Below are 54,620 nucleotides of genomic sequence, written 5' to 3'. Positions count from 1 at the left end.
CGGGGCAGTCCTCGGTCCAGCGTTGCCCCGCCACGCCGCCGGGCGGGGCAGTCCTCGATCCAGAGTGAATTCCGAGCGTTGCGCAGGAGAGCGAGAATCCCGCCCCAAAACTGGGTTGTTCCGAGTCCCTTCCCCGCCGGGCGCGGCCACAATCCGCGCATATCCAGAAGCAGGAGACGGCCGCCAGGCCGAACCATGAAGACTGATTACCTCATCGTCGGCGCCGGCTTCGCCGGTTCGGTTTGCGCGCGCGTACTGGCCGATGCTGGCAAGACCGTCCACCTGATCGACAAGCGGCCGCACATTGGCGGCAATGCCTACGACGAACGCGATGCCCACGGCGTGCTGATCCACCCGTACGGTCCGCACATTTTTCACACGAACGCGAAGAAGGTCTTCGAGTTCCTGTCCCGTTTCACCACCTGGCGCTTCTACGAGCACCGGGTGCTGGCGAAGGTCGGCGAGCAGCTGCTGCCGATCCCGATCAACCGCACGACGATCAACCAGCTCTACGGCCTGTCGCTGACCGAGGACGAGGTGCAGGGCTACCTGGAGACGGTGCGCGAGCCGCGCGACCCGATCCAGACCAGCGAGGACGTGGTGCTGAACAGTGTCGGCCGCGACCTGTGCGACAAGTTCTTCCGGGGCTACACGAAGAAGCAGTGGGGGCTGGACCTCTCGCAGCTCTCGGCCGGCGTGGCGGCGCGCATCCCGACGCGCAGCAACGATGACGACCGCTACTTCGGCGACACCTTCCAGTTCATGCCGGCGGATGGTTACACCGCGATGTTCGAGCGCCTGCTGGATCATCCCGCCATCACGGTCCGCACCGGCGTGGACTTCCAGGATGTTCGCGGCGACTTCCCCGGCGCGCACATCATCTACACCGGCCCGATCGATGCATTTTTCGATCACTGCCACGGCCCGCTGCCCTACCGCAGCCTGCGCTTCGACCATGAGCACCTGCCCACCACCGCGCAGGTGCAGCCGGTGGGCACGGTCAACTATCCCAACGACCACGATTACACCCGGATCACGGAGTTCAAGCATCTGACCGGCGAGACGCATGCCGGCACGTCGATCGTGCGCGAGTACCCGCAGGCCGAGGGCGACCCGTACTACCCGGTGCCGCGGCCCGAGAACGAGGCGCTCTACAAGCGCTACGCCGAGATGGCGGACAAGGCCGAGGGCGTCACCTTCGTTGGCCGCCTGGCGCAGTATCGCTACTACAACATGGACCAGATCGTCGCCGCCGCGCTGAAGACGGCGCAGGACCTGCTGGAACCGCCGCAGGCCTGAAGACGGATGAGCTTGTATTCCGAAGACCGGCCGCGCGACGCGGTCCGGCGTCCCCTCGTGCTGGTGTCCTGGGATGGCGTCAGCCTGCCGCTGGGCCTGGTGCACCTGGACGCCACACCCGAGTTCGACTGGGTCCTGTTCGACTACACCGGCCGCCAGGCGCCGGGCCCGCGTGAGTTGCGCGGGCAGGCGGTCACCGTGCTCGCCGCGGCGACCGAGTGCAAGGGGGAGATCTTCAAGCACCTCGCCGACCATCTGGCCGCCACCATCGCCGACGTCGAACCCAATGTCGGGAATGGCCCCTGGCCCGAGTACGTGGGCATCATCGACGATGACATCCTGCTCTCGGTCGCGCAGATCAACACCGCGCTGCACCTGGGCCGGTGCGAGCGGCTGGACGTGTTCTCGCCCTCGCTGAGCCACGACAGCCCCTACTCCCATCACTGGATGCGGCATCAGCCGCACCGCATCTACCGCGAGGTGGATTGGGTCGAGGTGATGATGCCGTTCTACCGCGGCGATCTGTTCATGGCCGCGCGCGCGCATTACCAGGACAACATCTCGTCCTGGGGGCTGGACCGCTTCATGATCCCGACGCTCCAGCAACTGCGCGGCCAGACGCGCACCGCGTTGCTGGACGCGGTGATGGCCAGCCATCGCCGCCCGGTGACCAGCGGGGGGAAGGTGTACCGCAACGGCCGCACCGCCTGGGAGGAACGGCAGATCCTGCGTCAGGCCAGCCTGGACCTGATCGCCCGCGAAGCCCCCCAGTTGGTGGACACCGCCTGGTACCACCGCAGCTTCGTGCGCCGGGAGACCCCCAACAAGTGGGTGCGGTGGAAGCGCCGCATCGCCCGGGTGGTGGCGGACTGGCTCGACGACTGCCGCTGAGCCCCCCTCGCGGCCGCGCCGGCCCGATCGGGGCGGCCCGGGACGACCCGGCACTCCGGCACAATCGCCGCTTCCTCCTTCGATCCCCTTGGCCTGAGCCGGTGCCTCGCACCCGGCGCCGGCCTGCGCCATGACCGATCAAGCCTCCGCCAAAGACACCGAACCGCTCGGCCCCACCGCGAGCCGCCTCTGGCGCTTCATGAAGCCGCACCGCTGGGGCCTGCTGCTGTCGGTCATCGCCTTCGTCCTGGTGGCGTCGACCGAGCCGCTGATCCCCAAGCTGCTGGGCTACGCGCTCGGCGAGGGTTTCAACGCCAAGTCCACGAACGTCGCCGGTTTCTCGATCCCGGGCGGCGCGCCGGCCGCGTCCGCGCCGGCGGTGGCGCCTGCCGCTTCGACCACCGCGGCCGCATCGATCGCATCGTCGGCCGGCGTGGTCGCGCCGTCCGCGTCCGCGGCGTCGTCGCCGTCCCGCCCCTCGCTGGCCGAGGTCAACCAGAACTACAGCTTCCCGATCTGGATGGTGCCCATCGTGCTGATCGGCCTGTTCGCCGTCCGCGGGCTGTTCACCTTCTGCGGCCAGTACATGCTGAACTGGACGATCTCGCGCACGGTGATGGACATCCGCACCGCGCTGCTGCAGGTGCTGCTGCGCGCGGACGCGCGCGTCTACACCAGCCTTCAACCCGCCACCGCGGTCACCAAGGTCGTCAACGATCCGCAGCATGTCGTCACCCTGATCGCCGGCGCGCTGATCACCATCCTGCGCGACGGCCTGCCGGCGCTGGCGCTGATGGGATTCCTGTTCTTCATCAACTGGAAGCTGACGCTGCTCTCGCTCATCACCGTGCCGGGTCTGGCCTTCGTGGTGCGCAAGGTCAACCGGCGCGTGCGGCGTATGGGCAGCTGGGCCTATGACGCGCAGCTGCGGCTGGTCTCGGTGATCGAGGACGTCACCCGCGCCTGGCGCGTGGTGCGCAGCTTCGACGCGGCCGACTACGAGCGCCGCCGCTTTGCCGAGCGCGCCCGCGAGGTGCAGCGCAGCACGCTGAAGACGGCGGCCTCCAACGCCATGGCGCAGCCGCTGTCGCAGCTGATGGCCAGCGTCGGCATCTCGATCATCGTCAGCCTGGCGCTGTACCAGTCGCGGGTGAACGGCACCGGCGTGGGCGAGTTTGCGTCCTTCGTCGCCGCGCTGCTCTTCATGAGCTCGCGGCTGCGCCACCTCAGCGACGTGATGCAGCCCATCACCAACGCGCTGGTCGTGGCACGCGGCTGCATGGGCCTGCTGGACACGCCGCCCGAGCCCGACACCGGCACCCGCGAGCTGCGCGACGTGCGCGGCGACATCGCGCTGCAGCAGGTCACGCTGCGTTATCCCGGCGCCAACCGCGACGCGCTCGCGGCCATGGACCTGCACATCCCGGCCGGCCGCACGACGGCGCTGGTCGGCAGCTCGGGCGCGGGCAAGAGCTCGGTGGTGAACCTGCTGCTGGGCTTCGAGCGTCCGGACAGCGGCCGCATCCTGCTGGACGACGTGCCGATCGACGAGCTGACCAAAGCCAACCTGCGGCGCCAGTTCGCGGTGGTGTCGCAGGACATCGTGCTGTTCGACCTCTCCATCGCGGACAACATCGCCTACGCGCAGGAGCGCGACGACGCCAAGCTCGAGCAGGTGCTGCGCGCGGCGGCGCTGTGGGACTTCGTCCAGTCGCTGCCTGAGGGACTGGACACGACGGTGGGCGCCAACGGCAGCAAGCTGTCGGGCGGCCAGAGACAGCGCCTGGCGATCGCGCGGGCGCTCTACAAGGACGCGCCGGTGTGGATCTTCGACGAGGCGACCTCCGCGCTCGACACCGAGAGCGAGCGCGCCGTGCAGCAGGCGCTGGAGCAGTGGCAGGGTCGCAAGACGCTGATCGTGATCGCGCATCGGCTGTCGACGATCCGCCGCGCCGATTGCATCCAGGTGCTGGCCGACGGCCAGGTGGTCGAGTCCGGCGACCACGACGCGCTGATGGCCCGGGACGGCGTCTACGCCGGCATGGTGAAGGTGCAGCACTGAAGGCTGCGGGGCCTGCCTGTTTCACTGCTTGTCGGCCTTGACACAAAGACGATAAGCGCCGGACAAGACGCCTCGATCCAATGCGGGTCATCCACTTCCGGAGCCCCGCATGCAGCCTCATCGCCACACTCTCGCCCACGACCACTCGCACTCGCACGAGCACGAGGGCGGCCACGACCATGACCAGGGCCTGGCGCACGACCTCGCCGTGCTGCAGCAGCGCCGCCGCGCCCTGGGCCTGCTGGCCGGCCTCGCCGGGATCGGCGGCCTGTCGCTGATCGGATGCGGCGGGGGCGGCTCCGACGCCGGCACCAGCACCGTGAGCACGGGCAGCACCGGATCCACGGGCTCCACCGGATCGACGGGCAGCACGGGCAGCACCGGCACCACCGGCAGCTGCTCGGTCATCCCGGAGGAGACCGCCGGCCCCTACCCCGGCGACGGCTCCAACAGCAACGGCAGCGGCGTGACCAACGCGCTGGCGCTCAGCGGCATCGTGCGCAGCGACATCCGCAGCAGCATCGGCACCGCCAGCGGCACGGCCGGCGGCGTGCCGCTGACGCTGACGATCGACCTGGTCAACACCAACAGCAGCTGCGCCGACCTCTCGGGCTACGCGATCTACCTGTGGCACTGCGACCGCGAGGGCCGCTACTCGCTGTACAGCGCGAGCATCGTCAACGAGAACTACCTGCGCGGCGTGCAAAGCACCGGCAGCGACGGCACGGTCACCTTCACGACCATCTTCCCTGGCTGCTACGACGGCCGCATGCCCCACATGCATTTCGAGGTCTATCCGAGCGCCAGCGCGGCCACCTCCTACGCAAACAAGATCAAGACCTCGCAGATCGCGTTCCCCACCGACGTCTGCACGACGGTCTACAGCACCGCGTCCGGCTACAGCAGCAGCCTGACCAACTTCAACCGGATCAGCTTCTCGACGGACAACGTCTTCAGCGACGGCTACACGACGCAGCTGGCCACGCTGAGCGGCGACGTCACCAACGGCTACACCGCGACGCTGACGGTGGGGATCTCGGTCTGACGGCGCGGCCCATGCAGCTCCCCGCCGACGACGGGACGCGCGGTGTATCGTCCGTGGCTCAGGCCGGCATGCCGCCGGCCGCGGTCGTGGAGGCGCGCATGACGCGGTGTCTGGTGGTCGACGACGACGCGGAGATCCGTCGCTCGCTCGACGCGTACTTGCAGAAGTTCAGCGTGACGGTGAGCGCCGCGGCCGACGGCCGCGAGATGCGCCGGCTGATGGCCATGCAGGTCTTCGACGTCGTCGTGCTGGACCTGATGCTGCCGGACGAGAACGGCCTGACGCTGTGCCAATGGATCCAGCAGCACCACCCGTCGGTGCCGGTGATCATGCTGACGGCGCATGGCGACCCCATCAGCCGCGTGCTCGGGCTGGAGATGGGCGCGGACGACTATCTCGCCAAACCCTTCGAGCCCCGCGAGCTGGTGGCCCGCATCCATGCGATCCGGCGCCGCGCGCGTCGCGGCGACCACGAGGCGCAGACGCGCCGCGAGTTCCGCTTCGAGGGCTGGGCCTTCGACCGGCTGCTGCGCCAGCTGGTGTCGCCGCAGCAGGTGGTGGTGCCGCTGTCCAGCGCGGAGTTCCGCATGCTGAGCGCGCTGGTCGAGCGTCCCGGCCGGGTGCTCAGCCGCGAGCAGCTGATCGAGCTGACGCGCGCGCCCGGCGTGGAGGTCAACGACCGCAGCGTGGACCTGACGATCTCCCGGCTGCGCCAGAAGCTGGGCGACTCGCCCAAGGAGCCGCGCCTGATCCGCACGATGCGGGGCGAGGGTTATCTCTTCGACGCCCAGGTGCAGGCTTGAACGGGCCGACGCGCGGGCAGCGATGGTTCGCCGCATGGCGAGAGCAGCTGGGGCGCGCTTTCGGCGACACCCTGGCGCGGCGGATCTTCCTGCTGCTGTGGGTCACGCTGGTGGCGGCGCAGGCGCTGGCCATCGGCGTGGTGACTTGGTCGCGCGGCGAGTTCGCCGCCGCGCGCGTGCCCGGGGCGCCGTCGCTGCCGCCGCTGCCCGGTCTGATGCGCGAGCCGCCGCACCCGTCCGGACCGCAGGGTCCGCAGGGTCCGCAGGGTCCGCAGGGTCCGCAGGGACCACAGGATCCGCGATCCGAGCCACCGCCGGAGGACCCGGGACACGACGTGCCGCTGCCCGGCGACCTCCCAATGCCGTCACGCGACGAATTCCATGGCTTCCCGCCGCCGCCATCGGCGCAGCCCCAGGCGCAGGCGCCGCCGTGGCGCGGTGCGTTCCGCGCGCTGACCGGCTGGGAGCTGACGCTGGATTACGGCATCCGCCTGCTGGTCACGGGCCTGGCGGCCTGGATCGCGTCGCGCTGGCTGGCGCGGCCGATGCGGGACCTGGTCCGAGCCTCGCAGGCGCTGGGCCAGTCACTGCACAAGCAGGAGCCGCTGCCGCTGCTCGATGAGCGACGCGGCACGCTCGAGGTCCGCGAAAGCGCGCAGGTCTTCAACGCGATGGCGCGGCAGCTGCGGCGCCAGTTCAACGAGCGCGGCCTGATGGTGGCGGCGATCTCGCACGACCTGCGCACGCCGCTGACGCGGCTGCGGATGCGGCTGGAGACGCTGGACATCGAGGAGCTGCAGCGCCAGCGCTCGGTGGAGGACATCCGCGAGATGAATGCGCTGGTGGACGCGGTGATGGAGCTGTTCCGCGGCGACGGTCCCGGCGCGGCCGAGCCGCTGCAGGACGTGGACCTGGGCGCGCTGGCGCAGGCGCTGACGGACGACCTGGTCGAGCAGGCGATGCCGGTGAGTTTCGAGGGCGGTGACGCGCAGGTGCTGGCCAAGGGCCAGCCGATGGCGCTGCGGCGGGTGCTGGGCAACCTGATCGGCAACGCGGTGCGCTACGGCGGCCGCGCCGAGGTCCAGGTGGGTCGCGACGCGCAAGGGCCGTGGCTGCGCGTGACGGATGCGGGGCCGGGCATCCCGGCCGACCAGCTGGAAGCGGTGTTCGAGCCTTTCTACCGGCTGGAGGACTCGCGCAACCGCCACACGGGCGGCGCGGGGCTGGGGCTCTACATCGCGCGTGAATTGACGCTGCGGCAGCGCGGCTCGCTGGTGCTGAGCAACCGGCCCGAGGGTGGGTTGACAGCGGAGTTGCGGTTGACCGCCTGACGCGAACGAGGGACAGCCGCAGTCCCTGGCTCATCCCCAAGGTTGCGGACGGCTCGGAATCAACCCGGATGCCGGCGGGCAAGCGGCGCGGGACATTGGCGGTACGAGCCAATGGGAGGCCGCCATGACCGCAGCAGCACCGCCCCCGCCCGAAGCACCGCCCCCGGTGCCAGACGGGTCCGAACGCCAGACGCTGGCACAGCCATGGCCGCGGCGCGACGACGAGGTCCTGATCGCCGAGGCCATGGCGCTGCTGCCCCCGCTGCGACCGCGTCTGCAGGCCCTGATCCGCCGGATCGAGGTCCCGCCCCCCTGGGACGACGAAGCGCAGCGGCAACGATGGAAGCAGGACCATCCCCGAGTCCCTGTCAGCTCGGACTGGGCGACTTACGAGCGGTGGCGCAAGGCGCTGATCGATGCCCGCCTGAAGTGGCTCCGCGCCTGGATCCATCGCCTGGGCGAGGATGAGGCTCCGGCAGCGCTCTGCCTGTCGGGTGGCGGCATCCGCAGCGCGACCTTCAGCCTGGGCGTGATCCAGGGGCTCGCCGCCAAAGGCGTCATGCGGGACTTCCACTACCTGTCCTCCGTTTCCGGCGGCGGGTACATCACCAGCCTGCTGTCGGCCTGGATCCGCAACGAGGCCCTGCTGCGCCAGGCCGACGCCGCCGGCATGAGCCTGGCCGACTACATGAATGCCGGCATGGGCTCCCGGGCGCCGATCCAGACCGAGGGGCCGGCGCTCAGCGATGCGCGGGCGGCGGTGCTCGACACCCTGGGCCGGGTCGGCGACGCCCAGTCGGAAGAGCCCCAACCGGTGCGGCGCCTGCGCGCCTTCAGCAGCTACCTGAGTCCGATGCGGGGCGTGTCCGCCGACTTCCTCACGCTGCTGGCGATCTACGCGCGCAACCTGACGCTCAACTGGATGGTGTGGATCCCCGCGCTGTTGGGCGTGCTGCTGTTGCCGCGCCTCTACCTCGCCTGGCTTCAGGCGGGGCTGCCGGGCGACGGCTGGCGTCAGGCCATGATGTGGGCCGCCTGGCTGCTGATCGTCTGGACCATCGCCTACATGGCGTCGGACCTGCCGGCGCCACCGCCCAAGCGCAAGCCGCGATCGCCGGTCCAGCACCTGCAGGCCGGCGCGCCGCCGGCCTCCTCCGGCGCAGCGGCCGCGCGCACGGAGGAGCGGCTCAAGGGGCCGCCCCCGGACAGGCCGGACGACACCTGGCAGATGGTGCTCCCGCTGTTCGCCGCCGCGTTGCTGCTGACCTGCCTGATCGGCTGGGAGGTCCGCGACCCCGCGGGCAGGCCCGTCTGGTCGATCTGGCTGCCGGGGTGGGCGCGCCAGGCGCTCGCCGCCGTCACGCCCGACCCCGAATGGCAGGTCACGCTGCTCGGCTTCGTGCTGGGCGCCTTCACTCAAGGCGCCGCGTCACTGCTGGGCGGACTCGTGCTGCGCAAGGCGCGGGCGCGGGAGCCGGGGACGCGTCCGGCGGATGGCTGGGCCTTCATCGCCGTCACCGTCGCGGGCGGCGGCACCGGCGCGGCGCTGTATTGGGTCATCCGCTGGCTGATCACCTTCTCCCCGCCGCCCGAGGCGCTGCCGTGGCAACCCGTCGAGATCGGCCTGGCCCCGCACGACCTGCGTCTGCTGGCGCTCTGGGGCGTGCCGCTGTTGATGACCCTGTTCTGGGTGGGCGTCACCGTCTATGCCGGATGGCGGCGCCCCGTCGGCCTGGAGGATGAACGCGAGTGGTGGGCGCGTGCCGCGGCGCGCTGGATGTTGCCGTCCGCCTGCTGGATCCTCGGCGTCGGACTCGTGTTCTACCTGCCCAGCCAGATGCTCGCGCTGTTCAAGCTGCAGGGCGGACAGGCGGCGGCCTTCGGCGCCGGGACGGGGGTGCTCGGGCTGTTGCTCGCGACCATCGGGTTCATCAGCAAACAAGGGCCCGCCTGGCGCCAGAAGGCCGAGTCGTTCGCCGACAAGACCGGCATGCGCATCGCCGACCTGCTCTCCATCGTCTTCATCGTGCTGTTCCTGACCGGCCTGTCGTACGCGATCACGGCCATGATGCGACTGCATGAGCCCTACCTGAAGGCGCAAGAGGCGCGGCTCGGCGTCGATGTGCAGGCGCCCGCCTTCTCGCGCATGGTCTGCGCGAAGCTCAAGGCGCAGGATCCCGAGACACGTTTCAGCCTGGGCTCAAGCTGCCGGCCGCTCGACTGCGGCCACGCCGGCAAGCGCTGCGCCCCCTGGACGGACGAAGCCGCCCACTTCTACACCGCCTCCCTCCTGACGACGATCGACCCGCTGCCGCTCGTCGGGGCGCTGCTCGTGGCCGCCCTCCTGGCGCTCGGCACGTCCTACCGCATCGGCGTCAACGCGTTCTCGCTTCACAGCCTCTACGGCAACCGGCTCGTGCGGGCCTACCTGGCGGCCAGCCGTCGCGACGAGGATCGCCGGCCTCACTGGTTCACCGGTTTCGATCCGCAGGACAACCTGCCCATCCACGAAACCTGGCCCGAGAAGCATGCCGAGCGGGACGCCCGCCCGCGGCTGATGCACATCGTCAACGTGGCCCTGAACCTCGTGAAGCCGACGGGCAGTCGCCTGGAGTGGCAGGACCGCAAAGCCGTCGCCTTCACCATCTCCCCGCTCTACTCGGGCAGCAGGACCACCGGCTACATCCCGTCCAAGCACTACCTCCAGACGCCTCACATCGACGGCATCAGCCTGGGATGCGCGATGACCGTCTCGGGCGCGGCGGCGTCGCCGAACATGGGCTATCACAGCTCGGTGCCGCTCGCGCTCGTGATGACGCTGTTCAATGTCCGGCTGGGCATCTGGTCCCCCAACCCGATGCGCGCGAGTTCCCCGAAGTGGCCCCAGGAACGTTCGGAACCGGCGCTGGGCCTGTCGACGATGATCGATGAGGCCTGGGGCAACACTTCCGCCGAGACGGCCTTCGTCAACCTGTCGGACGGCGGGCATTTCGACAACACCGGCCTGTACGAGATGGTGCGGCGCCGGGTCCGTCACATCGTCGTCGTGGATGCCGGCGCGGACCCCGACTACCAATACGACGACCTGCTCTCGACGGTCCGCCGCATCCGCATCGACCTGGGCATCGGCATCGAGTTCACCACCAACATGCCGGGGCCGCTGGAGCGGCAACGGTCCGGCGCGGCGGTGGCGCGGGCGCGGATCCGATATGGCCAGGCCGATGCGGCCGCGCCGGACGGCACGCTGCTGCTGATCAAGCCCGCGCTGGTGCACGACGATCCGCGCGGTCCATGGTTGCCGCTCGATGTCCGTCGCTATGCCGAGGAGAGCCGGCGCGGCAACCAGCGCTTTCCGCAGCAACCGACCTCGGACCAGTTCTTCGACGAGTCCCAGTTCGAGAGCTATCGCATGCTGGGCTTGCACACCGTGCTGGCGGCGTACGGTCCGCCCCCCGGATCGGCCGCACCCGGCACCGCTGGATCGCCGCTTCCGGGCTTCGGGGGATTGTCGCGGGCCATCGAATCGGTCGCCGTGGCGCCGCCCGCGCCACCGCGCCCGGAAGGAGAAGGCGGAAAACCGGCCCAGGCGGGGGAATCGGCGCTGAGCAAGTTGCTCGGCAGTCTCAGCGACAACGCGCAGATGGTGGCCGCCGGCACGCTGGTGAGCGTCGTCACGGTCACTGGCGTCTCGTCGGTCGGGTCGTCCGCGCCGCCCGCCGCCCCGCCTCCGGCGCCGCCGCCGGCGACAACGGTCGCGCCTCCGACGCCGCCGGCGGGGAACGGCGACGTCAACCTCTCCCTGGCGGAATTCGCCTCGCAGATCAGGAACGCCTCCAGTTCGGCCCAGACCTTCACGCTCGAGGTGGTCGCTGCCGCTTCCGCGGCCAGCGGCGTCGGTCGACGAGACGGCACGCTGACCGTCAAGCTCGACGCCGCCGACGTCGAGCGGCTGAAGCAGGCCGCCAACGCCAGCGCTGCCGCCGCGACCAGCGCGAGCTCGGCCGCCACTCGCGCCGACACCGCCGCGACGCAGGCCGCTTCGGCAGCGGACAGCGCGGCCACGGCCAGCAAGACGATGAGCGGCATGGCCACTGACATCGCCGCCATCAGGCGCAGCGTCACGCAGGTGCCACCACGATCCAACGTGCGCGGCGGCGAAGGAGCCCGGCCATGATGCGGCCGTCCGCGGCGATGAGAGCGCTCGGAGTCTGGATGACGGCGTGCCTGGTCGGCTGCGCGCCGATGCCCAAGCTCAGCGCCAACTGGTACACGGTCGTCGACCCCGAACCGGATCCGGCACGCCAGGCAGAAACCCGGCAGGACGGCTCGACCGAGATCCCGACGCGGGAGGTGACAAGCCTCCTCCTGGCGATCCTGAACCAGGAGCGCACCATCGTGACCTTGAAGGACATCGTGATCAATCCGATCGTCGACGACCAGGGGAACACCGTGGCCGGCCTGGGCCTGACGGGCCCGGATCCCATTGCCATCGAACCCGGGCAGATGCTGCTGCTGGAGATTCATCGGAACCCGCCCCGCGGGACCTCGACCGCCCTCAAGCCGGTGGCGCCGCCCTCGTCCGATCTCCCCACCTGGAAATGCGCCATTCCGACCCGCGTGCAGATGACCGCCGCGTTCGTGAAACGTTGGGACTGGGCGCATTACCGGGTGGATGAGCACCGCTCGACCCTGGAGCTGTCCAATCCGATGCCGTCGGCGTTGCCCTACGACTGGCAGCATTGCTGGAATCCGGAACGCGCGATGCGGAGCTTTCCGCCCGCGAGGCCCTGATCCCGTTCACGCCACCAGGCGCGGCGGCCCCGGCGGATTCGGCGGCATCTGCAGCGCGAAGCCGCCGGCGCGCTTGCGCATCGTCGCCGGATCGACCTGCGGCGCCTGCGCCGGCCAGTCGAAAAACTTCTGGATCTCGCTGCGCCGCGCCAGCGTGTCGGCCATGCCCAGCGTGATCAGCTCGCTGGTGTATTCCGGCTCGAAGAGCAGGTAGCTGACCAGCGCCGAGCCGCTCGCCGAAGCGCCCTCCCCCGACACGCCGATGCCTCTCAGCAACCCGCGGATCGGCGGCGGCAGCGCGCCCTGGTGCTCGGCCGCCAGGCTGTCCAGCGGCCGGCTCGGCGCGATCACCAGGGCTTCGATCGGTTTGAGCGGCGTGTTGCGCAGCGCTTCCTCCGGCAGCAGCGCCAGCGTGCTGTTGATGCGCTTGAGCCGTTCGATGTCCACGGCCAGCGCGTCCAGGAAGATGTTGGACAGCGCATGCCCGGCGATCTGCGCCAGGCTCGGATGCCCGGTCGGCGTCGGGCCGTGCTGGCCTTCGCCACCGGCCTCGTGCATGCGGCCGGCCCCGATCACCAGCACCTTCTCCGCGCCCAGGTGCACGGCCGGCGAGATCGGCGCCGTCTGCCGCATCGAGCCGTCGCCGAACCATTCGACCGCGCCGGCCAGGTCCAGCGGCTCGGCCGGGAAGATGAACGGGATCGCCGACGACGCGACCAGGTGCTCGATCGACAGCCGCGGGATGCGCGTGGCGATGCGCTGCGTGCGCACCCAGGGCTCGCGCTGCTGGTGGGTCTGGTAGAAGGTGACGTGGTGGCCCGAGGTGTAGCTGGACCCGGTCACGGCCAGCGCGTCGATGTAGCCCTTGGCCAGCATGTCGTCCAGCCGGTCCATCTTGATCCACTGGCCGAGCAGGCCGCGCAGCGGCGTGTTGTCGAGCAGGCTGCGCGGGCGCGTGCGGCGCCAGCGGTTCAGCGCCCAGCCCAGCGACACCATCGTCAGCCACTTCGCGCCGGAGCGGATGACGCCCAGCGAGTCGGCGGCATAGACCTGGTCGACGTGGATGTTCTGCCAGATGTACATCAGGCCGTCGACGGCGGAGCAGAAGTCGTCCGCCTGGCAGGCGAGCGTGGCGGCGTTGATCGCGCCGGCGGAGGTGCCGGCGATCACCTGGAAGGGGTTGTCGCCGGTGGTGCAGGCGTCGCGCCGGAGCTGCGCGATGGCCGCGAGCACGCCGACCTGATAGGCCGCGCGAGCCCCCCCTCCCGTAAGGATGAGGCCGGTCTTGGGCTTGGCATCCTGCATGAGGCGCAGCTTACGCCGGGCAGGACGGCGGGGTGTCGCCGGTTTACCCGGCAAATGGGGGATGGCGAACAGCCGGGATCGCGAGCGATCCCGGGATCAACGACGCCGGCCGACGCGGCGCGGCTTCAGATCCGGCTTGGACGCAGCACTCATCGAGGTTTCCTCTTTGCGTGCACCGTCCGCGGAACGGTGTCCGCCATCAGCTCGGCCAATTCCTTGTCGGAGCCCAGGTTGGACAGCGTGTCGAAGGTGCCCTCCAGGCCCAAGGCCCACAGGACCATCAGGACGGAGCCGATCTGCACCGTGGGCGCGCCCCGTTCCACCGCCGACAGGGTGCTGAGGCCGATGCCCGCCTTCGCGGCCAGATCGGGTTGCGTGATCCGACGCGCCCGCCGGGCCAGTGAAATCCGTTCACCGAGATCGACCAGCGAGTCCTCGACGATGAACGGCAGGGTCTTGATACTCTTCATACAGCAAGATTTTTAGCTTAAAAATCTTGCTATAGCAACTTTTTTAACTTTCCATGGCCCAACACTGATCAGCGGCGATCAACCGCCTTCCGAGTACACGATCTCCGCCGGCTTGAGCTGCTCCAGCGCCTCGTCGCTGGGCCAGAACTTGCCCGCGCCGCCCAGGCCCAGCTCCGCCGTCGCGCCCGCGCGCTTGATCGGGATGCGCAGCTCCAGGCCCTGGCTCAGCACGCCCTGCTCCGTCTCCACCCGTTTGGCGGGCCAGCTCTTGACCAGCTCCAGCACCGTCGCCGCCGGCAGGTTGGGCGCCGTGCGCAGGTAGCGCCCGAAGCGCGCCCGCGCCGCCGCCAGGCTGAACACCTGCTGCACGTTCATCCGCAGCCCGCCCGAGAAGCGGTCGTTCTGCACCTTGCCCACCGCGATGATCAACTCGTCCTCGGCGAGCAGCTCCTTGTTGGCGTTGAGCAGCTCCTCATTCGCCACCGCCTCGATCGCATCGGTCTTGTCGTCGATCTTGAAGATCGCCACCCGGCCGCGCGACCCGTTGATCACGCGCATGTCGGACACGATGCCCGCCACCGTCGTCGGCTCGCGGCTGTCCTGCAGGTCCACGATCCGGCGCTTGACCATCTTGCGCAGCTCGGTCTCCGCCTGGTCGAACAGGTGGCCCGACAGGTAGAAGCCGATCGCCGTCTTCTCCAGGCTCAGCCGCTCCTTGATGCCCCACGGCGGCACGTCGACGAACTCGGGCTCCGCCGTCGAGGAACCATGCGTGCCGTCGAAGTCGAACAGCCCCCCCTGGTTGGCGTTCTGCGCCAGGTTGTCCGCGTAGGTGTAGCCCAGCGCCACGCTGGCCAGCAGCCGCGCGCGGTCGGGATGCAGCGCATCGAAGGCGCCGGCCTTGATCAGCGCCTCCACCACCCGCTTGTTGACCGCCTTGCGGTCGACCCGCGCGCAGAAGTCGAAGAAGCTGGTGAAGGGCCCGCCCTCGGTGCGGGCGCGAACGATCGCCTCGATCGCACCGGCGCCGGTGCCCTTGATCGCCCCCAGGCTGTAGTTGATCTTGCGCGCACGCGGCGTGACGCCCGGCTTGGCGCCCTCCTTCGGCGGCGTGCGCACCGTGCCCTCGTCCGCGCCCATCGGCTCGAAACGCCCCACGCCCAGGTTGATGTTGGGCGGCTCGAACTCGATGCCGAACAGCTTGGCGTCGTTCATGAGCACCTTGAGCTTGTCCGTGTCGTCCGATTCGATCGTCATGTTCGCGGCGAAGAACTCCGCCGTGAAATGGACCTTCAGCCAGCCGGTGTGATACGCCAGCAGCGAGTACGCAGCCGCGTGCGACTTGTTGAAGCCGTAACCCGCGAACTTCTCCATCAGGTCGAAGACCTCGTCGGCCTTGTCCTGATCGATGCCCTTCTCGGCCGCGCCCTTGCGGAACAGCTCGCGGTGCATGGCCATCTCTTCGGCCTTCTTCTTGCCCATCGCGCGGCGCAGCATGTCCGCGCCGCCGAGCGAGTAGCCGCCCAGCACCTGGGCGGTCTGCATCACCTGCTCCTGGTAGACCATGATCCCGTAGGTCTCGGACAGCACCGGCTCCACCAGCGGATGCGGGTACTCGACCACCTCCTTGCCGTGCTTGCGCGCGACGAAGCTGGGGATCAGGTCCATCGGGCCCGGGCGGTACAGCGCGTTCAGCGCGATCAGGTCCTCCAGGCGCGAGGGCTTGGCGTCCTTCAGCATGCGCTGCATGCCGCTCGATTCAAACTGGAACACCGACTCGGTCAGGCCGTCGGAGAACAGCTTGTAGGTCCGCTTGTCGTCCAGCGGGATGGTCTCGAAGGCGAAGTCCTTGTGCTCGGGATAGCGCGCGACGATGAAGTCCTTGGCCAGCTCGAGGATGGTCAGCGTCGCCAAGCCCAGGAAGTCGAACTTGACCAGGCCGATGGCCTCGACGTCGTCCTTGTCGTATTGGCTCACCGCCGAGGTCGAGCCCGGCTGCTGGTACTGCGGGCAGAAGTCGGTGATCTTGCCCGGCGCGATCAGCACGCCGCCGGCGTGCATGCCGATCGAGCGCACCGTGCCCTCCACGCGCGCCGCCATCTCCAGCAGGCCGGCCACTTCCTCGTCCTGCGCCTCGCGCTCCTCGATCTCGGGCGACTCGTGGCGCGCGTAGACCATCTTGGCCTTGTCCGGGTCGAAGTCCGGCGGAAGCTTGGCCAGCGTCACCGTCTTGCCCGGGGGCGCCGGCACCAGCTTGGCGATCGAGTCCACATGGCCGAAGCCCATGCCCAGCACCCGCCCGATGTCGCGCAGCGCGCCCTTGGCCGCCATCGTGCCGAAGGTCGCGATCTGGCTCACCGCCGGCCGGCCGTACTTGTCCTTGACGTACTCGATGACGCGGTCGCGGTTGCCCTGGCAGAAGTCGATGTCGAAGTCGGGCATCGAGACCCGCTCCGGGTTCAGGAAGCGCTCGAACAGCAGGTTGTACTGCAGCGGGTCCAGGTCGGTGATCAGCAGCACGTAGGCCACCAGCGAGCCGGCGCCGGAACCCCGGCCCGGCCCCACCGGGCAGCCGTTGTTCTTCGCCCAGCGGATGAAGTCGCCCACGATGAGGAAGTAGCCGGGGAAGCCCATCTTGATGATGGTCTCGAGCTCGAACTCCAGTCGGTCGACGTAGCGCTGGCGCACCGCCTCGCGCTTGGCGGGGTCGGGGTAGAGCAGGTTCAGCCGGTCCTCCAGGCCCTCGTAGGAGAGCATGCGGAAGTACTGCTCCATCGGCATCGGCGTGCCGTCGGCCTGGATCGGCGTCGGGAAGTTGGGCAGCTGCGGCTTGCCCAGCACCAGCGTCAGGCTGCAGCGCCGGGCGATCTCCACCGTGTTGGCGATCGCGCTGGGCAGGTCGGCGAAGAGCTTCTCCATCTCCGCCTGCGACTTGAAGTGCTGGCTCGGCAGGAAGCGCTTGACCCGCTTGGGATTGGCCAGCGTCTCGCCATCGGCGATGCAGATGCGGGCCTCGTGCGCCTCGAAGTCGTCCTCGTTCAGGAACTGGATGGGATGCGTCGCCACCACCGGCAGCTTCGCCTTGGCGGCCAGCGGCACCAGCTGGCGCAGCAGGGCCTCCTGGCCGGGCAGGCCGGCGCGCTGCAGCTCGATGTAGAAGCGGCCCGGATAGATCGCGGCCAGGCGCCGCGCCCAGTCCAGGGCCTTGGCCTCGTCGCCGGCGATGAGCGCCTGGCCGACCGGTCCGAACTGCATGCCGCCCAGGCAGATCAGGCCCTCGTGGAGTTCCTGCATCCATTCCAGCTTCAACAGCGCCTGGTTGCGCTGCACGTTCTGGATCCAGGCGCGCGACAGCAGCTCGCTCAGGTTGAGGTAGCCCTGGAAGTTCTGCACCAGCAGCAGCACGCGGCTGGGCGGCTTGTCGGTGGCGTCCGGCTCCAGCCAGACCTCGGCCCCCAGCACCGGCTTGACGCCCTTCTTGCGGCAGGCGTTGTAGAACTTCACCCCGCCGAACATGTTCGCGAGGTCGGTCAGCCCCAGGGCGACCTGGCCATCCTTGGCCGCCGCGCTGGCGGCGTCGTCGATGCGCAGGGTGCCGTCGACGACGGAGTACTCGGTATGGGTGCGGAGGTGAACGAAAGCCATCGGCGGATTGTAAGAAGGCTATGCTCGCCCCCCATCGAACACACGCGCGGAGCGCCCGCAGGACCATGAGCATGACGACCAGCATGACGATGCGCCTCTCGACCAGGCCCCATTCCCGGTCCTGCGCGACCGCGCTGGCCGCGCTGGCGCTGTGCGCGCCGCTGATGGCGCTGGCCGCCACGGCCCAGCCGCCCAAGCCGGCGAAACCGTCCCGCAGCAGCGCGGACATCCTCGCCACCGCGCCGGCGTCCGTGTGGCGCGACGTCGACCCGGACAACCTGTTGGTGATGACCCTGCCGCAGGGCCAGGTGTTCATCGAACTGGCGCCGCGCTTCGCCCCCGCGCATGTGGACAACATCCGGGCGCTGGCCCGCGGCGGCTACTACGACGGGCTGGCGATCGTGCGGGTCCAGGACAACTTCGTCACCCAATGGGGCGACCCCAACGCCGATGACGAGGACACCGGCATGAAAGGCAAGGGCAAGCCCTTCCCCGCGGGGGCGAAGGCCCACCTGCCGGCGGAGTTCTCGATCCCGCTCAAGGGGGTGCCGATGACGGTGCTGCCGGACGTCGACGGCTGGGCGCCGCGGGTCGGCCAGGTGGACGGCTTCGCCGCGGCGGCGGATCCCAAGGCCGGCAAGGCCTGGCTGGCGCACTGCTACGGCAGCGTCGGCGCCGGCCGCGGCAACGCGGCCGACTCCAGCACCGGCGCGGAGCTCTATGCCGTCATCGGCCAGGCGCCGCGCGGGCTGGATCTGAACATCACGGTCGTGGGCCGCGTGCTCAAGGGCATGGAGTTCCTGTCCTCGCTGCCGCGCGGCGGCGCGGCGATGGGCTTCTACGACAAGCCCGAGCAGCGGCTGGGCATCGAGCGCGTGGCTCTGGCCGCGGCGCTGCCGGCCGAGCAGCGGCCCGCGCTGCAGGTGCTGCGCACCGACACGCCGACCTGGCAGGAGCTGCTCGACGCCCGCCGCCATCGGGGCGGCTGGTTCGTGCACAGCCCGGGCTACACCGACCTGTGCAGCGCCGCCGTCCCGGTGCGGGTCAAGCCGGCCGACGGGCCGGAGGTCAAGCTCAACGAGCCGAAGTCGCCCGAGAGTCGTCGCTGAGCGCATCCGCGCCCCCGGGGCGCGGTCGCCGGCCGCCCTACAATCGCGCGTTTTGCTGATCCTGCGCGGCCCCGCGCCGCCGCACCGGCATGAACGCTGCTGTCCCGCCTGAACCCCTGCCCGTCCTGAACATCTCCTGCTACCTGTTCGTCGCCATCGAGGCGCCGGACGCGTTGCGGGACACGCTGCACGAGCGCGCACGCACGCTCGATCTGAAGGGCACGGTGCTGATCGCCGAGGAAGGCATCAACCTGTTCCTGGCCGGGCCCGCCGAAGCGGTGCGGACCTGGGTCGGCGCGCTGCGCGCGGACCCCCGCTTCGCCGCGCTGGCGCCCAAGGAAAGCTGGAGCGACACCGTGCCGTTCCGCAAGCTGCTGGTGAAGGTCAAGCCGGAGATCATCCGGATGAACCATCCGACGATCCGCCCCGACCAGGCGCCGCGCGCGCCCGCGCTGCCGGCCGCCACGCTGCGCCGCTGGCTGGACCAGGGCCATGACGACGAGGGCCGCCCGGTGGTGACGCTGGACACGCGCAATGCCTTCGAGGTCGACGTCGGCGCCTTCGATGGCGCGATCGACTGGCGCATCGCCAAATTCAGCGAGTTCCCCGAGGCGGTCCAGGCCCACCGCGCCGAACTGGCCGGCAAGACCGTGGTCAGCTATTGCACCGGCGGCATCCGCTGCGAGAAAGCGGCCCTCTACCTCGAGCAGGACGCACGCGCGCATGGCGTCGACGCGCGGATCTACCAGCTCGAAGGCGGCATCCTGAAGTACTTCGAGGAAGTGGGCGGCGCGCATTACCACGGCGACTGCTTCGTCTTCGACGAGCGCCGCGCCGTCGACCCCGAGCTGGCGGCCTCGCCCGAATCCGTCATCGAATGAGCGATCGCCCGACCTTCGGCGCCCGGCTGATGAAGCTGCTGGGATTCGCCGTGCTGGCGACGGCGCTGCTCGCGATGGCCTTCCGCGCGCCGGACCGGCCGCTGGAAAGCCTGATCGCGCGCTGGGCGCCGCCGCCGTCGGACTTCCTCGAGCTGAAGCTGCCGGGCGGCCAGGTGCAGCTGGTCCATTTCCGCGACGAGGGTCCCCGCTCCGACACCACCCCCATCGTGCTGCTGCACGGCACCGCCGCGAGCCTGCACACCTGGGAGGGCTGGGTGAAGTCGCTGAGCGCGACGCGCCGCGTCATCACGCTCGACCTGCCGGGCTTCGGCCTGACCGGTCCTTCTCCTCTAGGCGACTACAGCGACGACGCCTATGGCTCGTTCCTGTGGTCCTTCCTCCAGCAGTTGCAGATCAGCCGCATGGTGCTCGGCGGCAACTCGATGGGGGGCGCCCTCGCGTGGCAGTACGCGGCGCGGCATCCGGAACAGGTGGCGGCGCTGGTGCTGGTCGACGCCGGCGGGCTCGATCTGCCCAGTGCCGCGGTGCCGGCGGGCTTCAGGCTGCCGGACTCGCGGCTGCTGCACTGGCTGGCCGGCGTGTTCCTGCCCCGGCCGCTGGTGGACCGCAGCGTGCGCGAGGTCTACGGCGATCCTTCCAAGGTCGATGCGGCGCTGGTGGACCGCTACTTCGAGCTGACGCTGCGCGAAGGCAACCGCGAGGCGCTGACGCAACGCCTGGCACAGCGCACGCCCGGCCGCCACGTCGAACTGCTGGCCCGCATCCAGGCGCCGACGCTGATCCTGTGGGGCGGCCGGGACCGCCTGATCCCGCTGGTGGCGGCCGCGCGCCTGCATGAGGCCATCGCGCACAGCACCGTGCAGGTCTTCCCCGGACTGGGGCATGTCCCCCAGGAGGAGGACCCCGCGTCCACCGTCCAGGCCGTTCACACGTTTTTGCACTCTCCTTAACCCTGATGGCCGCCACGCCTGCGGCATTGCAACAATCCCCCCCATTCCGGACCCGCCTCCCCCGAAGCGGGAGCGAGCCGCCCAAGAGGCGGAACCGGAAGTCCATTCCACGATTCCTGCTCAATCACAAGGAGCCTTCATGCAACGACGACAACTGATCGCCCGCGCCGCCCTGACCGCCTGCGCCCTGCTGGCCACCGCCGGTGCCGTGCACGCCCAGGCCCCTGACTGGAAGAAGATCCGCATCGGCGTCGAGGGCGCCTACCCCCCGTTCTCCGAAGTCGGCGCCGACGGCAAGCTCAAGGGCTTCGAGATCGACCTGGCCTACGCGCTGTGCGCCGAGATGAAGGCCGAGTGCACGCTGGTGCAGCAGGACTTCGACGGTCTGATCCCGGCGCTGCAGGCCCGCAAGGTGGACGCGATCATCGCCTCGGTGTCGATCACCGACGAACGCAAGAAGGTCATCGCCTTCTCCAACCCCTACTACAACACCCCGGCCCGCTTCACCGCCAAGGCCGACGCCAAGTTCGACTTCTCGCCCGCCGGCCTGAAGGGCAAGAAGATCGGCGTGCAGCGCGCGACCATCCACGAGAAGTTCGCGACCGACACCTTCAAGCAGAGCGAGATCGTCCGCTACGCCACGCAGGACCAGGCCTTCCTGGACCTGAAGTCGGGCCGCGTGGACCTGACGCTGGCCGACCTGGTCGCCGCCGACGTCGGCTTCCTGAAGACGCCCGCCGGCAAGGGCTACGCCTTCGTGGGCCCGAGCTACGACGACGTGAAGTACTTCGGCGTCGGCTCCGGCGTGGGCCTGCGCAAGGCGGACGAGAAGGTGCTGGGCAAGAAGTTCAACGACGCCATCGCCGCGGTGAAGGCCAACGGCACCTTCAAGAAGCTCAACGACAAGTACTTCGAGTACGACATCTCCGGCAAGACGGCCAAGTAAGCGGCCGGTCCGCCCCGGGAGGGCCCGCCCGCGCGGCCCCTCCCCCGGGCGCCGGGTCCCCGCCTCACTCTCGCGCCACTCCCGCCCCACTCCCCGCGAACGATAGCGATCCCCACCGATGAACCTGCACGGTTACCTGCCCAGCCTGCTCGAGGGCGCCTTGCTGACCCTGGGCGTGGCCCTGAGCTCGATGGCGCTGGCCATGGTGCTGGGGCTGCTCGGCGCGATGGCCAAGCTGTCGAAGTACCGCGTCGCCAAGGGCGTCGCGACCGTCTACACGACGCTGATCCGCGGCGTGCCCGACCTGGTGCTGATGCTGCTGATCTTCTTCGGCGGACAGGTCGCGGTGAACGCGATCGCGCTGCAGCTCGGCCACGAGGAGTACATCGACATCAACCCGTTCGTGGCCGGCGTGGCGACGATCGCGTTCATCTTCGGCGCCTACCTGACCGAGGCCTTCCGCGGCGCCTTCCTGGCCGTGCCGCCGGGACAGCGCGAGGCGGGCCTGGCCTTCGGCATGAGCCCGGCCCAGGTCGCCTGGCGCATCACCTTCCCGCAGATGTTCCGGCACGCGCTGCCGGGCCTGTCCAACAACTGGCTGGTGCTGATCAAGAGCACCGCCATCGTGTCGGTCATCGGGCTGCACGACCTCATGATGCGGGGCTCGCAGGCCGCCGCCGGCACGCGCGAACCCTTCGTGTTCTACCTCGCGGTGGCGCTGATCTACCTGCTCTTCACCTCGGTGTCCGAACTGGTCTTCGACCAGCTGCAGAAGCGCCTGTCCACCGGCGTGCGACGCCACTCGCTGTGAGCGCGACCCGCCGCCCGCGCCGTCCCGCTCCCGCCCGACCCGACCCGACCGAACGATTTCCCCATGAACCTGGACGCCATCGTCGAGAACCTTCCGCGCTACCTCGAGGGCGCGGTCGTCACCTTCGAGCTGCTCATCGTCTCGCTGCTGATCGGCCTGGCCCTGGCCATTCCGCTGGCGGTGCTGCGCACCCTGCCGATCAAGTGGCTGTCGCGCACGGTCTGGGCCTACACCTACGTGTTCCGCGGCACGCCGATGCTGGTGCAGCTGTTCCTGATCTATTACGGCCTGGGCCAGTTCGAGTGGATGCAGCGCAGCGCGCTGTGGCCGCTGTTCAGCTCGGCCTGGTTCTGCGCCTGCCTGACCTTCGTGCTGAACACCGGCGCGTACACGACGGAGATCATCGCCGGCTCGATCCGCTCGCTGCCGCACGGCGAGATCGAGGCCGCCAAGTCGCTGGGCATGAGCCGCTGGGTGATGCTGCGCCGCATCGTGCTGCCGCACGCGCTGCGCCGCGCGCTGCCGGCCTACAGCAACGAGGTGATCTTCATGCTGCACGGCACCGCGCTCGCGAGCGTGGTGACCATCATGGACGTCACGGGCATCGCCCGCGACATCAATGCCACCTACTACATTCCGTTCGAGGCCTTCATCACCGCCGCGCTCTTCTACTTCACGATGACGCTGGTGCTGGTGGGGCTGTTCCACCAGGCGGAGAAGCGCTGGCTCAAGCCCCTCATGCCGCGCTGACCCGCGCTGGCCCCGCGCTGACGCTTCTCGCCCCGCCCCCGCCCCGCTTCCCCATTTCCAGCGCGCCGCCTCCCCGCGGCCCGCGCCGCCACCCCACTCCGATGCAACTCCGACAACATCCGCTTCCGAGCCCCACCCCGGGCACGCAGCGCGAGCTGGTCTCGCTGCACTACGGCCGCCCCGGCGAGGGCCAGAAGGTCTACATCCAGGCCTCGCTGCATGCCGACGAACTGCCCGGCATGCTGACCGCCTGGCACCTGCGCCGCCACTTCGACGCGCTCGAGGCGGCCGGGCGGCTGCGCGGCGAGATCGTGCTGGTGCCCATGGCCAACCCGATCGGGATGTCCCAGTGGTGGCTGCAATCGCATCTGGGCCGCTTCGAGGGCCTGTCCGGCGAGAACTTCAACCGCCACTACCCCGAGCACATCGAGGCCGCCGCGCGCCATGCCGAGCCTCGTCTGGGGGCCGACGCGGCGCACAACGTGGCGGTGCTGCGCGCCGCGCTGCGGACCGAGATCCAGGCCGGGAGCGCCGACACCGAGCTCAAGGCGCTGCGCAAGACGCTGATGCTGCTGGCCTGCGACGCCGACGTGGTGCTGGACCTGCACTGCGACGCGCAGGCGATGATGCACCTCTACACCGAGACGCCGTGCTGGCCGCAGTGCGAGCCGCTGGCGGCCTACCTGGGCGCGGCGGTGACGCTGCTGGCGACGGACTCCGGCGACAACCCCTTCGACGAAGCCTGCTCGCAGGTCTGGTGGAAGTGGGCCCGGCATTTCGGGGATCGCTTCCCGATTCCGCAGGCGACGCTGTCGGTGACGGTGGAGCTGCGCGGCCAGCAGGACGTCAGCCATGAACTGGCCGCCAAGGACGCGCAGGCGATCGTCGACTTCCTGATCCACCGCGGCGTGATCGCCGCGGACGGCGCGGTGCCGCCGGTGCCGGTGCCGGTCGGCGACGCACGGCCGCTGGCCGGCTCGATGCCGATCCCCTCGCCGGTGGGTGGGGTGCTGACCTTCCTGCGGGAGGTCGGCGCGGAGGTCAAGGCCGGCGACGTGATCGCGCAGGTCATCGACCCCATCACCGCCCAGGTCACCGACCTGAAGAGCCCGGTGGACGGGCTGCTGTTTGCACGCGACACGCTGCGCCTGGTCACGGCCGGGGCGCGTGTGGCGAAAGTCGCGGGCCGCGAGGCGACCCGCACCGGAAAACTGTTGGGAGCCCGTTGATGTCCGCGGCCAGTCTTGTTGTCGACAACCTCCATAAGCGCTACGGCGATCGCGAAGTCCTCAAGGGCGTGAGCCTCGCCGCGAAACCGGGCGACGTGATCACGCTGATCGGGTCCAGCGGCTCGGGCAAGAGCACCTTCCTGCGCTGCCTCAACCTGCTGGAGCAGCCCTACGAGGGCACGCTCCGCCTGGGCGACGAGCAATTGAAGCTGGTGCGCGACCGCGACGGCAGCTTCAAGGCCGGCGACGCCGCGCAGCTGCAGCGCTGGCGCGCGCGGCTGGCGATGGTGTTCCAGAACTTCAACCTGTGGGGTCACCGCACGGTGCTGGAGAACGTCATCGAGGCGCCGGTGCATGTGCTGAAGCAGTCCCGGGCCGAGGCGATCGAGAAGGCGGAAGCGCTGCTGGCGCGAGTGGGCGTGTCGCACCGCAAGGACGTCTACCCGGCGCAGCTCTCCGGTGGCGAGCAGCAGCGCGTGGCGATCGCCCGCGCGCTGGCGGTGGAGCCGGAGGTGATGCTCTTCGACGAGCCGACCTCAGCCCTGGACCCGGAGCTGGTGGGCGAGGTGCTGAAGGTGATGCGCGACCTCGCCGCGGAAGGCCGCACGATGATCGTCGTCACGCACGAGATGGGCTTCGCGCGCGAGGTGTCCTCGCACACGATGTTCCTGCACCAGGGCCGCGTGGAGGAGCAAGGTGACCCGCGCGAGGTCCTGATCAAACCGCAGAGCGAGCGCCTGAAGGCGTTCCTGAGCGGTGGATTGAAATAGGTCCGCCTGCCGGCGCCCGGATGCGCCGAGCCACAAACAAGCGAACGGCCCGGGCTTGCCCGGGCCGTCGTTCATGGAAACACGGCGGCGAGCCCGCGATCACGCACCATGCGCAGCAGCCGGAGTTCCGCTCCTTGCGGTCCCTTGCCAAGCCCCTGTTCCCACCGCCGGAACTGACGCGCCGTCGTATTGAGGATGCGGGCCAGCGTGTACACGCTGTAGGTCGACTGCTCGCGGATGGCGCGGAAGTCCTCGGCACGCAGCGGTTGCGGCGCTGACATGCCGACGCGCTCGATCGTGCGCAGGTCCTCGTCGTTGAAGGTCCCGCAACCGTGGAGGTCGCGGCTCAACCGAAGCAGGCGTTCCATCGTTTCAGACTTGCGTTTGCGCATCACAGTTCACTTCCTTCAGCTTGTTGCTCTCGATTGAATCGGACAGCTCGCGGACTGATTTGGACGTCAGCGCCTGCCCGATCGCGCGGCATGCATCCCAGGTGGCTGTATCGATCTGATCCTGCTTGCTCTTCGCATAACCCTCGAGGAAGAACCAGGGGCCATCCCCTCGCGTCGCGACGATCACGCGATACCCACCGCGCTTGCCAGCCCCGGATCGTGCGATCCGCTTCTTGAAGAGTCCACTACCGAGATCTGCATCGATCAGCCCGCGTTCCATTTCAGCGACGGCGCGGCACAGGTCCTCTTCTGCGCAGCGCCTGCTTCCTCATCCAGCGCTGAAATCCATCGACCAAGAACACGGCACTCCTCATTCAACCTCCCGGCAGGATTGCGACACGCGCACTCAGTGACAGGCCACGCCAGCAAAGGTCTCACGCTGAAGACGGCCTTCCGATGGGGGACACCTTCGGGCGCGCCGTCCGCCGTTCGTCGGTCTCAGCCTGTCGAGTGCCGCCCTCTCATCCGCCAAACCGCCGCGCCGAGAACGGCGCCGCATCGATGAACGGCGACTCTCCCGTCATCAGGTCCGCGAGCAGCCGCGCGCTGGCGGGGCCGAGCGTGAAGCCCTGGTGGCCGTGCGCGAAGTTGAACCACAGCCCCGAATGCCTCGGCGCCGGGCCGATGACGGGCTTCATGTCGGCGCTACACGGTCGGCTGCCGACCCAGGGCTCGGACTCCACCGCCTCCCCCAGCTCGAGCAGCCCGCGTGCCTGCACTTCGGCGCCCGTCAGCTGGCGCGGCGTGAGCGGTGCGTCGATGCCGGCGATCTCGGCGCCAGTGGTCAGTCGCAGCCCGCGCCGTTGCGGCGCCAGTACATAACCGCGCTCCGCGTCCAGCGTCGGCATCGTCACGCGTCCGCCACCGCGGTAATGGCGGTGGTAGCCGCGCTTGACGAAGAGCGGCAGGCGGTAGCCCAGCGCGCGCACGAAGCGGTCGGACCAAGGCCCCAGCGCGACCACGGCCTGCGCGCCTTCCAGCAAGCCCTGATCGGTCTCCAGCGTCCAGCCATGGGCGCTCGGCCGCGCCGCCATCGCATCGGCCTGCACGAAGCGTCCACCACGCTGCAGGAAGGCCTGCGCGTAGCGCTCGACGAGTGCTCCCGGATCGTCGACGCTCCACGACGGCAGCCAGTGCACGGCGCCGGCCAGGCGCGCCCGGAAATCGGGCTCGGCCGCTGCCAACGCGTCCGCATCCATCGCGACGAAACGGACGCCGTGCTCGCGCTGCACCCGCTCGGCGTCGCGCACGGCCTCGTCGAGCGCGCGCGGCGTGCGGAAGACGAGGCGCAGTCCGTCGCGCCGCACCAGGTCGTCGGCGCCGGCCAGCGCGATGTAGCGGGCGTGCTCGGTGGTCGCGTGAGCGATCAAGGCAGCGTAGTCGCGCGCGATGGCTTGGTGTCGCGCAGGGGCGGAGTGGCGCCAGTAGCGCCACAGCTGCGGCAGCGCGGCCAGCAGCGCGCGCGGGTGGTAATGCACCTCCAGGCCCCGCCCCAGGGCCGCGGACAGCAACGATCTCGCGTCTCGCGGGAAGGCATACGGCTCGACCGCCTCGCGCTGGATCACGCCAGCATTGCCGAAGGAGGTCTCCTGCCCGGGCGGACGGCGGTCCACCAGCGTGACCGCGTGGCCGCGCAAGCTCAGCTCCAGCGCGGTGCAGGTGCCGATCATGCCGGCGCCCAGGACCAGGATCTCCCGTGTCATCGCCCGTGCTCCTTTCTTCTTCCTTCTTCCTTCTTGCTTTTTCCTCGATGCGCCTCAGGCGTACTTGTCACCGACCAGCGCGCGCACCGGGTGGGTGTCGTACACGATGGTCATGCGCTGGATCCGGCCCTGCTCGTTGAAGTCGAAGACATCCACGCAATCGAAGCGGACCTCGGTGCCGTCCCGCAGCTGCCAGTGATACACGAAGTAGGCCATCGCGCGCGATGCGCCCTGGGCGCTGAGCAGGATGTCCAGCACCTCGATTCGGCTCTGCCCCGAGGCGTCACGTACCTTGTCGAAGAAGGGCCGCGGGCTCATGCAGCCGAGGAACGGCGACACCACCTGCGCGTCCTCGGTGAACAAGGCCACGATGCCCTCGACGTCGGAGGCCTCGAGGCGATCGAGGTAGCGCTCGACCACGGCGACGTTCCCGGCGTCCGGCAACGTCGATTCGGAGATGTACTGATTCATGAGTGGTACGCATGCCTGCAGTAGGAAGTTGGCTGGATCCTACGAAGCAATCCTCTCGTTAACCAGCGAAAGCTTCTCATGCGAGCCATGCACTAGGATCATGGCGATGACGCCGCGATCCACCCTCCCACCGCTGCAGAACCTGCAGGCTTTCGTCGCTGCCGCGGAGGCGGGCAGCTTCACGCAGGCTGCGGCCGCGATGCATCTCACCCAGGGCGCGGTGAGCCGGCAGGTGTTGGCGCTGGAGGCGCATTTCGGCTGCGCGCTCTTCACGCGGCAGGCCCGAGGCCTCGCACTGACCTCCGAGGGCGCCGTGCTGCTGGCGGCGGTGCGCGAGGCCCTCGCCGGCATCGGCGCGGCGAGCGCGGCGATCCGCCGTCAGGCGGCGGTGATCAACCTCCAGGTGCCGCCCACGCTCGCGGCCCGCTGGCTGCTGCCGCGCCTGCCTCGCCTGCGCCAGGCCCTGCCCGACCTCGAACTGCGCATCTCCACCAACTGGACCGACGCGCCGGACTTCGCGCGCTCCAGTGTCGACGCGATCATTGCGCACGGGCACGGTCGCTGGCCCGACGTCGACCAGGTGCTGCTGATGCGCGAGCGGCTCACGCCGATGTGCTCGCGGGCCATGGCGACGCGATTGAAGACGCCCGCCGACCTGGCCAAGGTCGAGCTGCTGCATCCCGGCCCCGAGCGGCGAGAGTGGCGACACTGGTTGGATGGCGCTGGCGTCGAGGGCGTCGACGGCGCCAGCGGCCATGTCTTCGACACCCTGGACCTGGCCCTGTCGGCGGCCATGCGCGGACAGGGGGTGGCCATCGCCGACCCGCGGATGCTGCAGGAGCTCGTGGCGGACGGCATGCTGGTGACGCCCTTCGGCACTCAGATAGCCTCGGGGAACGGCTACTTCCTCACCTGGCCGCCGGCGCACGGATCGAAGCGCGGCCTGAACGAGCTCCGCGCCTGGCTGTCGAAGGAGTTCTCGAGCCGGCGCTGATCCGGCCCCGTCGCGGAGAAGGCGCGAGCCCGCGCCAGCGGCGCCCGGCAGGCGGCGCGGCGGCGCGCGGACGCCCGTGCTCAAGCCTCGACGATGACCTCGAAGCCGCCGAAGATCATGCGCTGGCCGTCGAACGGCATGCTCGCCGGGTCGTGGTTCATGCGCGGGTCCTCCATCGACTTCTTCATGCCCTCGTCGCGCACCTGGCGCGACGGCCAGACGATCCAGGAGAAGACCACCGTCTCGTCGGGCTTGCGCTGCACCGCCATCGGGAACGAGGTCACCTTGCCCTCGGGCACGTCGTCGCCCCAGCACTCCACGACCTGCAGCGCGCCGTGGTCCTTGAACACCGCCGAGGCCTCCTGCGCCAGCTGGCGATAGGCCTCGCGCTTGGCGGTGGGCACGGCGATCACATAACCATCCACGTAGTTCATTGCGGTCACTCCGGTTGATCACGCGGCTCACGGCCACGTCCTGCACGACGAACGGCGGCGCGCGAGATCGACATCCTCGGCGCGCATGGCCGGATCGGGTGCCTCCGCCCCTCCATGGAAGGGGAAATGCCGCCATGCGCCGCGCGGGCGCGCGTCGACACGCCGCAGCGCGGGCAATCGGGACGCCCGGCCCCGTCGTGGTCGACAGGCCGGTCCGCGTCGCCCGACGCGCCCGCGCGCTCAGCCGTAGACCGACTTCTCCGGCCGCCGCGCCAGCACCGCGATCGGCGGCGCCCAGCGCTCGCCGCGCGGCTTCTTGCTGGTCACCAGCGTGATCTCCGAGGGCTCGAAGACCTCGACGTTGTGCGTGATCGGCGTCGTCAGCAGGTACTGCGCGCGCGTGCTCTTCAGGAAGTGGCCCACCAGCTGGATGTTGCGCACGTCCAGGTGGGCGAAGGGCTCGTCGATGAAGACGAAGCCGCCAGGCGCGTCGTCGTCCTTCATCAGCCCCACCAGCAGGATCAGGCTCTTGAGCACCTGCTGCCCGCCCGAGGCCTCGCCGTCGTTCAGGCCCACCTCGCCCTTGCCGTCGAAGTTGAACTTCACGTGCAGCCCGGCCTGCGCCAGCACCGTGTCGTCGTTGTCCAGGTGCGGCAGCTCGGCCTGCGCATGCACGCCGGCAAGCTCGCCCAGCTCCTGCACATTCTTCTTGTAGCGCCGCACCGTCGCGCGCAGCACGTCGATGTAGCGCTCGCGCGCGTTGAACGCGGCGATGCGCGCCATCTCGTTGCTCGCGCGGCGGTCGTCCAGCTGCGTGGTCTGCTCCAGCACCGCGACCTGCATCCGCGCATGGCGCTCCTGCACGCCGGCATCGGTCTCCCACACGCCGGTGTCCAGCTCCTGCTGCACGTGGCGCGAGGCGATCTCCGCCTGCTTGGCGTTCTCGAACTCGTCGCGCAGCGCCTGCAGCCGCATCGGATGCACCCACGCGGCGGGGAACTTCGCCCGCGCCTCGCGCGAGGCACGGGCGGTGGCGATCAGGTCGTCGCGCTTGCCGGCCCAGTCGCGCTCGGCGCGCAGCACGTTGTCCTCGCTGGCCTTGAGGCTGGCCTGGGCGGACTCGTAGTCGCGCTCGGTGCGGGTGGCCGCGGCCACCGTCCGGTCGTGCTCCTGGTCCAGCGCGGCCATGCGCGTCGCCGCCTCGATGCGCGACTGGCGCAGCCCGGGCAGCCGCGCGCGCGCCTCGGCGAATTCCTCGGCCCGCTCCACCAGCTCCTGCGCCGCCTTGTGGCCCTGCGCCGCGCGCTGCGCGTCCTTGAGCTGGCGCTCGATCTCGAGCTGCTCCTTGGCGAGCTTGGACAGCTCCAGGTCGTAGCGCGTCAGCTCCTTGTCCAGCGAGGCGCGGCGCGCATCGAGCGCGGAGTCGCCGAATTGGTACTCGCGCGGCTCGACCCACAGGCTGCGGCCGCCGCGGCCATCGCGGTAGTAGGCCTCGGTGGTGATCCACTCGCCGCCGGCCTGGGCGCCCTTCTCGGTGTCGGCGACGCAGCGGATCGAGGCCAGCTGCCGCAGTAGCCAGCCCGGCGCCTTGGCGTTGAACTTCAGCACGGACAGCAGGCTGTCCTTCGGGCTCACCGCGGGCGCATGCTCGCCGTCGGCGACGACGTAATGCCGGTAGCGTTCGCGCGAGGCGATGCGGTAGGCCTGGCCCTCGTCGCTCGAGCGCGCGAGCACCACCACCCAGCGCGACGGCCGCAGGAAACCTTCGGCCGCGGCGCGCCACGCGTCGTCGGCGATGTCGATCGCGTCGGCCAGCACGTGGTGCGCGATGCCGGCTTCGTCCAGCGCCTTGCGAAAACGCGTGACCTCCGACGGCGGCGGCGGCACGCGGTGCCCGGTCAGCTCGTCCATCGCCTGCTGCGCCTTGCGCTGCTGGTCGTTCTGGCGCGTGAAGCTCTCGCGCAGCTGATGCTGGCGCGTGCCCAGTTCCTCGAGCTTGGCCGTCAGCGCGGCGCCATCGGTCTCGACCGCGGCCAACGCCTTCAGGTCGTCCTCGCGCTTGGCGAGCTGCTCCATCGGGCGCTCGCCGTCGCGCGCCGCCTCGAAGGCCTGGCGCGCTTCCTTGCGCTGCTGCTCCAGGTCGGCCAGCTTGTCCCTGGCCGCCTCCTGCGCCTTGAACAGCGCCAGCAGCTGCGCGCGCTTGTCGCTGATGCCGCGCTCGTCGGAGCGCGCGAACAGCCGCTGCCGGTGCAGCTCGCGCAGCTGCTGCGCGGTGCGCTGGCGCTGCTCGCTCCACTGCAGCACCGGCACGACCTCGGTGGCCAGGCGCTCGCGCTCCTTGAGCCGCAGCTGGTACTGCTGGTAGCTGTTGACGCGGTTGGACAGGTCGGACAGCTGCGCCTGCGCGTGCGACAGCTCGTGCTGCGCCTGCTCGACTTCCTTGACCAGCTGCTGCTGGTGGTTGCGCGCCAGCTCGTAGCGGTCCAGCACTTCCTGGTCGCCGAAGACCTCGAACACCAGGCGCAGCAGCTCCTTGGGGGAGAGCTCGCACAGGCGGTCCGTCTGGCCCTGCTCCAGCGCCAGCACGCGGCCGATCGCGCGCGTCAGGCCGGCGGCCTCCAGGCGCTTCTTCCAGGCTTCGATGCCCAGCCAGTCCTTGTCGGCCTTGGTGTCGAGCTCCTCGATCTCATGCACGCCGTCGACCAGGATGTAGCGGCGCACCCAGTCGCCGCCCTGGCGCGAGATGCGGCAGGCCAGCGTCACCTGGTCCGCGTACAGCAGCGAGCTCGCGAACGGCCGGCTGCTGTTCTGGCGGCCGCGCGGGCGGTTGTCCACCAGCGCGCGCAGCCAGGCGTGCTCGGCGTTGGCATGGCGGGCGTAGGTCTTGTAGGTCCGGCCGCCGGAGCACTCCAGCCCCAGCAGCGTCCGCATCGCGTCGAGCAGCGTGGTCTTGCCCGAGCCATTGGGCCCGGCGATGGTGATGATGTTGCCGTCCAGCGGCATCGAGACACGGCGGCAGTAGTCCCAGTGCAGCAGTTCCAGGGATTGCAGGTGAAACATCAGGCGTCGCTCAGGTCGGATTCTTCGTTGTGGCGGGCGGCCAGGATGGCATTCAGCATCGGGCCGGATTCGGCGTCGGTGCTGCGCGCCAGCACGTCGGCCAGCGCGCCGTCCAGGATGCGCGGCGCGAGCGTGTCGTAGTCCAGCAGCAGGTCCAGCAGCGGGCCCTCGCAGATGTCCTCACCCTTGCGGGTGATGAAGCCCTGGCGCTCCAGCAGCTTGAGGTTGGCGTCCAGCCGCATCTTCTTGCCCAGCTGGTTGCCGAAGTCGGCCAGCAGGCTGCGGTAGGACAGCGTCGGCGCGCTGCTCGCGGCGCTGGGCAGCGGCTTGTCCTTGGCGAACATCTCGCCCTGCCCTTCGGCGGCCTCCTCGGCGCGCGCGAGCTGTCGCTGGCGCTTGGGCAGCACGATCAGCGCCCACACCACCACCAGCAGCGCCACGCCGTCGCGCGGCAGGTCCAGGTTGTTGTTGGAGGCCAGCCCGGTCTCGCCGAACACGGCCACCTCGGCCGGGCGCAGCATCGCCAGCGTGATGTGGTCGGCGTAGACGTTGTCCACCACGCGCAGGCCGACGGCGGCCACGCGCTCGTTGACGGCGCGCCAGAGCTCCTGGTCGATCAGCGCGCGGCGCACCAGCGGCTGGTTGCGCGGCAGCCAGCGGCGCGCCAGCAGTTGAGCCGCCAGTTGGGCGGCGTCGTCGAGTTGATTGCTCATGACTGGGAAGGCGGTTCGGCGTCGACGCTGGCGTCGACGGCAGGTTCGGGTATGGCGCTAGTGGCGCTGGTGGCGTCGGCGGCGCCGGCGACGGTGCCGGCCGCCTCGGCGGCAGCACCGGCCGCAGCGCTCTCGGTGCCGGCGACCGCGGCCTTGCGGCGGCCGCGCCTGGGCGTTTCCTCGGGCGGGCGCCACTTGGGTTCGGGCTCGGGCTCGGCCGGCGGCTCGACCTCCGTCGAGTGCAGCACACCCTGGCTCATCCAGCGGACGTATTCGTCGTCGATCTCGCCTTGCGCGGCGGACCAGCGCACCCGCCAGGGCTGGCGCGCCATGTCGCCGGTCGCGCCGGCCAGATGCTGCGCCTGCGGGTCGCCCAGCAGCGGCAGCAACTGCGCGCGGTAGGCCGCGCGCGCGTAGCTGCCACCCAGCACCGCCGGCCGCAGGTCGTTGAGCTGCACGCTGTCGCCGCTCCAGCGGCCCAGCAGCGCCTGCAGCTGGCCCATCTCGGGCGGCAGGCTCATCACGGCCAGCTCGCCCGGTGGCGCGGCCAGGCCGCTGGGCAGCGGCTCGGGCGTGGGCGGCACCGGGCGGTCGCGCTCGAACTCGGCCTCGCAGCCGTCCAGCAGTTCATGCTGCGCGACGAAGACCGGATGCACCGACCGCGACAGCGCGCCCAGCGCCAGGTTTTCCAGGAACGGGACCTCCTGCAGCCAGCGCCGCACGTCGGTCGTCGTGATGCCGGTGGAGCCCAGCGTCACCCGCTGGCGGTCGGCCTGTTGCAGCGCGCGGTTGAACTGGCTGGCCATCGCCAGCAGCCGCGCCTGCGCCAGGCCGAGCTCGCGCGCCAGGCGCTCCAGGCGTGCGTTCCCGTCGTTCTCGGCCTGCCGGATGATCGCGGACAGCGCCTCGCTGGCGCGCTCGACCAGCTTGAGCGCCCGCTCGAAGCGCATGCGCGCGCGGCGCAGGTGGAACTCGGAGCCCGAGGCGATCGCGTCGGCGAACTCGTTGTAGAGCCGCGAGAGCTGCGCCAGCAGATGCTGCAGCTGCGCCGGCTCCAGCGTGCCGAGCTGCTGTGCGCCGGCCACGTTGGCGAGCAGGCCGGCCAGGTCGCCGTCCTCGTCGGCCGCCTGGCCCTGCGTCAGGGGCGAGACCATCGCCATCAGCTGCTGTGCCAGCGGCGTCACGCCGTACTGCTGGTTGGACGCGTCCCAGGCCAGCAGCTGCGCGTCGCGCAGGCGCTTGAGCACCAGCTCCAGCGCCTCGTCGCGCAGCAGGTGGAAATGGCGGTTCAGGTCGTCGCGCGAGAGCCGCGAGTGCGGCAGGCTCATCAGCTCGATGAACACCCAGACGCGCAGCCGCACCAGCGTGGACGGGCCATGGAAGAGCGCGCGCTGCGCGGCCAGCAGGGCCTCGTTGCGTTCCAGCTGCCACCACAGGAGGGAGTCCTGCGGGAGCTGGCCTTCGCGGAAATGGTCTTCGAAAGAGGGTTCGGGGAGATCGTCGCGCAGAGCGTCGTCCGCGCCTCCCGGGGTCAGGGTCATGGGGCGGGATTATCGCGCCCCCTCAGACGGGTCCGAGCGCCCTTCGCATCAGGGTCGCCCCGGGGCCGAAGCTGGCCAGTTTCTGCGCCAGCGCGGAGCCCGAAGGCGCGTCCGCGGCGGCGAAGCCCTGGCGCTGCCAGTACTCGCGCGAGCCCTGCACCGCCACCAGCGCGATCTGCGCCAGGCCCATGTCCTGCGCGCGGTTCACCACCTGCCGCAGCAGCTTGCGGCCCAGTTGCCGCGAGCGCCCCGCCGGTGACACCGCCAGGTCGTGCAGGTACAGCGTGCGCGGCGCGCGCGCCGGCACGACCTCCTGCGCATCCAGGGCCGGCAGCTGCCCGTCGTCCACCGGCAGGCTGACGACATAGGCCAGCGGCTCACCGGCCTCCACGGCCAGGTAGGAGCAATGCAGATGGCGGGCCGCGCGCAGCTTGGCCTCGAAGGCCTCGGCGCTTTCCAGGAACTCGGGCCCATAACACTGGGCCTGCAAGGCGAGCACGGCGGGAAGGTCCGCCGTGCCGATCACTTTCAACTGCAGCATCAAACGAAGTCGCCGGCCGATCGCGCGTTCCAGTGGTCGGAGATCCCCGAGAAGAAAGGCGACAGCAGCGGCGTGAAGAGACAAACGAAGGCCAGGATGTTGAGCGCGACGCTCAACCAGAACACCCGCCGGAAGCCCGGCTTGGCGCTCTTGTGGCGAAGCAGGTGCTGGGCCAGCAGCGCGCCGGGCCAGCCGCACAACAGCGCGAGCCCATGCAGCGTGGACTCCTTGACGCGCCACTGGCCCAGCCGGGCGGCGCGCTTGTCCAGCGCATAGACGATGAAGGTCGCGAAGCTCATCGCGACGTAGGTGCCCCACAGCCCGCGCGGCAGCGGCCAGGCCAGGTGCGTGAGCAGCACCAGCGTGGCAAATCCCGGTACCAGCCAGAGCGAGGTACCGGTGTCGGCGGATTTGCTGGGGGATGGGGCCGAGCCGCGCAGCGGCTGCGACCGGTCGCGCGGCCGGGCCGCGCCGCCCGGGCGTGGCGCCGGGCCGGCGGGGGCCGGCTTGGGCTCGAGGCTCCTGACCTCGAGCGCGCGGGGCTTGCCCTGCGCGTCGGCGCCGGGCTGGTAGCTCACGCGTTCGCCGACGAAGGGCCGGCGGGCGCGCAGGCCGAAGGCGCTGATGTGCACGAAGCGCTTCGGGCCGCCGTCGGACGGCGCGATGAAGCCGTAGCCCTTCGCGTCATCCCACTGGACGATCCGACCCTCGACGCGCATCCCTCAGCGTTCCCCTTCAGTCCGAGCCGCGAGGGCTCAGTAGCCCTTGCGCGGGCCCTTCTTGACGAAGCCGCCGCGGTCGTCGCCGCCTTGGCGCGGGCCCTTGAAGGCCGGCTTGGCCGGACGGCCTTCGAAGCCGTCGTTGCCCTTGAAGGCCGGGCGCTCGGCGCGCGGGCCGTAGCGGTCGTTGTTCTCGGCCGAACGATCGAAGCGCGGATCGAAGCCGCCACGGCGCTGCTCGAAGCCGCCGCCGTTGCCGCCCTGGCCGCCACGCGGGCCGCCGAAGTCACGCTGCGGACGGTCCTGGACCTGGCCGTCGCGACGCTCGAAGCGGTTGCCGCCGCCGAAGCCCTGGCCGTCGCGCTGCGGACGATCGCCGAAACGCGGGCGGTCGCCGAAGGGACGGTCGCCCTGCGGGCGGTCACCGAAACGCGGACGGTCGCCGCCTTGCGGACGCTCGAAACGGTTGCCGCCGCCGAAGCCGCCCTGGCCGCCTTCACGACGCTCGCCGAAGGCCGGGCGGCCTTCCGGACGCTCGAAGCGGGCGCTGTTGTCGAAGCGGTTGTCGCCGCCGCCGAAACCACCGCGGTCGTTGCCACGGAAGCCACCGCCCTGCGGACGGCCGTAGCCACCGCGACCGCCGCCGAAGCCGCCACGGTCGTTGCCGCGGAAGCCGCCACGGTCACCGCGGTCGAAACCGGGGCGCGACGGGAAGATGCGCGGCTCTTCATTGCGCGGCTCCAGGCCTTCGATGCGCGAGACCGGGATCTGCTGTGTCGTGAACTGCTGGATGCGCTTGATCATCGAGATGTCGCCGCGCTCGGCCAGCGTCACCGCGATGCCGGAGCGACCGGCGCGGCCAGTGCGGCCGATGCGGTGGACGTAGTCCTCGGCCTTCATCGGCAGGCCGAAGTTGATGACGTGCGAGATGGTCGGCACGTCGATGCCGCGGGCGGCCACGTCGGTGGCGACCAGCACGCGCAGGTCGCGGCGGCGCAGCGCCATCAGCGTGCGGTTGCGCTTGCCCTGCGGCATGCCGCCGTGCAGCGCGGCGACGCGGTGGCCGATGGCCTCCAGTTGCTCGGCCAGCCACTCGGTGTCCTGCTGGGTGCTGGTGAAGACCACGGCCTGGTCGACGTCGCGCTCGCCCAGGATGTGCTCCAGCAGCTTGCGCTTGTGCTGGCCGTTGTCGGCCCAGTGCAGGCGCTGCTCGATGTTCTCGTGGGTCTCGGTGTGGCCCGACACGTCGATGCGCTGCGGGTCCTTCATCAGCTGGGCGGCCAGGCGGCCGGTGTTGCCGGCGAAGGTCGCGCTGTACATCAGCGTCTGGCGGGTGGCGGGGATCTGCTCGGCGACGAAGTTGATGTCGTCGATGAAGCCCATGTCCAGCATGCGGTCGGCCTCGTCGAGCACGAACATCGTCACGTTCTCGAGCTTGCAGCGGCCGCTGTTGATGTGGTCCAGCAGGCGGCCCGGGGTGGCGATCAGGATGTCCAGGTGGCCGCTGAGCGCGCGCAGCTGGTGGGCGTAGGGCATGCCGCCCAGCACGGTGGCCACGCGCAGGCCCTGGATGTGGCGGCCGTAGGTCATCGCGGACTTGGCGACCTGCATCGCCAGTTCGCGTGTCGGGGCCAGCACCAGCACGCGCGGGCCGATGGTCTTGGTCTTGTTGCCGGTGGCGCGCTCGGCGCGGGCGGTCAGCACCTGCTGCAGCGCGGGCAGGATGAACGAGGCGGTCTTGCCCGAGCCGGTGCGCGAGGACACCATCAGGTCCGCGCCGGTCAGCGCGGGGGGAATCGCCTGGGCCTGCACCTCGGTGGCGTTCTCGTAGCCGGAGTCCTTGACGGCGCGCAGCAGCGCGTCGTGCAGGCCCAGGGCGGAGAACGGCGTGCCGCTCGTTTCCGCGTCGTTGCCGAGTTCGCCGGCTTCGATCTGGGAGTCGAGCTCGTCGTTCTGGTTCTGGGCGTCGGCGTTCATGTCGTGGTCGAAACTCATCTGTCTTGCAATCCAAAGGCACGCGCCGCCACCGACGCCGAAGGACGGCGTCCGCGCTGGCGCGCTGTGGCCTGTCATGCGATCTCGATCGGATCGCGGCAGGACCGTGATGTCGCTGGGAGAAAGCTCGCGTCGATCACCAGGCAAGAGAGACACGCGCAGCGCGGCCGCCGAAGCAGCCCACGAGCGGGTGGAAGGGCCTGGTGAGGCGCCGGGGAACAGTCAAAGCGACGGCATCGCCGCCGACCGAACCCGAGGGCATGCAGGGCGCGCTTCCCGTGGCGGGAAACCGCTCCGGAGGAGGTCCGGAGCCTGCGTGGGCATCCGTCGGGATGGCCGGCGCAGCGGTCTGCAAGAGGTCAGAGGAGACGTACGAAGCACCGTCTGAAACGGTGAAGCCCGAGAGTATAGCGACTTTTCGGGTTTTCACCTAGCACCATTTGACCAGCGCCCCAAGGCGCTGGTTCCTGCCGCTGTTTCAGAGGCCTTCGAGCAGTGTCGGCAGCACCGCCATCAGCGCGTCGAGCTGGTCGCCCTCCAGCCAGGCCGGCGCGGCGTCCAGCCAGTCGGGGAAGCTCACGCCGTCGCGCTGCGCGCGCAGCACGGCGGCGTCGAGCGAGTCCTCGATCAGCAGCAGCGCCGCCGGCACGCCGCAGGCCTCGTCGCCGCAGACGGCCTCCACCCGATGCGCCAGCACGGCCGGCTGCCACGGCAGGTCGGCATGCACGAGGGCGACGCGATCCTCGGCCAGCGCTCCGCCCGGCAGGCTGCCGAGCGCGTCGTCGCTGGCCAGCAGCACGCCGGCCTCGGCGGAGCGCCAGGCCGACAGCGCGGCCGCGCGCGCCGCCGGTGCGTCGCCGGCACGCAGGCGCTGCGGTGGCAGGCGGCGCAGTTGCGGCGACATCGACAGGCTGTCCAGCAGCGTCTCCGAGCGCGCGCAGACCACCAGCCGCGCGGCCGCCGGCACGGCGCCATGGATCCATTCGCGACGCAGCGCGAGCACCGCCTCGGCCTTGGCCGCCAGCGCCTGGCGGGACGCCGGCGGCAGCAGCGACAGGGCCTCCAGCAACTGCTGCTGCTCGGCACTGGACAGGAAACGCAGCGCGGTCCAGCGCTCGATCAGCTGGCGCAGCTGCTTCAGCGGCGCGGCCGGCAGGCTGGCGCCGTTCGCGCCGGCGCCGTCGAGCCACACCGGCGACAGCAGCGCGGCAGGCAACTGGTCCGCCAGTTCGCGCTTGCGGCGCGAGAGCAGCACCGATTCGAGCGCCTCACGCTTGAGCTTCTTGCCGGCGTCCTCGGGCAGCGCGCGCAGGCGCGCCAGCGGGCCGCGGCGCATGTCGTCGAGCCAGTCGATCCAATCGACCAGCCGCGCGTCGGCCAGCGGCTCCTGGTGCGCGATCAGCAGCAGCTGCGCGGCCGGCACGGCGCGCAGCGCCGTCAGGCGTTCCGGCTCGACCGATTCGATGCCGTCGACGACCAGCAGCGCCGCGTGCGGCTTCGCGGGTGGCGTCGTGGCGACGGTCACCGATTTCGCCTCTTCGCCCAGCCAGCGCGTCAGGTCACGCCGCCAGGCGGCGTGAGCGGCCTCCGGGGCGATGACGACGGCGGGCTTCACGCCGAAGCACTCGCCCCACAGCCGGATCGCGGCGATGGCCGCGCCGCGCTGCCCCAGGCCGAGGTCGTCCGCCACGAGCGCACGGCCGGCGCAGACGGCAAACAGCGCCGCCTCCCAGGCATGGACCGGCAACTCGTCACGCAGCAGCGCGCGCATCGCCGCGCCGTCGGCCATCGCGGCCTCGATCCGCTGCACCCGCGCCTGGGCGTCGCGACCGCAGGCCAGCTGCGGCCACACCGGCGCGTCCACGCGCAGCACGACGCCCTGCGACCGGGCTTCGCTCAGCAGTTCCTGCAGCCAGGCATGACCGCCCTCGGCGGAGCGGCGCAGTTGCTCGTCCAGGCCGTCCTGCTCGCGCAGGCGGTCGGGGACCTCGCGACCGCAGACCCACTGCAGCCGCCGCTGCGGCCCGGGCACCAGCCAGACCTCGGCCTCGCGCGCGGGCCAGCCGGCGTCGAGCGCCTCGTGCTGGGCGGCATCGAACAGCGCCAGCAGATGCTCGCCGTGCTCGCAGGTGCCCTGGTCGCGATAGCCAGCGCAATCGCAGCGCCAGGTCTGGCGGCCCAGCAGGCGCAGCCGGCAGGTCGCGCCGGTCAGGCCGTCGCGCAGCTCGTAGTCGCCGAACACACCGTCGTCCTCGCGCGCGCCGAGCGTGAAGCGCGGCGGCTCGGCCGGGACCGCAGGAACCGCGGGGACCGCCTCGACCGCAGGATCGACCTTCGGCTTGCGACGGCCCTTGCGGGGAGCGGCGCTCTCGTCGCTCTCCGTGGCCACGACTTCGACTTCAGTCGAAGCGTCGGCTTCAGTCGAGGCTTCGGATTCAGTCGAGGCTTCGGTCTCGGCCGGGGCTGCGACCTCGGTCGGGGCCGCAGCCCCGGTCGAAGCTTCGGTGTCGGTATGGACCTCGGCGGCGGTCGCGCGCTTGCGAGCCGGTCGCTTCTTCGGCGCGGGTACAGGGGCGGCCGGCTCGGCCGCCGCTTCGGGCGCGGCCTCGGCAGCTGCCGCCAGCTCAGGCGCGGCCTCGGTCGTCACCGGCTCGGCGGGCACCGCCTTCGCGCGGGAGGCGCGCTTGCGCGCCGGCTTCGGCGTCGCCGGCTCGGCGGACGCTGCGGGCGTCACGGGCTCGGCGGCCTCGGTCGGCGGGACCGCTTCGGTCGCCGCTTCGTTGCCCGCATCGGTCACTGCATCGGTCACTGCATCGGTCACTGCATCGGTCACTGCATCGGTCACCGCTTCGGCCACCGGCAGGCTCGCTGCCTCGTCACCCACCCGGGTCTTGCGCGCCGCCGGGCGGCGGCGTTGGGTTGTCGTCGTCATGAAGGTCCTCGTGCCGCAGCCGCGCCTCGCGCCAGCCACGGACACCGTTGAAGATGGCGAGCGCATGCGCCCGCCGCAGATCCTGCAAGGTCAGCCGCGCCTCGCGCAGCCGGCCTTGCTCCAGCAGTTCCTCGCGCAGCGTGCCGGGCAGCAGGCCGGCCTCGGCGCGCGGCGTCAGCCACGGCCCGTCCGGCGCCCGTTGCAGCGCGAGGTTGGTCAGGCAGCCCTCGGTGAGCTCGCCGTCCCGGTTGAACAGCAGCACGTCGAAGCAGTCCGCCGGCTTGGCGTCCAGGAAGCCCTGGTACACCTCGCGGCGCGTCGTCTTGTGCTGGATGAATTCGGCGTCGGGCCCGCGCGTGTCGATCGGGCCCCGCGCGAGCGCCACCACGAGCGGTTCCCTCGGCGTCGACCCGCTGTCCCTCTCGCCGGGCCCGTCCGGCCCATCCGGCCCGCGGGCCACGCGCGCCTCCGGCAAGGCCTGGACCGTCTCGGTGAACGCACCGTCGCGCGCCAGCGTGAGCCGCACGCGCCAGGCGCCTTGAGGATGCCGCCGCGCGATCTCGACCAGCCGCGCCTTCGCGGCGTCCGCCGACCAAGCCAGCCCGAAGTGGCGCGCCGTGCGTTGCATGCGCGCCAGATGCCGCGCCGCGCGCGCGAATTCGCCGGCCTCGAGCCGCATCGTCTCCAGCGCCTCGATGGGCGCGCGGGCGCGGGCCAGGAAGCGCGCCTTGGCGCGCCACTCGTCGATCTCGTCCCGCGGCCGCGAATCGAGCGTGATGCCGCTGCCCACGCCGCAGCGCAGCGCGCGGCCCGCCTGCTCGACGGTGCGGATCGGTACGTTGAAGGTCACCGCCCCACCGGGCTGCAGCAGCCCGAGCGCGCCGCAGTACCAGCCGCGCGGGCCGGGCTCGAGCTCGTCGATGACCTCCATCGCGCGCTTCTTGGGCGCGCCGGTGATCGAGCCGCAGGGGAACAGCGCCGTCATCACCTCGTCCAGCGCGAGGCCGGCGCGGGTGACCGCGCTGATCGTCGAGGTCATCTGCCAGACCGTGGGCAGCGCGTGCAGCTCGAACAGCCGCGGCACTCGCACCGAGCCCGGCACCGCCACGCGCGACAGGTCATTGCGCAGCAGGTCCACGATCATGAGGTTCTCGGCGCGCTCCTTGGCGCTGGTGCGCAGGTAGGCCTGCGCGGCCTCGTCGCCAGCGCGGTCGCGGCCGCGCGGCGCCGTGCCCTTCATCGGCTGGGCCGACAGCAGCCAGGTGTGGCTGGCCTGCGGCGCCTCGGGCAGCGGACGCCAGTCGAAGAACAACTCGGGCGAGACGCTGGCGACGCTGTGCTGATCGCCGCCCTCGCCGGTGCGCAGGAACAGCGCGAAGCCGCCCGGCTGCGCCGCATGCAGCGCGAAGAAGTGCAGGACCGGATCGAAGTCGTTTTCGTCGTTTTCGCCGGCTTTGTCAGCCTCGTCGGCGCCGACCGTCTCCGCCTCGAGCCGCGTCGTCAGGTTGACCTGGTAGCAGTCGCCGGCGCGGATGTACTCGCGGATGCGCTCGACCTGCGCCTGCTCGTCGACATCCGCCTGCGCGTCGCGCCACGCCGTCATCGGATGCGCGCGTCTGGCACCCGCCGCGGCGAGCACCTCCGGCCACGGCGCGGGCGGCTCCTGCCAGACGTGGAATTCCGCCAGCGGCGCGTCCCCGGCCGGCCGCGTGCGCAGCACCGGATCGAGCGCCCCCGCCGCCTCGTAGCGCAGCCCGCCCAGCACCCACGCGCCGGTGCGCGCCGCGGCATGCGCCAGGCGCAGCACGGCGCGTAGCCGCTCGGCGTCGTGCGCGATCAGCCGCTGCGCCGGCGGCACGAGGAAGGCGCCGCGCAGGCGCTCGCCGTCCTCGCGTGCCAGCGGATGGCGCGGAAAGTCGAAAGCCGCCCACAGGTCCTGGGGGCGGAGCGGGATGTCCATCGGAGCCTCAGCCGCGCGCGGGCGCGTTCCTCATCGGGGCGTCGAAGTGCCGGTCGCGGCGCTCAGTCCAGCTTCAGGAACTGCTCGCGGTAATGGATCAGTTCGTCGATGGATTCGTGGATGTCGGCCAGCGCGGTGTGCTTCTGGGCCTTCTTGAAGCCTTCCATCGCGGACGGCTTCCAGCGGCGCGCCAGCTCCTTGAGCGTGGACACGTCCAGGTTGCGGTAGTGGAAGAAGTCTTCCAGCTTGGGCATGTAGTTGGCCAGGAAGCGGCGGTCCTGGCAGATCGAGTTGCCGCACATCGGCGACTTGCCGGCCGGCACGTAGGCCTTCAGGAAATCGATGACCTGCTGCTCGGCATCGGCCTCGGCGATCGTCGACGCCTTGACGCGGTCGATCAGGCCGCTCTTGCCGTGCGTGCCCTTGTTCCAGGCATCCATGCCGTCCAGCGTGGCGTCGGACTGGTGGATGGCGAAGACCGGGCCCTCGACGCGCACCGTCAGCTGCGCGTCGGTGACCACCACGGCGATCTCGATGATGCGGTCCTTGTCCGGAAACAGGCCGGTCATCTCCAGGTCGATCCAGATGAGGTTCTGGTCGTTCAGCGGCAGCACGGGGTTCTCGCTCATGGCGATGTCCTTGTCTTGTCGGGTCGGGTCTTGCGGCGACGGGGACCGGCGCCAGGCGCCGGCCGTCGGCCATCGGGAATGGCGCGGATTGTCGCAGCCTTGGCGGCCGGCGCGGCGACTCGCTCGTACCGGCGTCGCGATCGGCCGCAACGCCCGTCGCCATGCGGAAAAACGTCGCATCCTTGACGGATCGCGCCCGCCGGGCCCCTGTTCCCGGGGGGTACGGCGTACGCGAGCGATGTCAGACTTGCCTCCAGGCACGCCGCCCACCACGGCAGTGCCCGAGGATCACAACAATGATGCGCGAGTCGTTGGACCCGGCCGGAACGGCCGGGATCGCCGGGAACGCCGGCGCCCGCGGCATGGGAGGCACGGACACGCCGCCTCCCGCCGCCGGGACGCCGGCCGCTGCCCCGGGTGCGTCCCGGCCGGTCGCCGGACCGTCGGCGGAAATGCGCCGCTTTTCCGCGGGCCTGCGGGTGGTCACGGCGCTGATGTGCAGCATGCTGCTGATCTCCAGCAAGCCGGCGATCGATCTGGACGCGGGCCTCACGATGCTGGTCTACATCGCCTGGGCTGGCGTGCTGATGTGGTCGGACGCCCGCGAGCGTCCGCTCGTGCCGGGCCTGGCCGCCTACTGGCTGGACGTGGCCTGGGCCTGCGCCATGATGTGGCACTTCAGCGTGGGCAACATGATGCTGATGCTGGCGCTGGTCCATCCGGTGGTGCTGGCCAGCATCGGCTACGGCGTCGGCCACGGCCTGCTGCTGGCCGCGGTGGCCACGCTGGCGATCGCGGTCGATCCCGACGTCGGACGCGCGCCGCTGCCGACCGCCGAGCGCCTGGGCGGCGCCGCGCAATACCTGCTGCTGGTGCTGATCCCGGCCGCCGCGCTGCTGGCCCGCCCGATGCGCGCGCTGCACCGCCGCATCGCGCTGATCGACGAGATCGAAGCGGGCCTGGATCCCCGACGCGGCCTGGAGCCGCTGTGCGCCGAGCTGGTCGAGCGCCTGCGCCACGGCACGCAGGCGGACGTGCTCGCGCTGGTGCTGCCCAGCCGCATCGGCGCGCCGGCGGCGATCGCCAGCCGCGAGGACGGCGGCTTCCGTGCCCGGCCCGAGGTCCACCAGGCGCTGGAGCGCCTGCTCGCGCAGACCGGCACGCAGGCGCTGAGCTTCACCTCCCGGCGCTGGTGGGATCCGCGCGCCCGCATCCGCGTCCACGCCGGCGCGCGCGCGCCGCGCACCCTGGTCGCGCCGCTGGAGGAACTGGCCCGCCTGCTGGATGTCGCCGGCCTGCACATCGCGCCGCTGACGCGCTACGACCGCCAGCATGGCCACATCGTGATCGGCTACCAGGGCCTGCGCGCCCACCGCCAGGACCTGCGCGCGCTGATCGACGCGATGCCCGAGCTGCTGCGCGTCATCGAGCAGGCCGCGCTGGTGGACCAGCTGCAGGACGAGAGCGCCTCGCACGAGCGCGTGCGCATCGGGCGCGACCTGCACGACAGCGCGATCCAGCCCTACCTGGGCCTCAAGTACGCGGTCGAGTGCGTCGCGATGCGCATCCCGGCCGAGAACCCGGCGCGGGCCGAGGTCGACGCGCTGGCCGAGCTGGTCAATGCCGAAGTGGCCTCGCTGCGCGAGCTGATCTCGGGCCTGCGCACCGGCGCGCGCGGCGGCGACAACGCGCTGGTGCCGGCCGTGCGGCGCCAGGCGCGACGCTTCGCGCTGCTGTTTGGCATCGAGGTCGAGGTCGAGTGCCCCGAGTCGCTGCCCAGCTCGCGCGCCCTGGCCGGCGCGCTGTTCCACCTGCTCAACGAGACCTTGAACAACGTGCGCAAGCACACGCAGGCCCGGCATGTGCGCATCGCGCTGCACGGCGAGGACGGCGCGGTGACGCTGCGCGTCGTCGACGACAGCGGCTCGGTCACCGGCCGCGCCGCGCCGGCCTTCCATCCGCATTCGCTGCATGAGCGCGTTGCCGAACTCGGCGGCTCGCTGACGATCTCGCGCCGGGACGGGCTCGACACCGAGCTGCTGTTCCGGATCCCGACCTGACCCCGCTTTCCGGACGCCGGGGAGGACGGCGTCCGACAGCCCCACAAGGAGAACGCCGATGACCGTGACCGTCCCACTCCCCGGCCTGGCAACCCGCCCCATCCGGGTCTTCGTCGCCGAGGACCACCAGATCACCCTCTGGGGACTGAACCAGCTCATCGAGGCCTCGCGGCCTCGCATGGAGATGGTCGGCTGCGCCTCGACGCTGGACGAGCTGCTGTGCCACGACGGCCTGCCTGGCGCCGACCTGCTGCTGCTCGACCTGGACCTGGGCGGGCAGGACGCGGCCGCGGCCATGGACGCGCTGCGCCAGCGCGGCAACGCGCAGGTGCTGGTGCTGACCGGCGCCGACGACGCGGCCCTGCACCGCGGCGCGGTGATGCGCGGTGCGCGCGGCGTGGTGCACAAGTCCGCGCCGGCGGCGACCATCCTGCGCGCGATCGAGTGCGTCAGCGAGGGTCAGGTCTGGCTGCATCGCGCGCTGATGGGCGAGGTGCTGGGACTGCTCACCGACGGCGCGCCGCGGGCCGCCGCGCCGCGCGACCCCGAGGCCGAGCGCATCGCCAGCCTGACGCCGCGCGAGCGCGACATCATCGGCGTGCTGCTGCGCCAGGCCGGCGCGAAGCTGCTGTCGGTGGCCGACACGCTGCGCATGAGCGAGCACACCCTGCGCAACCACCTCACCACGATCTACGCCAAGCTGGGCGTGCGCGGACGGCTGGAGCTGCACGTCTACGGGACCGCGCACGGCCTGGACCGCGAACCCGCCCGGGCGGCGGGGGGAGCATTGTCCTAGGCGGCTGGCTCGGCGCCTCCCTGGCGCGCGCGGGCACGGGAACGGACCATGGACTCCCACTCCCGCGCAGCGTCCCGAGGCCGCCATGCCGCACCTTCCCCGCCCGTCTCCGGGCCCCCTCGCCCGCGGCCCTTCCGGCCGGGTCGTTCCCCGCGCCACGCTGCGCCGCCAGGCGGCCAACGATCCCTTCGCCGCCGCGCCCCTGGCCGAGCCGCTGCGCCTGGCCGCGCTGCTCACGGCGCTGACCCTCGCCGCCGACGCGATCGGCATCGTCCTCGGGCACTGGCACCTGGCCGGCCGCGACCTCGCGGTCCTGGCCCTGGCGCTGGCCGCGCTGGGCGCGCCGCTGCTGCTGCCGCGCTACCGACATGACGCGCGCATTGCCGTCACGCTGCGCTGCGCGCTGCTGCTGCTCGTGTTCCAGGCCGCCGCGGCCTGCCTCAGCTACCTGCTGATCGCCCTCGCGCCGCCGCTCACCGATGCCCGGCTGGTGGCCTGGGACGCGGCGATCGGGCTGGACTGGCGCGTGCTGCGCGCGCGCCAGGCCGCGTTGCCCGCCTGGATGGGCGGCGCGCTGCAGGCGGCCTACGACAGCGGGCTGCCGCAGATCCTGGCGGTCGTGCTGGTCCTCGGCCTGGGCGGTCACGGCGACCGGCTGCGCGGCTTCATGGGCCGCTACGTCGCGGTGACGCTGGCGGTGATCCTGCTGTCGGCACCGATCCCGGCGGCGGGCGCGTTCAAGCATTTCGGGCCCGAGCTCGGCCTGGCCGCACCGGCCGACCAATGGCACTTCGAGGCGCTGCGCGACGGCCGCCTGCGCACGCTGGCGCTGGCGTCGATGCAGGGCCTGATCTCGATGCCCTCGCTGCACGCGGCCATGGCGGTGCTGCTGGCGCATGCGCTGTGGCGCACGCGCTGGGCCGCGCCGGCGATCGCGCTGAACGCGCTGATGCTGGCCGCGACGCCGGTGCTGGGCGGCCATTACCTCGTCGACGTCCTGGCCGGCGTGGCGATCGCGCTACTGGCCATCGCCGCGATGCCGCATCCGGCCCCGCCGCCGCAGCGGGCCGCACCTCTTCGCCCCGGCCGTCGCGGGGACACGCCGATCCATGACCAGACAGGGAGTCCGCCATGACCCAGCCGTTGAACACCGAGGGCCGCCTCACCGAATGGCTGCTGCGCAGCTTCGCGCTGCTGGCCCTGGCCTTCGTGCTGGCCCGCTGGGGCTACGCCTGGTGGCAGGACCCGTCGCGCGGCACGCTGCTGCTGCTCATCGTCTCCGAGAGCTACACGCTGGTGCTGGTGCTGCTGGCGCGACGCGCCGAGCGCCGCGACCTGTCGCTGCCCGCGATCGCCGCCACGCTCTACGCGACCGGCTTCGTCGCGCTGCTCACACCCAGCGGCACGCAGGCCCACGCGCCCGAATGGGTGGGCGCCTCGCTCCAGCTCGCCGGCCTGCTGTGGCAGTTCTCGGCCAAGGTCGCGCTGGGGCGCTCCTTCGGCCTGCTGCCGGCGCAGCGCGGCCTGGTCGTGCGCGGCCCCTACCGGGTGGTGCGTCATCCCATCTACCTGGGATACCTGATCGGCCACGCCGGCTTCCTGCTCGTCAATGCCTCGCCCCGCAACGCCGCAGTGCTGGCCCTGCTGTACGTGGCGCAGGTCGTGCGCATGCGGCGCGAGGAAGCGATGCTCGACGACGCGCAAACCGGCTACCGCGCCTACCGCCGCCGCGTGCCGTGGCGCCTGATCCCCTTCGTCTATTGAGCCGCGCCGCGCCGGGCCACCCGCCAAGGAGGAATCTCCCCCCTCGCCTGCCCGCAAGCTCCCGCGCGCCCAATGCCCCCGCTGCCTAGCATCCTTTCCATGAGCCCCCTGCCCACCGTCCCCGTCGTCCCGGCCCCGCCCGGCCCGTTCGGCGTCCTGCTGGTCGACGACCAGCAGGCGGTGCGCGACGGCCTCTCGCGGCTCATCGCCTGCTCGCCGCGCACGCTGCGCTGCCTGGGCGCGGTGGCCACCGGCGAGCAGGCGCTGCTCGCCGCCCGGCAGCTGCATCCCGACGTCGTCGTCGTCGATGTCGACCTCAATGGCGAGGACGGCCTGGCGCTGCTACCGCAGCTGCTGACGCGGTCCCGCGTGCTGGTGCTGACCTGCCACGACGACAACGCCACGCGCGACCGCGCGCTGCGCCTGGGCGCGCAGGCCTTCCTCGCCAAGCACCTGCCGGCCGCCGAGCTGCTCGGCACGCTGGTGCGGCTGGGCGGGCTCGGCCGCCCCGGCGCGGCACCGCTCAGCGCCTTCGGATCGCCCGCCGACGGTGCGTCCGCCGGTGCCGCGGACCAGGACAAAACTCCCCCCCGCCAAGGGTCAAGCTCCCCCCGCGCGATGGCGCCTTCCTCCGCTGCGCGCCGCGACCGCGATGCCTAGAGTGAACGCCATGGACACGCACCGCCACCCGATCCCCGCCGCCGCGATCGCCACCGCGCTGATGCGCGACCAGCGCGCCGCCACGGCGATCGAGTACGGCCTGATCGCCGCGCTGATCGCGGTGGCCATCCTGGGCGCGCTGACGCTGACCGGCTCGTCGCTGACGGCGCTGTACCAGTACTGGTCGTCGGCCGTGGTGGCCGCGCTCTGACATGAACACGCACAGGAACGAAGACGCGCCTCGCCGGCCGGCGTCCTCCCCCAACAGGCCGGCAGGGTATGGATCCGACCCCGATGGATCTCCTTTCCTCCCCACTTGAAGGAACTTCATCATGCAACTCCTCCCCATCGCCAAGGCCACCCGCGCCCTGAAGCAGTTCGGCCAGGACGACGAGGCCGTCACCGCGATCGAGTACGGCCTGATCGCGGCCTTGATCGCGGTCTTCATCATCGCGTCGGTCACGATCGTCGGCTCCAAGCTCGCGGCCGTGTTCACCGCCATCTCGACCGCGCTGACCGCCGCGTTGTGACCGCGACGGCGCGGCCGCGCCGGCCCATGCCGGCCGCGCCCCTCGCGATCGACCACCACCGCCCCTGACCTCCACCCCCGAGGAGAACCACCATGAACCTGCTGCACCGCCTGGATGCCCTGGCCCGCGACGACGAGGCCGTCACCGCGATCGAGTACGGCCTGATCGCCGCGCTGATCGCCGTCTTCATCATCGCGTCCGTGACCATCGTCGGGTCCAAGCTCGAGGCCGTGTTCACGGCCATCTCCGCGGCCATCACCGCCGCGCTCTGACCGGACCGCCGCCATGTCGTCCCCGGTGCCCACCCCGCTGCTGCTCGTGTCGCTGGCCGCGCTCGCCCTCGTGCTGGGCGGGGCGGCGCGCAGCGACCTGCGCACGCGCCGGGTGGGCAACCGCTGGCTGGCCATGGGCGCCGCGCTGGCGCTGGGCCTGCATGCCGCGGCCACGGCGGCCGGTCTCCCTTCACTGGCCGGCGCGCGCTGGTGGTCGCCGCTGGCCGGCGCCCTCACCGGCCTGGCGCTGATGCTGCCGATGTACCTGCTGCGCGCCACCGGCGGCGCGGACGTCAAGCTGGTCGCCGTCGTCGGCGCCTTCCTCGGCGCGAGCGCGGTGACCACCGCCTTCATCTACACGCTGCTGGCCGGCGGCCTGCTCTCGCTCTTCATGCTGCGCGACGCGAGCGTGCTCACCCGGGTGATGGCCAACCTGCGCGCCCACCTCGCTGAACACCCGCGCGGCACGCCGCCCCCCACCCCGCTGGCGCGCACCGCCGCGCGACTGCCCTACGCCGTCGCGATCGCGATGGGCACCGCCGCCGCGCTGGTCGCGCCACCGCTGATCTAGGACGGGACGGTCCCCATGCACCTCCTCCAGTTCCCCCACGCGCCCGCGCCCCGCGGCGCGGCCGGCGCCGGCAGCCTGCCCGCCGCGCCGCAGACCCTCGAGGACACCGGCCTGTCCACCGGCTTTCTCACGGACCTGCTGGCCAAGACCCTGCTGCAGGGCGGCACCGGGCGCCTGGTCGAGCTCGGCACGCGCCTGTGCCTGGGCGGCGCGCTCGTGGACACGCTCTGCCAGGCGATGCGCCGCGACGGCCTGCTCGAGGTCACGCGCCGCGGCCAGAACGAAGCGGACGTCGAGTTCGAGCTGACGCTCGCCGGGCGGGCGCGCGCGCTGGATGCGTTCTCGCGCAGCGCCTACCTCGGCCCGGCGCCGGTGCCGGCCGAGGCCTACGCGGCACGCGTGCAGGCCCAGGCCGCCGACCGGCATCCGGTGACGCTGCGCGGCGCGCGCGCGGCCTTCGCCGGCGTGGTGCTGGCCGACGAGCTCGTCGACCGGCTGGGCACCGCGATGAACGCGGCCCGGCCGATGCTGCTGCACGGCCCGGCCGGCTCGGGAAAGACCTACATCGCGCGCGGCCTGGCCCGGCTGCTGCCCGGCCCGATCGCGGTGCCGCACGCGATCAGCGTGCAGGACGAGGTGATCCGCGTCTTCGACCCGCTGTGCCACCGGCCGGTGAGCGCCGACCCGGGCACGAGCGCGACGCGCGGCGGCCTGGACAGCCGCCAGCGCGCCGACGCCCGCTGGATGCTGTGCGAGCGCCCCGTGGTCGCCTGCGGCGGCGAACTGACGCTGGAGATGCTGGACCTGGGCTTCGACCCGCGCGCCGGCTACTACGAGGCGCCGCCGCACCTGAAGGCCAACAACGGCCTGTTCATCGTCGACGACCTCGGCCGCCAGCGCGTCACGCCGCGCGAGCTGATGAACCGCTGGATCGTGCCGATGGAGCGCCGCCACGACCACCTCACGCTGCGCCAGGGCGCCCGCTTCACCGTGCCCTTCGAGCTGATGCTGGTGTTCTCCTCCAACCTGTCGCCGCGCGACCTGGACGACGCCTTCCTGCGTCGCATCGGCCACAAGATCGAGGTCGGTCCCGTCGACGCCCCGGCCTACGCCCGCATCTTCGAGGACGCCTGCGCCGACGAGGGCGTGCCCTTCGACGCCGCCGGCCTCGCGCACCTGCTCGAGCGGCTGCATCCGCGCCACGGCCGGTCGCTGCTGGCCTGCCATCCGCGCGACCTGCTGCGGCTGGTCGCCAGCCGCGCGCGTTATCTCGAGGTCGATCCCTCGCTCGACGCCGGCCTGCTCGACTGGGCCTGGCGCACCCACTTCGGCGACGCCGCCCCGGCGGCCGGCGCCGCCGCTTCCGCCACCGCCGATCCGTCCAGGAGGCAGCCATGAGATCCCGAGGCCTGTTGATGCTCTTCATCGCCGCGATCGCCGGTCTGGCCGCGGTCGTCATGGCCGCGCGCTGGATGCAGGGCCAGAACGGCAACCAGGGGCGCATCGCGATCGCCAATGCCGACATCGAGCTGGGCGGCCGCATCTCCCGCGAGATGGTGCGCATGGCCGACTGGCCGCAGGGCAGCGTGCCGGCCGGCGCCTTCGAGGATCCGGCCGCGCTCGAGGGCCGGGTCGTGCTGGTGGCGATGCAGCGCGGCGAGCCGCTGACCGAGGCGCGGCTGGCGCCGGTCGGCACCAAGGGCGGCCTGTCCGCGGTCGTGCCCACCGGCAAGCGCGCGATGACGGTGCGGGTCAACGACGTCGTCGGCGTCGCGGGCTTCGCGCTGCCCGGCACCTACGTGGACGTGATGGTGAACACGCAGGACGAGGGCGGCGCGCGCAACGACCGCGACCACTCGATCTCCAAGATCGTGCTGGAACGCATCCTGGTGCTGGCCGTCGCGCAGGAGGCCGACCGCGACACCACCCGGCCCAAGGTCGTCAACGCGGTCACGCTGGAGGTCTCGCCCGACGAGGCCGAGCTGCTGGACCTGGCGCGCAGCGTCGGCAACCTGTCGCTGGTGCTGCGCAACCAGACCGATCCGAAGTCCGCCGGCAACGGCAACGGCGCCACCAAGGCGGCGCTGCTGGGCCTGCAGGCGCGCCTGGAAGCGCCGCCGCCCGCGCCCGTCCCCGCCCCGGCGAAGCCCGCGCCGCGCCGCGTGGCGCCGGCCGCGCCGGCCGCGGCCCCGGTGCTCGCCTCGCACCGCGCCGGCTGCGTCGAGTTGATCCGCGGCCTGGACAAGGTCACCGAGTGCTTCTGACCGGCCCGAGCGCACCCCGAGATCTCACAGAGACCGCCCCGAGGAGGAGACCGACCATGCCCACGCACCCGCACCCCCTCGCCACGATGGCGCCACGCGCCGCCGGCGCGCTGACCCTGGCGGCGCTGGCCGCGCTGCTGCCGGCGGCCCCGGTCCGTGGCGCGCCCGCGCCCGCCGCGGCGCCGGCCACGTCCACGGGCTCCACGCCGGCCCGGGCCGCGGCCGCCGGCGGTGCCGCGCCGTCCGGCGCCCCGATGTGCACCCGCGTGGAGACCGCGCCGATGGTGACGGTGCCGGTGGGCAAGTCCACGGTGCTGCGCCCGGCGCAGCCGGTCGCGCGCATCCTGCTCGGCAACCCGGAGAACGCCCGCGCCGCCCGGCCCGTCGAGACCAACGCGAAGAAGGACGAGGCCGGCGCCAAGGCCGGCGCGGCCGTGCAGGACACCCGCCCCGGCGTCGGCGAGGTCGACGTGCTGCTGCTCGCCCCCACCGAGATCTACCTGCTGGGCAAGGCGATCGGTTCGACCAACGTGGTCATGCTGGACCGCGCCGGCACCTGCACCGCCTTCGACGTCGTCGTGGGCATGGACACCGCCGCGCTGCAGGGCGTGCTGCAGCAGCTGCTGCCGGCGGAGCGCAACCTGCGCGTCAGCGCCGCCTTCGACTCCATCGTGCTGTCGGGCGAGGTGTCGGACAGCGAGGCGGTGACCCGCGCGGTGGACCTGGCCACCGCCTTCGTGCGCGGCGACGGCAAGGGCGGCGGCGCGCGCGTGGTCAACATGCTGCAGGTCGGCGCGCCGCAGCAGGTGATGCTGGAGGTCAAGGTCGCGGAGATCTCCAAGTCGCTGCTGGACGCCTTCGGCATCGACTTCGCGCGCGCCTACGCGCCGGGCGACGGCTCGATGGTGCGCTTCCTGGGCGGCATCTTCGGCGGCTCGGCCGGCCTGCTGGGGCAGATCACAGGCACCGGCCCGAGCGGCGTGCCCTACAGCTCGGTGGACGCGGTGGTCGGCGGACGGGTGCCGCTGCCCTCGATCAGCGGCGGCAACGTCACCGTCACCTACGACGCCTTCGGCCGCCCGACCTACACCACCACCTACGGCACCGTGCCCGGCCGCAGCGCCACCAGCGCGACGCTCAACATGCAGAAGACCGACGGCCTCGTGAAGGTGCTGGCCGAGCCGACGGTGATGGCCATCAGCGGCCAGACCGGCAGCTTCCTGGCCGGCGGCAAGATCCTGATCCCGGTGGTGCAGAACAACGGCGTGGGCGGCAGCACCGTCACGCTGGAGGAAAAGGAATTCGGCGTCTCGGTGAAGTTCACGCCGACGGTGCTGGGCGGCGGCCGCATCCACCTGCGCGTGCGGCCGGAGGTGTCCGAGCTCAACGCCTCCGGCGTGCAGATCAGCGCCGGCGCGCTGAACTCGGTGCTGCCCTCCTTCACCTCGCGCAAGGCCGAGACCACGGTCCAGTTGCTCGACGGCCAGAGCTTCGCCATCGGCGGCCTGATCAAGAACAACACGACGACCAACATCAAGGCCTTCCCCTTCCTGGGCGAGCTGCCGGTGGTGGGCGCGCTGTTCCGCAGCACGCAGTTCCAGACCGACCGCTCGGAGCTGGTCTTCGTCATCACGCCGCGGCTGGTGCAGCCGCTGCCGCCGGACTACAGGCTGCCCACCGACGGCTACACGCCGCCCACGCGGGGCGAGCTGATCCTGCAGGGGCGCCTGGAAGGACAGGCCCCGGCCGACGGCCGGGCCGACAGCCCTGCCGCCACCACGGCCGCCAACCCGGCCGCCAACCCGGCCGCCAACCCGGCCGCGACTTCGGCGATGACCCCGGCCTCCCCCGCCAGGCCCGCGCCGGCGCGCGGCGGCTTCGACAAGGAGCAACAGCCATGACCCGCCCCGTCCTCCCCCGTCCGCACCGTGTCATCGCCGCCACCGCCGCGGCCTCGACCGCCGCCGCCCGCCGGCGGGTCCGGCGCGCCCGCGCGCTGGACCGCGCCGCCACCGGCGCCGGGCCTCTCGCGGCGTTGACGCTGTCGGTCGCCTCCGTCGCCTCGCTGGTCTTCCTGGTCGCGGCCGCGCTGCTGAGCGGCTGCGCGGCGACGACGACGCCGAGCTACGACCGGCAGTTCGGCGACGCCACCCGCGCGCTGATGGCGCAGCAGGTCCTCGATCCCGGCGCGCCGTCGCGGCACGCCGCCAAGGGCAGCAAGGTCGACGGCCGGCTTACCCGCGAAGCAGGCGTGCGCCTGGTCGACAGCTACAAGGCGCCGCCGCCGAGCAACGTCATCAACATCGGCGTCGGCGCGGGCGCGACGGATCGCTGAGGGCTGCCGTCAGCGCCCATCACCGAACCGCACCGAGCGTCACCGAAGCCCATCAAGCGCCACCGAGAGCCACGCGATCCACCGCCCCCCGGAGCATCACCATGACCGCGCCCGC

The 54,620-nt window shown here is 71.3% G+C and carries 47 protein-coding genes; 30 read left to right on the top strand and 17 right to left on the bottom strand.

What is annotated here, in order from left to right:
- Positions 1-195: 195 nt before the first annotated feature.
- The 8 genes from glf to ACTJKJ_RS11100 all read left to right on the top strand — a co-directional run bounded on the left by glf (position 196) and on the right by ACTJKJ_RS11100 (position 12,222).
- Positions 196-1,299 (top strand): UDP-galactopyranose mutase, encoded by a 1,104-nt coding sequence (glf, locus tag ACTJKJ_RS11135; protein WP_183492045.1) that lies wholly within the window; start codon positions 196-198, stop codon positions 1,297-1,299.
- Positions 1,300-1,305: 6 nt separating this feature from the next.
- Entirely contained in the window at positions 1,306-2,190 is an 885-nt protein-coding gene (locus ACTJKJ_RS11130) for a hypothetical protein (protein WP_440820466.1), read from the top strand.
- 130 nt (positions 2,191-2,320) lie between these two features.
- Positions 2,321-4,252 carry a lipid A export permease/ATP-binding protein MsbA gene (msbA, locus tag ACTJKJ_RS11125; RefSeq protein ID WP_440820465.1) on the top strand — a complete coding sequence of 644 codons (1,932 nt, stop codon included), beginning with the start codon at positions 2,321-2,323 and terminating at the stop codon, positions 4,250-4,252.
- A gap of 109 nt (positions 4,253-4,361) precedes the next feature.
- A complete protein-coding gene (locus tag ACTJKJ_RS11120) occupies positions 4,362-5,297 on the top strand; it encodes an intradiol ring-cleavage dioxygenase (RefSeq protein ID WP_440820464.1) in 936 nt (311 codons plus the stop codon).
- 11 nt (positions 5,298-5,308) lie between these two features.
- Complete coding sequence (locus ACTJKJ_RS11115) at positions 5,309-6,100, top strand: response regulator (RefSeq protein ID WP_255488678.1); 792 nt, start codon at positions 5,309-5,311, stop codon at positions 6,098-6,100.
- Positions 6,097-7,431 (top strand): ATP-binding protein, encoded by a 1,335-nt coding sequence (locus ACTJKJ_RS11110; RefSeq protein WP_440820463.1) that lies wholly within the window; start codon positions 6,097-6,099, stop codon positions 7,429-7,431. Before ACTJKJ_RS11115 ends, ACTJKJ_RS11110 begins: the two co-directional genes overlap by 4 nt.
- Positions 7,432-7,555: 124 nt before the next feature.
- Complete coding sequence (locus ACTJKJ_RS11105; RefSeq protein WP_440820462.1) at positions 7,556-11,605, top strand: patatin-like phospholipase family protein; 4,050 nt, start codon at positions 7,556-7,558, stop codon at positions 11,603-11,605.
- A complete protein-coding gene (locus tag ACTJKJ_RS11100; protein ID WP_440820461.1) occupies positions 11,602-12,222 on the top strand; it encodes a hypothetical protein in 621 nt (206 codons plus the stop codon). Before ACTJKJ_RS11105 ends, ACTJKJ_RS11100 begins: the two co-directional genes overlap by 4 nt.
- Positions 12,223-12,228: 6 nt before the next feature.
- On the opposite strand, the gene ACTJKJ_RS11095 is transcribed toward ACTJKJ_RS11100, so the two are convergent.
- From ACTJKJ_RS11095 to dnaE, 3 genes are all read right to left on the bottom strand, one after another.
- Positions 12,229-13,527 carry a patatin-like phospholipase family protein gene (locus tag ACTJKJ_RS11095; RefSeq protein ID WP_091733187.1) on the bottom strand — a complete coding sequence of 433 codons (1,299 nt, stop codon included), beginning with the start codon at positions 13,525-13,527 and terminating at the stop codon, positions 12,229-12,231.
- A gap of 149 nt (positions 13,528-13,676) precedes the next feature.
- Complete coding sequence (locus ACTJKJ_RS11090; RefSeq protein WP_091733184.1) at positions 13,677-13,997, bottom strand: helix-turn-helix domain-containing protein; 321 nt, start codon at positions 13,995-13,997, stop codon at positions 13,677-13,679.
- Between the two features lie 78 nt (positions 13,998-14,075).
- Positions 14,076-17,642 carry a DNA polymerase III subunit alpha gene (gene dnaE / locus ACTJKJ_RS11085; protein ID WP_147240192.1) on the bottom strand — a complete coding sequence of 1,189 codons (3,567 nt, stop codon included), beginning with the start codon at positions 17,640-17,642 and terminating at the stop codon, positions 14,076-14,078.
- A 71-nt stretch (positions 17,643-17,713) separates the two neighbouring features.
- Between dnaE and ACTJKJ_RS11080 the strand changes: the two genes are divergently transcribed.
- From ACTJKJ_RS11080 to ACTJKJ_RS11045, 8 genes are all read left to right on the top strand, one after another.
- Complete coding sequence (locus ACTJKJ_RS11080; RefSeq protein WP_440820460.1) at positions 17,714-18,751, top strand: peptidylprolyl isomerase; 1,038 nt, start codon at positions 17,714-17,716, stop codon at positions 18,749-18,751.
- Between the two features lie 89 nt (positions 18,752-18,840).
- A complete protein-coding gene (locus tag ACTJKJ_RS11075) occupies positions 18,841-19,632 on the top strand; it encodes a sulfurtransferase (protein WP_175538466.1) in 792 nt (263 codons plus the stop codon).
- The gene (locus ACTJKJ_RS11070) at positions 19,629-20,603 is read left to right on the top strand and encodes an alpha/beta fold hydrolase (RefSeq protein ID WP_440820459.1); all 975 of its coding nucleotides are present in this window, start codon (positions 19,629-19,631) and stop codon (positions 20,601-20,603) included. Before ACTJKJ_RS11075 ends, ACTJKJ_RS11070 begins: the two co-directional genes overlap by 4 nt.
- Positions 20,604-20,742: 139 nt before the next feature.
- A complete protein-coding gene (locus ACTJKJ_RS11065; protein ID WP_091733175.1) occupies positions 20,743-21,549 on the top strand; it encodes an ABC transporter substrate-binding protein in 807 nt (268 codons plus the stop codon).
- A gap of 118 nt (positions 21,550-21,667) precedes the next feature.
- Complete coding sequence (locus ACTJKJ_RS11060; protein ID WP_091733171.1) at positions 21,668-22,360, top strand: ABC transporter permease; 693 nt, start codon at positions 21,668-21,670, stop codon at positions 22,358-22,360.
- Positions 22,361-22,423: 63 nt separating this feature from the next.
- Positions 22,424-23,110, top strand: coding sequence for an ABC transporter permease (locus ACTJKJ_RS11055; RefSeq protein WP_091733164.1), 687 nt, complete (start codon positions 22,424-22,426; stop codon positions 23,108-23,110).
- Between the two features lie 101 nt (positions 23,111-23,211).
- Entirely contained in the window at positions 23,212-24,339 is a 1,128-nt protein-coding gene (locus ACTJKJ_RS11050; protein ID WP_440820458.1) for a succinylglutamate desuccinylase, read from the top strand.
- Positions 24,339-25,109: an ABC transporter ATP-binding protein gene (locus tag ACTJKJ_RS11045; protein ID WP_091733154.1), complete on the top strand. Its 771-nt coding sequence runs from the start codon at positions 24,339-24,341 to the stop codon at positions 25,107-25,109. Before ACTJKJ_RS11050 ends, ACTJKJ_RS11045 begins: the two co-directional genes overlap by 1 nt.
- 71 nt (positions 25,110-25,180) lie before the next feature.
- Here ACTJKJ_RS11045 and ACTJKJ_RS11040 read toward each other — a convergent pair whose 3' ends face one another.
- The 4 genes from ACTJKJ_RS11040 to ACTJKJ_RS11025 all read right to left on the bottom strand — a co-directional run bounded on the left by ACTJKJ_RS11040 (position 25,181) and on the right by ACTJKJ_RS11025 (position 27,735).
- Complete coding sequence (locus ACTJKJ_RS11040; protein ID WP_183492057.1) at positions 25,181-25,501, bottom strand: helix-turn-helix domain-containing protein; 321 nt, start codon at positions 25,499-25,501, stop codon at positions 25,181-25,183.
- Positions 25,482-25,781 carry a type II toxin-antitoxin system RelE/ParE family toxin gene (locus ACTJKJ_RS11035; RefSeq protein ID WP_440820457.1) on the bottom strand — a complete coding sequence of 100 codons (300 nt, stop codon included), beginning with the start codon at positions 25,779-25,781 and terminating at the stop codon, positions 25,482-25,484. Before ACTJKJ_RS11035 ends, ACTJKJ_RS11040 begins: the two co-directional genes overlap by 20 nt.
- A 241-nt stretch (positions 25,782-26,022) precedes the next feature.
- Positions 26,023-27,264, bottom strand: coding sequence for an NAD(P)/FAD-dependent oxidoreductase (locus tag ACTJKJ_RS11030; protein WP_440820456.1), 1,242 nt, complete (start codon positions 27,262-27,264; stop codon positions 26,023-26,025).
- A 54-nt stretch (positions 27,265-27,318) separates the two neighbouring features.
- On the bottom strand, positions 27,319-27,735 hold the full coding sequence (locus ACTJKJ_RS11025; protein ID WP_440820455.1) for a nuclear transport factor 2 family protein: 417 nt from the start codon (positions 27,733-27,735) through the stop codon (positions 27,319-27,321).
- A gap of 106 nt (positions 27,736-27,841) precedes the next feature.
- Between ACTJKJ_RS11025 and ACTJKJ_RS11020 the strand changes: the two genes are divergently transcribed.
- Entirely contained in the window at positions 27,842-28,729 is an 888-nt protein-coding gene (locus ACTJKJ_RS11020) for a LysR substrate-binding domain-containing protein (protein WP_440820454.1), read from the top strand.
- Between the two features lie 80 nt (positions 28,730-28,809).
- On the opposite strand, the gene ACTJKJ_RS11015 is transcribed toward ACTJKJ_RS11020, so the two are convergent.
- From ACTJKJ_RS11015 to orn, 10 genes are all read right to left on the bottom strand, one after another.
- The gene (locus ACTJKJ_RS11015) at positions 28,810-29,163 is read right to left on the bottom strand and encodes a DUF1428 domain-containing protein (RefSeq protein WP_091733130.1); all 354 of its coding nucleotides are present in this window, start codon (positions 29,161-29,163) and stop codon (positions 28,810-28,812) included.
- 240 nt (positions 29,164-29,403) lie between these two features.
- Positions 29,404-32,223 (bottom strand): ATP-binding protein, encoded by a 2,820-nt coding sequence (locus tag ACTJKJ_RS11010; protein ID WP_440820453.1) that lies wholly within the window; start codon positions 32,221-32,223, stop codon positions 29,404-29,406.
- Positions 32,223-32,936, bottom strand: a complete 714-nt coding sequence (locus ACTJKJ_RS11005) for a hypothetical protein (RefSeq protein WP_254783565.1) — start codon at positions 32,934-32,936, stop codon at positions 32,223-32,225. Before ACTJKJ_RS11005 ends, ACTJKJ_RS11010 begins: the two co-directional genes overlap by 1 nt.
- Entirely contained in the window at positions 32,933-34,477 is a 1,545-nt protein-coding gene (locus tag ACTJKJ_RS11000; protein WP_440820452.1) for a hypothetical protein, read from the bottom strand. Before ACTJKJ_RS11000 ends, ACTJKJ_RS11005 begins: the two co-directional genes overlap by 4 nt.
- 22 nt (positions 34,478-34,499) lie before the next feature.
- Complete coding sequence (locus tag ACTJKJ_RS10995) at positions 34,500-35,018, bottom strand: GNAT family N-acetyltransferase (RefSeq protein ID WP_440820451.1); 519 nt, start codon at positions 35,016-35,018, stop codon at positions 34,500-34,502.
- A complete protein-coding gene (locus tag ACTJKJ_RS10990) occupies positions 35,018-35,737 on the bottom strand; it encodes a DUF1294 domain-containing protein (RefSeq protein ID WP_440820450.1) in 720 nt (239 codons plus the stop codon). The genes ACTJKJ_RS10995 and ACTJKJ_RS10990 overlap by 1 nt, the downstream gene beginning before the upstream one ends.
- 36 nt (positions 35,738-35,773) lie before the next feature.
- On the bottom strand, positions 35,774-37,732 hold the full coding sequence (locus ACTJKJ_RS10985) for a DEAD/DEAH box helicase (RefSeq protein WP_297381919.1): 1,959 nt from the start codon (positions 37,730-37,732) through the stop codon (positions 35,774-35,776).
- Between the two features lie 478 nt (positions 37,733-38,210).
- Complete coding sequence (locus ACTJKJ_RS10980) at positions 38,211-40,664, bottom strand: hypothetical protein (protein WP_440820449.1); 2,454 nt, start codon at positions 40,662-40,664, stop codon at positions 38,211-38,213.
- Positions 40,609-42,624, bottom strand: a complete 2,016-nt coding sequence (locus ACTJKJ_RS10975; RefSeq protein WP_440820448.1) for a chorismate-binding protein — start codon at positions 42,622-42,624, stop codon at positions 40,609-40,611. Before ACTJKJ_RS10975 ends, ACTJKJ_RS10980 begins: the two co-directional genes overlap by 56 nt.
- A 62-nt stretch (positions 42,625-42,686) precedes the next feature.
- The gene (orn, locus tag ACTJKJ_RS10970; protein WP_091733105.1) at positions 42,687-43,253 is read right to left on the bottom strand and encodes an oligoribonuclease; all 567 of its coding nucleotides are present in this window, start codon (positions 43,251-43,253) and stop codon (positions 42,687-42,689) included.
- A gap of 452 nt (positions 43,254-43,705) precedes the next feature.
- Here orn and ACTJKJ_RS10965 point away from each other — a divergent pair, with 452 nt between their 5' ends.
- From ACTJKJ_RS10965 to ACTJKJ_RS10905, 13 genes are all read left to right on the top strand, one after another.
- Positions 43,706-45,313, top strand: a complete 1,608-nt coding sequence (locus ACTJKJ_RS10965) for a sensor histidine kinase (protein WP_297381927.1) — start codon at positions 43,706-43,708, stop codon at positions 45,311-45,313.
- Between the two features lie 58 nt (positions 45,314-45,371).
- A complete protein-coding gene (locus ACTJKJ_RS10960) occupies positions 45,372-46,109 on the top strand; it encodes a response regulator transcription factor (protein WP_091733099.1) in 738 nt (245 codons plus the stop codon).
- Positions 46,110-46,194: 85 nt separating this feature from the next.
- Entirely contained in the window at positions 46,195-47,244 is a 1,050-nt protein-coding gene (locus ACTJKJ_RS10955) for a phosphatase PAP2 family protein (RefSeq protein WP_440820447.1), read from the top strand.
- Positions 47,241-47,873: a methyltransferase family protein gene (locus ACTJKJ_RS10950; protein WP_440820446.1), complete on the top strand. Its 633-nt coding sequence runs from the start codon at positions 47,241-47,243 to the stop codon at positions 47,871-47,873. The genes ACTJKJ_RS10955 and ACTJKJ_RS10950 overlap by 4 nt, the downstream gene beginning before the upstream one ends.
- A gap of 99 nt (positions 47,874-47,972) precedes the next feature.
- Positions 47,973-48,533 carry a response regulator gene (locus tag ACTJKJ_RS10945; RefSeq protein WP_183492071.1) on the top strand — a complete coding sequence of 187 codons (561 nt, stop codon included), beginning with the start codon at positions 47,973-47,975 and terminating at the stop codon, positions 48,531-48,533.
- Between the two features lie 10 nt (positions 48,534-48,543).
- Complete coding sequence (locus ACTJKJ_RS10940; RefSeq protein WP_343607618.1) at positions 48,544-48,744, top strand: Flp family type IVb pilin; 201 nt, start codon at positions 48,544-48,546, stop codon at positions 48,742-48,744.
- Between the two features lie 121 nt (positions 48,745-48,865).
- Positions 48,866-49,063 (top strand): Flp family type IVb pilin, encoded by a 198-nt coding sequence (locus ACTJKJ_RS10935; RefSeq protein ID WP_343607617.1) that lies wholly within the window; start codon positions 48,866-48,868, stop codon positions 49,061-49,063.
- Between the two features lie 92 nt (positions 49,064-49,155).
- Positions 49,156-49,335 carry a Flp family type IVb pilin gene (locus ACTJKJ_RS10930; RefSeq protein ID WP_091733081.1) on the top strand — a complete coding sequence of 60 codons (180 nt, stop codon included), beginning with the start codon at positions 49,156-49,158 and terminating at the stop codon, positions 49,333-49,335.
- 13 nt (positions 49,336-49,348) lie between these two features.
- A complete protein-coding gene (locus tag ACTJKJ_RS10925; RefSeq protein WP_440820445.1) occupies positions 49,349-49,906 on the top strand; it encodes an A24 family peptidase in 558 nt (185 codons plus the stop codon).
- A gap of 15 nt (positions 49,907-49,921) precedes the next feature.
- The gene (locus tag ACTJKJ_RS10920; protein ID WP_440820444.1) at positions 49,922-51,304 is read left to right on the top strand and encodes an ATP-binding protein; all 1,383 of its coding nucleotides are present in this window, start codon (positions 49,922-49,924) and stop codon (positions 51,302-51,304) included.
- Positions 51,301-52,170, top strand: coding sequence for a Flp pilus assembly protein CpaB (cpaB, locus tag ACTJKJ_RS10915; RefSeq protein WP_091733070.1), 870 nt, complete (start codon positions 51,301-51,303; stop codon positions 52,168-52,170). The genes ACTJKJ_RS10920 and cpaB overlap by 4 nt, the downstream gene beginning before the upstream one ends.
- 56 nt (positions 52,171-52,226) lie before the next feature.
- Positions 52,227-54,071: a type II and III secretion system protein family protein gene (locus ACTJKJ_RS10910; RefSeq protein ID WP_440820443.1), complete on the top strand. Its 1,845-nt coding sequence runs from the start codon at positions 52,227-52,229 to the stop codon at positions 54,069-54,071.
- Positions 54,068-54,505 carry a hypothetical protein gene (locus ACTJKJ_RS10905; protein WP_440820442.1) on the top strand — a complete coding sequence of 146 codons (438 nt, stop codon included), beginning with the start codon at positions 54,068-54,070 and terminating at the stop codon, positions 54,503-54,505. Before ACTJKJ_RS10910 ends, ACTJKJ_RS10905 begins: the two co-directional genes overlap by 4 nt.
- The last annotated feature ends 115 nt before the right edge of the window (positions 54,506-54,620 follow it).

The organism is Roseateles sp. 22389 (assembly GCF_052044995.1).
Classification (GTDB): Bacteria; Pseudomonadota; Gammaproteobacteria; order Burkholderiales; family Burkholderiaceae_C; genus Roseateles.
This window is presented reverse-complemented; position numbering and strand designations above follow the sequence as displayed.

Bases quoted from the DNA above. Each gene is read 5' to 3' on its own strand.
- glf (WP_183492045.1), top strand. From the start codon at position 196: ATGAAGACTGATTACCTCATCGTCGGCGCCGGCTTCGCCGGTTCGGTT.
- ACTJKJ_RS11130 (WP_440820466.1), top strand. From the start codon at position 1,306: ATGAGCTTGTATTCCGAAGACCGGCCGCGCGACGCGGTCCGGCGTCCC.
- msbA (WP_440820465.1), top strand. From the start codon at position 2,321: ATGACCGATCAAGCCTCCGCCAAAGACACCGAACCGCTCGGCCCCACC.
- ACTJKJ_RS11120 (WP_440820464.1), top strand. From the start codon at position 4,362: ATGCAGCCTCATCGCCACACTCTCGCCCACGACCACTCGCACTCGCAC.
- ACTJKJ_RS11115 (WP_255488678.1), top strand. From the start codon at position 5,309: ATGCAGCTCCCCGCCGACGACGGGACGCGCGGTGTATCGTCCGTGGCT.
- ACTJKJ_RS11105 (WP_440820462.1), top strand. From the start codon at position 7,556: ATGACCGCAGCAGCACCGCCCCCGCCCGAAGCACCGCCCCCGGTGCCA.
- ACTJKJ_RS11100 (WP_440820461.1), top strand. From the start codon at position 11,602: ATGATGCGGCCGTCCGCGGCGATGAGAGCGCTCGGAGTCTGGATGACG.
- ACTJKJ_RS11095 (WP_091733187.1), bottom strand. From the start codon at position 13,527: ATGCAGGATGCCAAGCCCAAGACCGGCCTCATCCTTACGGGAGGGGGG.
- ACTJKJ_RS11090 (WP_091733184.1), bottom strand. From the start codon at position 13,997: ATGAAGAGTATCAAGACCCTGCCGTTCATCGTCGAGGACTCGCTGGTC.
- dnaE (WP_147240192.1), bottom strand. From the start codon at position 17,642: ATGGCTTTCGTTCACCTCCGCACCCATACCGAGTACTCCGTCGTCGAC.
- ACTJKJ_RS11080 (WP_440820460.1), top strand. From the start codon at position 17,714: ATGACGACCAGCATGACGATGCGCCTCTCGACCAGGCCCCATTCCCGG.
- ACTJKJ_RS11075 (WP_175538466.1), top strand. From the start codon at position 18,841: ATGAACGCTGCTGTCCCGCCTGAACCCCTGCCCGTCCTGAACATCTCC.
- ACTJKJ_RS11070 (WP_440820459.1), top strand. From the start codon at position 19,629: ATGAGCGATCGCCCGACCTTCGGCGCCCGGCTGATGAAGCTGCTGGGA.
- ACTJKJ_RS11065 (WP_091733175.1), top strand. From the start codon at position 20,743: ATGCAACGACGACAACTGATCGCCCGCGCCGCCCTGACCGCCTGCGCC.
- ACTJKJ_RS11060 (WP_091733171.1), top strand. From the start codon at position 21,668: ATGAACCTGCACGGTTACCTGCCCAGCCTGCTCGAGGGCGCCTTGCTG.
- ACTJKJ_RS11055 (WP_091733164.1), top strand. From the start codon at position 22,424: ATGAACCTGGACGCCATCGTCGAGAACCTTCCGCGCTACCTCGAGGGC.
- ACTJKJ_RS11050 (WP_440820458.1), top strand. From the start codon at position 23,212: ATGCAACTCCGACAACATCCGCTTCCGAGCCCCACCCCGGGCACGCAG.
- ACTJKJ_RS11045 (WP_091733154.1), top strand. From the start codon at position 24,339: ATGTCCGCGGCCAGTCTTGTTGTCGACAACCTCCATAAGCGCTACGGC.
- ACTJKJ_RS11040 (WP_183492057.1), bottom strand. From the start codon at position 25,501: ATGCGCAAACGCAAGTCTGAAACGATGGAACGCCTGCTTCGGTTGAGC.
- ACTJKJ_RS11035 (WP_440820457.1), bottom strand. From the start codon at position 25,781: ATGGAACGCGGGCTGATCGATGCAGATCTCGGTAGTGGACTCTTCAAG.
- ACTJKJ_RS11030 (WP_440820456.1), bottom strand. From the start codon at position 27,264: ATGACACGGGAGATCCTGGTCCTGGGCGCCGGCATGATCGGCACCTGC.
- ACTJKJ_RS11025 (WP_440820455.1), bottom strand. From the start codon at position 27,735: ATGAATCAGTACATCTCCGAATCGACGTTGCCGGACGCCGGGAACGTC.
- ACTJKJ_RS11020 (WP_440820454.1), top strand. From the start codon at position 27,842: ATGACGCCGCGATCCACCCTCCCACCGCTGCAGAACCTGCAGGCTTTC.
- ACTJKJ_RS11015 (WP_091733130.1), bottom strand. From the start codon at position 29,163: ATGAACTACGTGGATGGTTATGTGATCGCCGTGCCCACCGCCAAGCGC.
- ACTJKJ_RS11010 (WP_440820453.1), bottom strand. From the start codon at position 32,223: ATGTTTCACCTGCAATCCCTGGAACTGCTGCACTGGGACTACTGCCGC.
- ACTJKJ_RS11005 (WP_254783565.1), bottom strand. From the start codon at position 32,936: ATGAGCAATCAACTCGACGACGCCGCCCAACTGGCGGCTCAACTGCTG.
- ACTJKJ_RS11000 (WP_440820452.1), bottom strand. From the start codon at position 34,477: ATGACCCTGACCCCGGGAGGCGCGGACGACGCTCTGCGCGACGATCTC.
- ACTJKJ_RS10995 (WP_440820451.1), bottom strand. From the start codon at position 35,018: ATGCTGCAGTTGAAAGTGATCGGCACGGCGGACCTTCCCGCCGTGCTC.
- ACTJKJ_RS10990 (WP_440820450.1), bottom strand. From the start codon at position 35,737: ATGCGCGTCGAGGGTCGGATCGTCCAGTGGGATGACGCGAAGGGCTAC.
- ACTJKJ_RS10985 (WP_297381919.1), bottom strand. From the start codon at position 37,732: ATGAGTTTCGACCACGACATGAACGCCGACGCCCAGAACCAGAACGAC.
- ACTJKJ_RS10980 (WP_440820449.1), bottom strand. From the start codon at position 40,664: ATGACGACGACAACCCAACGCCGCCGCCCGGCGGCGCGCAAGACCCGG.
- ACTJKJ_RS10975 (WP_440820448.1), bottom strand. From the start codon at position 42,624: ATGGACATCCCGCTCCGCCCCCAGGACCTGTGGGCGGCTTTCGACTTT.
- orn (WP_091733105.1), bottom strand. From the start codon at position 43,253: ATGAGCGAGAACCCCGTGCTGCCGCTGAACGACCAGAACCTCATCTGG.
- ACTJKJ_RS10965 (WP_297381927.1), top strand. From the start codon at position 43,706: ATGCGCCGCTTTTCCGCGGGCCTGCGGGTGGTCACGGCGCTGATGTGC.
- ACTJKJ_RS10960 (WP_091733099.1), top strand. From the start codon at position 45,372: ATGACCGTGACCGTCCCACTCCCCGGCCTGGCAACCCGCCCCATCCGG.
- ACTJKJ_RS10955 (WP_440820447.1), top strand. From the start codon at position 46,195: ATGCCGCACCTTCCCCGCCCGTCTCCGGGCCCCCTCGCCCGCGGCCCT.
- ACTJKJ_RS10950 (WP_440820446.1), top strand. From the start codon at position 47,241: ATGACCCAGCCGTTGAACACCGAGGGCCGCCTCACCGAATGGCTGCTG.
- ACTJKJ_RS10945 (WP_183492071.1), top strand. From the start codon at position 47,973: ATGAGCCCCCTGCCCACCGTCCCCGTCGTCCCGGCCCCGCCCGGCCCG.
- ACTJKJ_RS10940 (WP_343607618.1), top strand. From the start codon at position 48,544: ATGGACACGCACCGCCACCCGATCCCCGCCGCCGCGATCGCCACCGCG.
- ACTJKJ_RS10935 (WP_343607617.1), top strand. From the start codon at position 48,866: ATGCAACTCCTCCCCATCGCCAAGGCCACCCGCGCCCTGAAGCAGTTC.
- ACTJKJ_RS10930 (WP_091733081.1), top strand. From the start codon at position 49,156: ATGAACCTGCTGCACCGCCTGGATGCCCTGGCCCGCGACGACGAGGCC.
- ACTJKJ_RS10925 (WP_440820445.1), top strand. From the start codon at position 49,349: ATGTCGTCCCCGGTGCCCACCCCGCTGCTGCTCGTGTCGCTGGCCGCG.
- ACTJKJ_RS10920 (WP_440820444.1), top strand. From the start codon at position 49,922: ATGCACCTCCTCCAGTTCCCCCACGCGCCCGCGCCCCGCGGCGCGGCC.
- cpaB (WP_091733070.1), top strand. From the start codon at position 51,301: ATGAGATCCCGAGGCCTGTTGATGCTCTTCATCGCCGCGATCGCCGGT.
- ACTJKJ_RS10910 (WP_440820443.1), top strand. From the start codon at position 52,227: ATGCCCACGCACCCGCACCCCCTCGCCACGATGGCGCCACGCGCCGCC.
- ACTJKJ_RS10905 (WP_440820442.1), top strand. From the start codon at position 54,068: ATGACCCGCCCCGTCCTCCCCCGTCCGCACCGTGTCATCGCCGCCACC.